Origin of the sequence: Pelotomaculum propionicicum (assembly GCF_004369225.1) — a bacterium.
In the GTDB taxonomy this organism is placed as follows: Bacteria; Bacillota; Desulfotomaculia; order Desulfotomaculales; family Pelotomaculaceae; genus Pelotomaculum_B; species Pelotomaculum_B propionicicum.
The window spans coordinates 1-57,671 of sequence record NZ_QFFZ01000014.1; the positions used below are offsets into that span (position 1 = coordinate 1).

52 protein-coding genes, 1 pseudogene and 1 riboswitch (1 of these 54 running past the window's edge) are annotated in these 57,671 nt (G+C 50.8%); of the genes and pseudogenes, 48 read left to right on the forward strand and 5 right to left on the reverse strand.

The window, feature by feature from the left end:
- From Pmgp_RS08055 to Pmgp_RS08080, 6 genes are all read left to right on the forward strand, one after another.
- A partial coding sequence (locus tag Pmgp_RS08055; RefSeq protein WP_134213483.1) for a ferredoxin family protein occupies positions 1–356 on the forward strand: 356 nt, incomplete at its 5' end.
- Positions 357–406: 50 nt separating this feature from the next.
- Positions 407–1,198 (forward strand): formate dehydrogenase accessory sulfurtransferase FdhD, encoded by a 792-nt coding sequence (fdhD, locus tag Pmgp_RS08060; protein WP_134213484.1) that lies wholly within the window; start codon positions 407–409, stop codon positions 1,196–1,198.
- 72 nt (positions 1,199–1,270) lie between these two features.
- A complete protein-coding gene (gene fdhF, locus Pmgp_RS08065) occupies positions 1,271–3,949 on the forward strand; it encodes a formate dehydrogenase subunit alpha (RefSeq protein ID WP_134213485.1) in 2,679 nt (892 codons plus the stop codon).
- Positions 3,950–3,960: 11 nt separating this feature from the next.
- On the forward strand, positions 3,961–4,983 hold the full coding sequence (locus Pmgp_RS08070; protein WP_134213486.1) for a molybdopterin-binding protein: 1,023 nt from the start codon (positions 3,961–3,963) through the stop codon (positions 4,981–4,983).
- A gap of 27 nt (positions 4,984–5,010) precedes the next feature.
- Positions 5,011–6,228 carry a molybdopterin molybdotransferase MoeA gene (locus Pmgp_RS08075; RefSeq protein ID WP_134213487.1) on the forward strand — a complete coding sequence of 406 codons (1,218 nt, stop codon included), beginning with the start codon at positions 5,011–5,013 and terminating at the stop codon, positions 6,226–6,228.
- A 10-nt stretch (positions 6,229–6,238) separates the two neighbouring features.
- Positions 6,239–6,691: a hypothetical protein gene (locus tag Pmgp_RS08080; RefSeq protein WP_134213488.1), complete on the forward strand. Its 453-nt coding sequence runs from the start codon at positions 6,239–6,241 to the stop codon at positions 6,689–6,691.
- A 127-nt stretch (positions 6,692–6,818) separates the two neighbouring features.
- On the opposite strand, the gene Pmgp_RS08085 is transcribed toward Pmgp_RS08080, so the two are convergent.
- Positions 6,819–7,787, reverse strand: coding sequence for a helix-turn-helix transcriptional regulator (locus tag Pmgp_RS08085; protein WP_134213489.1), 969 nt, complete (start codon positions 7,785–7,787; stop codon positions 6,819–6,821).
- A 416-nt stretch (positions 7,788–8,203) separates the two neighbouring features.
- Between Pmgp_RS08085 and Pmgp_RS08090 the strand changes: the two genes are divergently transcribed.
- The 23 genes and pseudogenes from Pmgp_RS08090 to Pmgp_RS08205 all read left to right on the forward strand — a co-directional run bounded on the left by Pmgp_RS08090 (position 8,204) and on the right by Pmgp_RS08205 (position 29,793).
- On the forward strand, positions 8,204–9,229 hold the full coding sequence (locus tag Pmgp_RS08090) for a FecCD family ABC transporter permease (protein WP_134213490.1): 1,026 nt from the start codon (positions 8,204–8,206) through the stop codon (positions 9,227–9,229).
- Positions 9,226–10,017, forward strand: a complete 792-nt coding sequence (locus Pmgp_RS08095; protein WP_243119774.1) for an ABC transporter ATP-binding protein — start codon at positions 9,226–9,228, stop codon at positions 10,015–10,017. Before Pmgp_RS08090 ends, Pmgp_RS08095 begins: the two co-directional genes overlap by 4 nt.
- Before the next feature lie 249 nt (positions 10,018–10,266).
- Positions 10,267–11,385 (forward strand): ABC transporter substrate-binding protein, encoded by a 1,119-nt coding sequence (locus Pmgp_RS08100; protein ID WP_192902852.1) that lies wholly within the window; start codon positions 10,267–10,269, stop codon positions 11,383–11,385.
- A 27-nt stretch (positions 11,386–11,412) separates the two neighbouring features.
- Positions 11,413–12,030, forward strand: coding sequence for a Rossmann-like domain-containing protein (locus tag Pmgp_RS08105; RefSeq protein WP_345789133.1), 618 nt, complete (start codon positions 11,413–11,415; stop codon positions 12,028–12,030).
- Between the two features lie 15 nt (positions 12,031–12,045).
- Positions 12,046–12,669, forward strand: coding sequence for a class I SAM-dependent methyltransferase (locus Pmgp_RS08110; protein WP_134213493.1), 624 nt, complete (start codon positions 12,046–12,048; stop codon positions 12,667–12,669).
- On the forward strand, positions 12,666–14,450 hold the full coding sequence (locus Pmgp_RS08115) for a radical SAM protein (protein WP_134213494.1): 1,785 nt from the start codon (positions 12,666–12,668) through the stop codon (positions 14,448–14,450). The genes Pmgp_RS08110 and Pmgp_RS08115 overlap by 4 nt, the downstream gene beginning before the upstream one ends.
- 24 nt (positions 14,451–14,474) lie before the next feature.
- A complete protein-coding gene (gene tsaA / locus Pmgp_RS08120) occupies positions 14,475–15,278 on the forward strand; it encodes a tRNA (N6-threonylcarbamoyladenosine(37)-N6)-methyltransferase TrmO (protein WP_134213495.1) in 804 nt (267 codons plus the stop codon).
- Positions 15,279–15,406: 128 nt separating this feature from the next.
- Entirely contained in the window at positions 15,407–15,613 is a 207-nt protein-coding gene (locus Pmgp_RS08125) for a TOBE domain-containing protein (RefSeq protein ID WP_134213496.1), read from the forward strand.
- Positions 15,614–16,342: 729 nt separating this feature from the next.
- The gene (gene modA / locus Pmgp_RS08130; RefSeq protein WP_134213497.1) at positions 16,343–17,116 is read left to right on the forward strand and encodes a molybdate ABC transporter substrate-binding protein; all 774 of its coding nucleotides are present in this window, start codon (positions 16,343–16,345) and stop codon (positions 17,114–17,116) included.
- Positions 17,117–17,125: 9 nt separating this feature from the next.
- Entirely contained in the window at positions 17,126–17,797 is a 672-nt protein-coding gene (gene modB / locus Pmgp_RS08135; protein WP_134213498.1) for a molybdate ABC transporter permease subunit, read from the forward strand.
- 16 nt (positions 17,798–17,813) lie between these two features.
- Positions 17,814–18,482 (forward strand): ATP-binding cassette domain-containing protein, encoded by a 669-nt coding sequence (locus Pmgp_RS08140; protein WP_134213499.1) that lies wholly within the window; start codon positions 17,814–17,816, stop codon positions 18,480–18,482.
- 32 nt (positions 18,483–18,514) lie between these two features.
- A complete protein-coding gene (gene modA, locus Pmgp_RS08145) occupies positions 18,515–19,327 on the forward strand; it encodes a molybdate ABC transporter substrate-binding protein (RefSeq protein WP_134213537.1) in 813 nt (270 codons plus the stop codon).
- A 61-nt stretch (positions 19,328–19,388) separates the two neighbouring features.
- Positions 19,389–20,150, forward strand: a complete 762-nt coding sequence (locus Pmgp_RS08150; RefSeq protein WP_243119775.1) for an ABC transporter permease — start codon at positions 19,389–19,391, stop codon at positions 20,148–20,150.
- Positions 20,147–20,917: an ATP-binding cassette domain-containing protein gene (locus Pmgp_RS08155; protein WP_134213501.1), complete on the forward strand. Its 771-nt coding sequence runs from the start codon at positions 20,147–20,149 to the stop codon at positions 20,915–20,917. The genes Pmgp_RS08150 and Pmgp_RS08155 overlap by 4 nt, the downstream gene beginning before the upstream one ends.
- Positions 20,918–20,929: 12 nt before the next feature.
- Positions 20,930–21,691: a Rossmann-like domain-containing protein gene (locus Pmgp_RS08160; RefSeq protein WP_134213502.1), complete on the forward strand. Its 762-nt coding sequence runs from the start codon at positions 20,930–20,932 to the stop codon at positions 21,689–21,691.
- 331 nt (positions 21,692–22,022) lie between these two features.
- Positions 22,023–22,142, forward strand: a riboswitch (molybdenum cofactor riboswitch).
- A 113-nt stretch (positions 22,143–22,255) separates the two neighbouring features.
- The gene (locus Pmgp_RS08165; RefSeq protein ID WP_243119776.1) at positions 22,256–23,137 is read left to right on the forward strand and encodes an ABC transporter substrate-binding protein; all 882 of its coding nucleotides are present in this window, start codon (positions 22,256–22,258) and stop codon (positions 23,135–23,137) included.
- A gap of 29 nt (positions 23,138–23,166) precedes the next feature.
- Positions 23,167–24,045 carry an ABC transporter substrate-binding protein gene (locus Pmgp_RS08170; RefSeq protein ID WP_134213503.1) on the forward strand — a complete coding sequence of 293 codons (879 nt, stop codon included), beginning with the start codon at positions 23,167–23,169 and terminating at the stop codon, positions 24,043–24,045.
- A gap of 673 nt (positions 24,046–24,718) precedes the next feature.
- On the forward strand, positions 24,719–25,978 hold the full coding sequence (gene hisD, locus Pmgp_RS08175) for a histidinol dehydrogenase (protein WP_134213504.1): 1,260 nt from the start codon (positions 24,719–24,721) through the stop codon (positions 25,976–25,978).
- A 515-nt stretch (positions 25,979–26,493) separates the two neighbouring features.
- Positions 26,494–26,718, forward strand: a complete 225-nt coding sequence (locus Pmgp_RS08185) for an aminotransferase class I/II-fold pyridoxal phosphate-dependent enzyme (protein WP_192902853.1) — start codon at positions 26,494–26,496, stop codon at positions 26,716–26,718.
- Positions 26,719–26,745: 27 nt separating this feature from the next.
- Positions 26,746–26,850 (forward strand): annotated as a pseudogene (locus Pmgp_RS08190) (hypothetical protein); the annotation flags it as partial.
- 24 nt (positions 26,851–26,874) lie between these two features.
- Positions 26,875–27,462, forward strand: coding sequence for an amidohydrolase family protein (locus tag Pmgp_RS20690; RefSeq protein WP_345789131.1), 588 nt, complete (start codon positions 26,875–26,877; stop codon positions 27,460–27,462).
- A complete protein-coding gene (locus Pmgp_RS20695) occupies positions 27,455–28,153 on the forward strand; it encodes an amidohydrolase family protein (protein WP_345789132.1) in 699 nt (232 codons plus the stop codon). Before Pmgp_RS20690 ends, Pmgp_RS20695 begins: the two co-directional genes overlap by 8 nt.
- Positions 28,154–28,650: 497 nt before the next feature.
- Entirely contained in the window at positions 28,651–29,793 is a 1,143-nt protein-coding gene (locus Pmgp_RS08205) for a putative sulfate/molybdate transporter (protein ID WP_134213506.1), read from the forward strand.
- Here Pmgp_RS08205 and Pmgp_RS08210 read toward each other — a convergent pair.
- Positions 29,783–30,895, reverse strand: coding sequence for a PRK06851 family protein (locus Pmgp_RS08210; protein ID WP_134213507.1), 1,113 nt, complete (start codon positions 30,893–30,895; stop codon positions 29,783–29,785). The genes Pmgp_RS08205 and Pmgp_RS08210 overlap by 11 nt on opposite strands.
- Positions 30,896–31,198: 303 nt before the next feature.
- Here Pmgp_RS08210 and Pmgp_RS08215 point away from each other — a divergent pair, with 303 nt between their 5' ends.
- From Pmgp_RS08215 to Pmgp_RS08245, 7 genes are all read left to right on the forward strand, one after another.
- The gene (locus Pmgp_RS08215; protein WP_134213508.1) at positions 31,199–31,777 is read left to right on the forward strand and encodes an ANTAR domain-containing response regulator; all 579 of its coding nucleotides are present in this window, start codon (positions 31,199–31,201) and stop codon (positions 31,775–31,777) included.
- A gap of 153 nt (positions 31,778–31,930) precedes the next feature.
- Positions 31,931–33,259, forward strand: a complete 1,329-nt coding sequence (gene glnA / locus Pmgp_RS08220; RefSeq protein ID WP_134213509.1) for a type I glutamate--ammonia ligase — start codon at positions 31,931–31,933, stop codon at positions 33,257–33,259.
- Between the two features lie 122 nt (positions 33,260–33,381).
- Positions 33,382–35,028: a glutamate synthase-related protein gene (locus Pmgp_RS08225; protein WP_134213510.1), complete on the forward strand. Its 1,647-nt coding sequence runs from the start codon at positions 33,382–33,384 to the stop codon at positions 35,026–35,028.
- Positions 35,029–35,241: 213 nt separating this feature from the next.
- Entirely contained in the window at positions 35,242–35,817 is a 576-nt protein-coding gene (locus tag Pmgp_RS08230; protein WP_134213511.1) for an ANTAR domain-containing response regulator, read from the forward strand.
- 247 nt (positions 35,818–36,064) lie between these two features.
- Positions 36,065–37,396 carry a type I glutamate--ammonia ligase gene (glnA, locus tag Pmgp_RS08235; protein ID WP_134213539.1) on the forward strand — a complete coding sequence of 444 codons (1,332 nt, stop codon included), beginning with the start codon at positions 36,065–36,067 and terminating at the stop codon, positions 37,394–37,396.
- Between the two features lie 160 nt (positions 37,397–37,556).
- Positions 37,557–42,140: a glutamate synthase large subunit gene (gene gltB / locus Pmgp_RS08240; protein ID WP_134213512.1), complete on the forward strand. Its 4,584-nt coding sequence runs from the start codon at positions 37,557–37,559 to the stop codon at positions 42,138–42,140.
- 236 nt (positions 42,141–42,376) lie between these two features.
- The gene (locus Pmgp_RS08245; protein WP_134213513.1) at positions 42,377–43,861 is read left to right on the forward strand and encodes a glutamate synthase subunit beta; all 1,485 of its coding nucleotides are present in this window, start codon (positions 42,377–42,379) and stop codon (positions 43,859–43,861) included.
- Positions 43,862–43,889: 28 nt separating this feature from the next.
- Here Pmgp_RS08245 and Pmgp_RS08250 read toward each other — a convergent pair whose 3' ends face one another.
- Complete coding sequence (locus tag Pmgp_RS08250; protein WP_134213514.1) at positions 43,890–46,508, reverse strand: PEP/pyruvate-binding domain-containing protein; 2,619 nt, start codon at positions 46,506–46,508, stop codon at positions 43,890–43,892.
- 313 nt (positions 46,509–46,821) lie between these two features.
- On the opposite strand from Pmgp_RS08250, the gene ilvN reads away from it, so the two are divergent.
- The 9 genes from ilvN (at position 46,822) to rimI (ending at position 53,779) form a co-directional block, all read left to right on the forward strand.
- The gene (gene ilvN / locus Pmgp_RS08255; protein ID WP_134213515.1) at positions 46,822–47,316 is read left to right on the forward strand and encodes an acetolactate synthase small subunit; all 495 of its coding nucleotides are present in this window, start codon (positions 46,822–46,824) and stop codon (positions 47,314–47,316) included.
- 124 nt (positions 47,317–47,440) lie between these two features.
- Positions 47,441–47,716, forward strand: coding sequence for a CopG family ribbon-helix-helix protein (locus tag Pmgp_RS08260; RefSeq protein ID WP_134213516.1), 276 nt, complete (start codon positions 47,441–47,443; stop codon positions 47,714–47,716).
- 3 nt (positions 47,717–47,719) lie between these two features.
- Complete coding sequence (locus Pmgp_RS08265) at positions 47,720–48,070, forward strand: type II toxin-antitoxin system PemK/MazF family toxin (protein WP_134213540.1); 351 nt, start codon at positions 47,720–47,722, stop codon at positions 48,068–48,070.
- A gap of 102 nt (positions 48,071–48,172) precedes the next feature.
- On the forward strand, positions 48,173–50,305 hold the full coding sequence (gene glgX / locus Pmgp_RS08270; RefSeq protein WP_134213517.1) for a glycogen debranching protein GlgX: 2,133 nt from the start codon (positions 48,173–48,175) through the stop codon (positions 50,303–50,305).
- A gap of 34 nt (positions 50,306–50,339) precedes the next feature.
- The gene (locus Pmgp_RS08275) at positions 50,340–51,467 is read left to right on the forward strand and encodes an amidohydrolase (protein ID WP_134213518.1); all 1,128 of its coding nucleotides are present in this window, start codon (positions 50,340–50,342) and stop codon (positions 51,465–51,467) included.
- Between the two features lie 140 nt (positions 51,468–51,607).
- The gene (locus Pmgp_RS08280; RefSeq protein WP_134213519.1) at positions 51,608–52,015 is read left to right on the forward strand and encodes a response regulator; all 408 of its coding nucleotides are present in this window, start codon (positions 51,608–51,610) and stop codon (positions 52,013–52,015) included.
- A 147-nt stretch (positions 52,016–52,162) separates the two neighbouring features.
- On the forward strand, positions 52,163–52,642 hold the full coding sequence (tsaE, locus tag Pmgp_RS08285; protein WP_134213520.1) for a tRNA (adenosine(37)-N6)-threonylcarbamoyltransferase complex ATPase subunit type 1 TsaE: 480 nt from the start codon (positions 52,163–52,165) through the stop codon (positions 52,640–52,642).
- Positions 52,623–53,333, forward strand: a complete 711-nt coding sequence (gene tsaB, locus Pmgp_RS08290) for a tRNA (adenosine(37)-N6)-threonylcarbamoyltransferase complex dimerization subunit type 1 TsaB (RefSeq protein ID WP_134213521.1) — start codon at positions 52,623–52,625, stop codon at positions 53,331–53,333. Before tsaE ends, tsaB begins: the two co-directional genes overlap by 20 nt.
- On the forward strand, positions 53,330–53,779 hold the full coding sequence (gene rimI, locus Pmgp_RS08295) for a ribosomal protein S18-alanine N-acetyltransferase (protein ID WP_427910023.1): 450 nt from the start codon (positions 53,330–53,332) through the stop codon (positions 53,777–53,779). The genes tsaB and rimI overlap by 4 nt, the downstream gene beginning before the upstream one ends.
- Before the next feature lie 118 nt (positions 53,780–53,897).
- Here rimI and uxx1 read toward each other — a convergent pair whose 3' ends face one another.
- Positions 53,898–54,104, reverse strand: a complete 207-nt coding sequence (gene uxx1, locus Pmgp_RS08300; protein ID WP_134213522.1) for a UXX-star selenoprotein family 1 — start codon at positions 54,102–54,104, stop codon at positions 53,898–53,900.
- 477 nt (positions 54,105–54,581) lie between these two features.
- Complete coding sequence (locus Pmgp_RS08305) at positions 54,582–54,971, reverse strand: ArsR/SmtB family transcription factor (RefSeq protein WP_134213523.1); 390 nt, start codon at positions 54,969–54,971, stop codon at positions 54,582–54,584.
- Between the two features lie 195 nt (positions 54,972–55,166).
- On the opposite strand from Pmgp_RS08305, the gene Pmgp_RS08310 reads away from it, so the two are divergent.
- From Pmgp_RS08310 to Pmgp_RS08320, 3 genes are all read left to right on the forward strand, one after another.
- The gene (locus Pmgp_RS08310; protein WP_243119778.1) at positions 55,167–55,793 is read left to right on the forward strand and encodes an RNA polymerase sigma factor SigX; all 627 of its coding nucleotides are present in this window, start codon (positions 55,167–55,169) and stop codon (positions 55,791–55,793) included.
- 348 nt (positions 55,794–56,141) lie between these two features.
- On the forward strand, positions 56,142–56,828 hold the full coding sequence (locus Pmgp_RS08315; RefSeq protein WP_134213525.1) for a response regulator transcription factor: 687 nt from the start codon (positions 56,142–56,144) through the stop codon (positions 56,826–56,828).
- Positions 56,809–57,671, forward strand: the 5' portion of a protein-coding gene (locus Pmgp_RS08320; protein WP_134213526.1) for a sensor histidine kinase. 583 nt of this gene lie beyond the right edge of the window; only the first 863 of its 1,446 coding nucleotides appear in the window; it begins with the start codon at positions 56,809–56,811; the stop codon falls past the right edge of the window. Before Pmgp_RS08315 ends, Pmgp_RS08320 begins: the two co-directional genes overlap by 20 nt.

Sequence of the window (57,671 nt, forward strand, 5' to 3'; positions counted from 1 at the left end):
GCGAGATGGAAGACATCGACACGTTAGAGCGTTTGTGCAGGGTAATTAAGAGCAGCGCGCTGTGCGGTCTGGGACAGACCTGCCCCAACCCGATTGCGACCACCCTGCGCTACTTCAAAGACGAGTACATTGCGCACATTAAGGATAAGCGCTGTCCGGCCGGAGTATGCTCGGCACTGCTGGTTTACACCATTCTGGCCAACAAGTGCACCGGCTGCGGCGCCTGCGCCAGGTCCTGCCCGGCGGGAGCCATCAGCGGCGAGAAGAAAGAGCCTCATGTCATCGACACGGCAAAATGCATCAAGTGCGGCGCCTGCATCCAAAAATGTAAATTCGACGCCATTATTAAGGCGTAAAGCGCAATAAACTTAATATCCAAGACATGCGGAAAGGAGCGGCGCCAGGAATGTCCCTGCCGGAGATTTATGAAAAACGGGAAATAGTCACCTGCAACCGGGGTCAAAGACAATCTGATTACGCCTTTATCGTAAAAGAAACGCCTTTGACAGTATTTTTAAACGATACCGAGCTGGCTACGCTGATCTGTTCACCCGGAGCTCACAAAGAACTGGCTGTAGGCTTTTTGCTCAGTGAGGGACTGGTGCGTGACCTTTCCGATATTAGAGAGATAACTTTTAACGAACAAGACGGCCTGCTCTGGGTGGAGACTCCCTGTGCGGCGCCGGAAACGGAGAACTTCCTGCGCCGGCAAATTGCCAGCTGCTGCGGCAAGGGGCGCGTGGCGCCGTATTTTATCAATGACGCCCGTCAACTGCAGCCAGTTCAGTCGACATGCCGGTTTGCGGCATCCCGCCTGCTGGCATTGATTGGTATACTGGAAGAAGGGTCTGCTTCTTTCAGACTGACAGGCGGCGTGCACAGCGCGGCTCTGGCTGACCATACAGGCCTGCTGGCCATGTATGAAGATATCGGGCGCCATAACGCGGTAGACAAAGCCCTTGGTTATGCTTTTTTGAACAGAACGGCCACTGCTGACAAGTGTTTACTGCTCAGCGGGCGTGTTTCTTCGGAGATCTTGATCAAGGCGGCCCGCCAGGGTTTGCCCCTGGTAGTGTCACGTTCAGCGCCGACGCTGCTGGCCGTGGATTTGGCCGAGCAGTATGGAGTCGCACTGGTTGGATTTGCCCGGGGAGAGCGGCTGAGCGTTTACAGCCACGCAGAGAAGATAATTATGTAATTTAGTTGGGAATTGTTTTTGAAGAAATAGAGCAATCATGATCAACCTTAGTACAGGAAGGAGTGAAAGTGCATGGAAATGGTCAAATTGACCATTAACGGGAAGGAGGTTGAAGTCCCCGCCGGGACAACGATTCTCAATGCTGCTGAACAAGCAGGATTCAGCATACCGCGGCTTTGTTATATGGAGGGACTAAGTTCGGTTGGCGCCTGCCGCCTGTGTGTGGTAGAAGTGAAAGGTGCGCGCGCCCTTGTTGCCTCCTGCGCCGCTGCTGTCGCCCCCGGCATGGAAGTTCAGACCCATTCCCCCAGTGTCATGGAGGCTAGGCGGATGATCCTCGATTTATTGATAGCCAATCACCCGCTTGACTGCCTGACCTGCGAAAAATCCGGCGAATGCAGTCTTGCTGAATACTGCTATGAATACGGAGTTAAAGAGAGCACTTTTAAAGGTGAAAAACATAATTACCCGATCGAGACGAGCAACCCCTTTATCGTCCGCGATATGAACAAGTGCATTTTATGCGGCAAGTGCGTCCGGGCCTGCAGCGAGATCACCGGACAGGATACCATTGATTTCGCCTACAGGGGCTTCAACAGCAAGGTGATACCTTTTTACGATGAAGAACTGGTGGAGTCCAACTGCGTATTCTGCGGCCAGTGTGTATCTGTCTGCCCGACCGGCGCTTTGACCGAGAAGCAGATGGCGGGGAAAGGACGCCGCTGGGAGCTTACCAAAGTCAAGACTACCTGCCCCTTCTGCGGCACCGGCTGCAATTTCGACCTGTGTGTAAAAGACGGCAAGCTTATTGGTGTGGCTTCCAATCCCAGCGCCCCGGTAAACGGCCGTGCCCTGTGCATCAAAGGGAGGTTCGGCTGGGACTTCGTGAATAACGAAAAACGTCTCACTACCCCGCTGATTAAAAAGGAAGGCAAATTCGAGGAGGCTTCCTGGGATGAGGCTCTCACCCTGATTGCCAACAGCCTGAAGGAAATCAAGAATAAGTACGGCCCCAATTCATTTGCGGCCTTGAGTTCAGCCAGGTGTACCAACGAGGAAAACTACCTGGTGCAAAAATTTACAAGGGCGGTGATGGGCACTAACAACGTTGACCACTGTGCCCGTACCTGACACGCGCCTACTGTGGCCGGTTTGGCCCAATCATTCGGAAGCGGCGCGATGACCAACTCCATCAATGAAATTACCACTGATGCTCAGTTGATGCTGCTGATAGGCACCAACACCACTGAGGCACACCCGGTTATCGGTTATAAAATGCGGCAGGCGAAGCGCAACGGCGCCAAGCTGATTGTTGTCGACCCGCGGCGCATTGACCTGGCAGAGGAAGCCGATTACTGGCTGCGCATCAAGTCCGGGACAGACATCCCCTTCCTGAACGGACTGATGCACATCATCCTCAAAGAAGGCCTGCATGACAAGAACTTTGTGGAAACTCGCTGCGAGAATTTTGAAGCGCTGGAGTCCACCGTTAAGAACTACACCCCAGACTATGTTTCCAAACTGACCGGTATATCCGAAGAGGACCTTTACGCTGTGGCGCGCCTGTATGCCACCACGGACAGGGCCATGATCTTCTATACCCTGGGTATTACTGAACACATCTGCGGTACACAAAACGTAATGAGCATTGCCAACCTGGCCATGCTGACCGGCCACCTGGGACGCCCGGGCACCGGCGTGAACCCGATCCGGGGCCAGAACAACGTCCAGGGCGCCTGCGACATGGGCGCGCTGCCCAATGTCTTCTCCGGCTACCAGCCTGTCATTAACGAAGAAGCCCGCAAGAAGTTCGAAAAGGCCTGGGGCGTATCCCTGCCGGATAAGGTCGGCCTGATGATCCCGCAGATGTTTGACGCTGCCAATAGCGGTGAAGTCAAGGCCATGTACATTCTCGGTGAAAACCCGGTGCTGACCGACCCGAACAGCAACCATATCCGTAAAGGACTGGATAAGCTGGAATTCCTGGTAGTCCAGGAGCTCTTCCTGACCGAAACGGCCGAATACGCGGATGTGATCCTGCCGGCCGCCAGCTTCGCGGAAACGAACGGCACTTTTACCAGCACCGAGCGCCGCGTGCAGAGAGTGCGCAAGGCCATTGAGCCGGTACCCGGCCAGACCAACTGGCAGACCATCATGGCCATGAGCGCCAAGATGGGTTACCCAATGGAATACAACAGCCCCGAAGAAATCTGGAATGAAATGGCTTCTCTCTCACCCGCCATGGCCGGTATCAATTATGAAAGGCTGGAGGCAAAAGGGATGCAGTGGCCTTGCCCTTCCCTCGACCACCCGGGCACACCATGCCTGCACGGAACGTCGTTCTCCCGCGGCAAGGGTCTCTTCCAGGGCATCGACCACATTCCTCCGCAAGAAATGCCGGACGAGGAATACCCGTTCCTGCTCAATACAGGCAGGATCCTGCAGCATTACAATGTTACCACTCCTTACTCCACAGGCATTCAAAGCATGTGGTCCGAGGAGTATTCCGAGTTCAACCCTGCTGACGCGGCAAAACTCGGCGTGGAAACAGGCGATAAGATTAAAGTTACCTCCCGGCGCGGCTCTATAACCGCCAGGATTAAAGTCACCGACAGGGTTCCGCCCGGCATGCTCTGGATGTCTTTCCACTATGCGGAGTCCCCGACCAACGCCATAACCAGCGAAGGGCTGGATCCAATCACCAAGACCGGCGAATACAAAGTATGCGCCGTCAGGATCGAAAAAGCCTAGGAGGTTAACACATGCGCAAGGTACCTGTGACCGAGGCGGCGGGTATGGTCCTCTGCCACGACATTACCAGAATAATACCCGGTCGTGAAAAAGGCCGTGCTTTCCGCAGGGGGCAGGTCATCACTCCCGGAGATATTCCGACTCTCCTGGATTTGGGCAAAGAACATATCTATGTTTGGGAATCTGAAGACAGTCTGATTCATGAAGACGAAGCTGCTTTGAGTCTGGCCCGGCATGCCGCCGGGCCGGGCCTGAAGTGGGATCAGCCCAACCAGGGCAGGGTCAACCTCCGGCCCGTACATGACGGCCTTTTGAAAGTGGATGTGGACCAGTTGAACCGGGTCAACAGCCTGGTTGATATCGCCATGGCTACCGCGCATAACAACCGCGTTGTAAAAAAAGGACAGATTGTCGCCGGCACCAGGGTCATCCCGCTGGCTATCAGGCGCGAGATCCTGGAGGAAGCGGAGGAAATATGCAGCCAGGCGGGGCCGATGATTACTGTTAAACCGTTTCAGCCTCTCTGGCTGGGCGTGGTGACAACGGGCAGCGAGGTCTATTCCGGCCGCATCCAGGATGGTTTTTGCAGTGTTATTAAGCAAAAGACAGCGCCCTTTGGCGCCAAGGTGATGGGACAGGTAATCGTGCCGGACGACCCGTTTTTGATTTCCAAAGAAATTCACCAGTTTGTCGCCGGGGGGGCGGAGTTGGTGCTGGTAACCGGAGGCATGTCCGTCGACCCTGATGACGTAACTCCGGTAGGCATTAGGGCCACCGGAGCGGAGGTCATTTCTTACGGAGCGCCGGTGCTGCCGGGTTCCATGTTTATGCTGGCTTACCTGGGACATGTCCCGGTGTGCGGACTGCCTGGCTGCGTCATGTTTAACAGCGTGACTATCTTTGACCTGATCCTGCCGCGCATCTTCGCGGGAGAACGCATCAGCCGTTCAGAAATAGTATCGCTGGGGCACGGCGGACTTTGTGACGAGTGTGGCGAGTGTCGTTTTCCGGCATGTTCTTTCGGTAAATCCTAAGAGCTGTAACAGCGGAGGTAGTAACTGGTGTTGGAGAACGTAAAGCTGGAAGAGGCGCAGGAACTTATCTTAAGTCTTGTCACGCCTTTGCCTGATGAGACTGTACCCTTGCTTGACGCGCTGAACCGGGTAATTTACAAGGATATTTACTCCTTAAGCGACCTGCCGTCCTGTGACCAGTCGGCGGTAGACGGCTACGCAGTGTCTGTAAGTGAGAAAGAAAAAGATCATAGTTTTGTAGTAAAAGAGCATTTAAAGCCGGGAGAAATGCCGGGTTATTCGCTGCTGCCGGGAGAAGCGGCCGGGGTTGTCACAGGCGGCCCGCTGCCCGGCGGGACGGTTTCGGTCGTCCCACACGAGGTAACCCGTCTGGCCGGCAACCGCCTGGCCTTTACTGGAGAAATAGTGCCCGGTGAAAACATCAAGCCGCACGGTGAGGATTTTAAGGCGGGTGAATTGCTGGCGCGGCGCGGTGCAGTTGTTAACCCCGGCCTGACCGGGGCGCTGGCCGCGTTTGGGAGGAGCGAAGTCGCTGTGTTCAGATGTCCCAGAGTGGCTATCCTGGGACTTGGACAGGAAGTCGTCGACTGCAGTGCTTTGCCTTTGCCGGGCCAGATTAGGGACAGCAACGGGCCTTTGCTGGCCGGCCTCGCCCGCAAGCACGGAGCGCAGGTTACTGGTGTTCAACTAGCCGGCGGCGGGACCCTGCCCCAGATCAAAGACCAGTTGGAAAGAATGCTGCGCCAGTCCGACATTGTGCTTACGACCGGCGGTACCGCTTCCGGAGCCAGTGACCAGGCTCTTTACGCGGTAAGACAGACCGGCGCGAAAGTGCTTTTCTGGGGAGTGCGGATCAAGCCGGGCAGCCACAGCGGCGCCGCTGTCTATGATGACAAGCTGATCATATCGCTTTCCGGCAACCCGGCGGCCTGCTCGGCAGGCTACCACTTGCTGGCCGCGCCTGTACTGCGCCTGCTGCAGGGGCTCAATCCCTGGCCGCGGCGTGTTAACGCGGTATGTGCGGGCAGTTATAAAAAATGGGGAGGGCCCCGGCGCTTTGTGCAGGGAAACCTGGAGGCGGATCAAAAAGGACTGAAGGTGACCGTCCTGCCGGGCCAAAAGTCCAGCATGCTGCGGGGGCTTCTGAACAACGGCAACGCGCTGATCGACCTGCCGGCGGGTCACCCGCCGCTGGAGGAGGGTGCTGAGGTTTCAGTTATTCTTCTTTATCCCTTTAAGTGGTAGGATTTGAAAAATGAGAAAAGCAAATTTCCGTTTTAAATATATTGAACAAAACCCGGAGCTGCCTTTATTCTGTGAGAAGCAGCGGCAAACAGTCATCAGCGAACTGGTTGAAAAAGCCCTTGCCGGGTGCGCTTCAGAAGAAGAAGCCATTGGTTTATTTCTCTGGAGATCAAAAGGTCCTGTTGATCAAAACGAACTTATGCTGTTTCATGCCCTTTACCTGATGCATCAAAGCTGCCGCAATACAGTAGTAGACAGCATAGCAAAGGCCCTGGCAATCCTCGGGATGTCTGAGGTAAAGACAGCATTGCCGGATAATGAACTGATTAAAGAAGCAAAACTTAGTTACTGGAAATATTTTAATGAGGCGACCAGCGATTTAAAATTATTTCTTAAGAACGCGCGTGCAGTTGGCATGAAAAAGAGCGCCTTTAATTTCATCCTAAACATGGCTAATAGATAGTTTTGGGAAAGATGATTTACATAGTACGGCCCTTACAAACCCAACTCTATACAGGCATTTCCCATAGCCCTTGATTGGGCTATGGGAAATGTTGCGTTGTAACATATAAAACTTGACTGCTGGACAACTATACTTCTGCTACTATTCTCCCCAACTCGGTTAAATCATAATCCCCCAGACCTTGCAGCTCTTTTTTAAAATCCTGGGATTGAAGTATTTCAATAACCGCCTGAAATGGAGGCAGGTCCATGTCCTCCTTCAACATAACCAGTTCATAACGCTCTTTCTGCAGCGGTACAAAATCAACCCCGCGCACCTGAAGGGAGGCCTTCTCATTGCCCAGCGCGTAATCAGCTTCACCGCGCGACACGGCGCTTGCCACCGCGAGGTGGGAATGTTCTTCCCGCTCATAGCCGCTGATTTGTCTTCTGTCCATCCCCAGCCGCCTGATCTGTTCATCCAGTAAAACCCTTGTGCCGCATCCTTTCTCCCTGTTTATAAAAACTAAATCAGGCCGCTTCAGATCCTGCCAGGTCTTGATTCCCTTGGGGTTGCCTTTGGCTGTGTAAAATCCCTGCATGCGGTAGGCTAAATGGATTATGACTGCCGGAATTCCACAAAGAATATAACGGACATAAGTCAGGTTGTAAATCCCCTTATCCCCGTCCCAAAGATGAGCGCTGGCCAGGTGCGCCTTGCCCCGGTAAAGAGCCAGCAGGCCGGCAAAACTTCCCACGTTGTGCCTGAGGGCATAGGTGCCATTAGGGTGGCGTTCCAGGTGGCGGGCCAGGATGTCCAATAGAACGTCCTGCCCGCAGATTACTAATCTTGGGGATGGAGAAAACGAATCTCCTTCAAGCGATGCTTCCAGCTGTAGAGTTGGAATTTCAGTTGTGGCCGGAATGTTTACCGGTGTTGATTCCAGGTTTTTACCTTTTTTCTTATACGCTTCCACATCCTGCAAGTCAACCCGGATCTTGCGGCCCACCCGGTAAGCGGTAAGTTCTCCGCGCTTAATCAGTTCGTAAACCGTATTCTTGGCGATATTTAGTATGGCGGCAACATCTTCGGGAGTTAAAGAAGACTTTTCTTTCACTTTTATACCTCCCCAAATATTCTGATGATTATTATATCGTATTTTTATTTATTTGATAATTGCTTTTTGTAATGTTTGATTGAGTTATAACAAAGCATGTTGCTTAACCATGCCAATGGGAATACCTTTTATTTACACCTGACAGATGTATTAATAAGCAAGAATAAGTTGTTTTTTCTATTGACTAAAACCCTGTAAGTATTTATCATTAATTTATGTCATGTTGGTTTTTGTTTATTTATGTAACATGTGACTAGGGAAGTATATTTATTTATGTTCACTTGTGTTGGCTGCGTTGGTGTAAAGACGGTGGGCGATAGGCCGTAAAAGGACGCAAACATTGAAATTTAATAATGACTGCTGTTGAAGATAAACGGTTGGTTACTGCCCAAACTTAAAAGGCAAGGAAAAAAAAGATGCTGAAATCAGAACGCTTACGGGGGGCGTCTCCCAAAATACTACTTCTCTTTCTCTTATTGGTGATAATTTTCTTTAGCTCTTTTCTTCTGGGTCGCTACTCGATTACACCTGACAAAGTATTGTCGATCCTGATCTCCAGAATCATCAGTATTCCTAAATCGTGGACCGACACAATGGAGACCGTAGTGCTCCAGGTGCGCTTTCCCCGTATCTTGGCAGCCTTATTGGTCGGCGGGGCGCTGTCTGTTTCCGGCGCCGCCTACCAGAGCATATTTAAGAACCCCCTGGTATCGCCGGCTATTTTAGGTGTTTCAGCAGGGGCGGGCTTCGGTGCCGCGCTGGGCATGATCATGCATTTACCGTGGATAGCCGTGCAGGTAATGGCCTTTCTGTTTGCGCTGCTGGCAGTCGCCATCTCCTTTCTCATCAGCAAAATCTTCGGAGGCAGCTCCATGATCGTGCTGGTATTAGGTGGCATGGTTATATCAGCCCTCTTTCAGGCCTTGCTTTCGGTGGCCAAGTACCTGGCGGATCCTCTGGACACCTTGCCGGCCATCACCTTCTGGCTGATGGGGGGACTGTCCAAGGTATCCAATAGCGACGTGCTTTTTGTTCTGTTTCCGATCACCATTTCAATCGCCGGTCTATACCTTATCCGCTGGCAGGTCAATGTGCTGACAGTCGGTGAGGAAGAAGCGGTTGCGCTGGGAGTTAATATTAACCGCATCCGGCTGCTGGTAGTGATTTGCGCCACGTTGATGACTGCGGCGGCGGTCAGCATCAGCGGTATTATCGGTTGGGTGGGCCTGCTTGTGCCGCACATGGCCCGGATGATAATCGGGCCCAACTTTCAATTACTCCTCCCCGCATCGCTTTTAATGGGTAGCGGGTACCTGCTGCTGGTGGATAATATCGGTCGCAACGCAAGCTCCGTCGAAATCCCCCTGGGCATTCTGACAGCTTTAATCGGGGCGCCTTTCTTTGTCTTCTTATTATCAAAAGTAAGGAAGGGATGGTCATGAGCTTAACAGTTGAGAATTTAAGTTTTAATTACGCCAAACGCCCCAATCTCTTAGACGGAGTGTCTCTATCTGTGGCCGAAGGAGATGTTTTATGCCTTTTGGGACCAAACGGTACAGGGAAAACGACCTTATTGCGCTGCATCCTCGGGATATTAAAAATCAAGCATGGGAAAATTCGCGTTCGGGGCCGCGATATCAGCAGTATGTCCACTAAGGAACTGGCCAGGGAGATAGCGTATGTTCCCCAGGCCACCACAACAGTTTTCCCTTACCAGGTGCTGGACATGGTCATTATGGGCCGGAACCCTCACCTGGGCGTTATGTCCGCACCATCGGCCAGGGATGAGGAAATCGCCAGGGAGGCGCTGTCCAAAACAGGTATTCTCCATCTGGAGAATAGCTTATTTAGTGAAATCAGCGGTGGTGAGCGCCAGTTGGTGCTTATTGCGCGGGCGCTGGCCCAGCAGTCAAACCTCCTGGTTTTGGACGAGCCGACAGCAAACCTTGACTACGGCAACCAGGCCCGCATCTTGAAAATCATTAATGAGCTAGCCCGGCAGGGTTACTCAATTTTCATGACATCACATTTCCCCAACCACGCTTTCCTGGCATGCAATAAAGTGGCCATCATGAAAGGAGGAAAAATTCTGGCTGTCGGCAGCCCTGACGACATAGTTACAGACAGTTGCCTGAGCGAATTGTACTGCGCAAGTATAAAAGTAGTTTCCGCAAGAATTCTTGACAAGCAGCGCAAGGAAGTTAAGGTTTGTGTGCCCATGTTGGCGTGATTGATTTAATATTCCAGCTAATCAACTGCAAATGTCCGAAAGTCGGGGGAATTCTCAAGCATTTGACTTTATTGGTAATTTCGGAAAGTCGGTTTGCAAAGACCGTTCTGTCATCGCGAGGAGCGAAAGCGACGTGGCGATCTCACAGTATAAAGCGGGGGTAAGAGCCGGAGATTGCTTCGCTTAACGCTCGCAATGACAAACGGTAGGACTTTCCGAAAGTATTCTTTGTGAAAATGGAGGGAGAGTATGTTGAAACAAAATCCAACAGTAAAATTGATGGTCTTATGCCTGACGATTGCTTTAATTACAGTCACCCTTACGGCCTGTGGGACACAGCAGGCAAAAACCAACGCTGGCGGTTCGGCGGCCGAAACCCGCACCATTGTTGACCAGGCCGGAAGGAGTGTAACTGTTCCCGTCAAGATCAATAAAGTCTTTTCTACCAGTCCCGTAGGGATGATCATGATGTATTCCCTGGCTCCGGAGAAGCTTGTCGGCTGGAACTATGAACTAACGCCTGACAATAAAAAATACATATTGCCAAAGTACCAGAACCTGCCTAATCTTGGCGGGTGGTATGCCAACACCTCATGCAACACGGAAGAGCTTTTAAAAATCCATCCCGATGTGATTATTTCAATTGGAGATTTAAGTGCGACAACAATCTCACAGGCCGAAAACATTCAAAATCAGACTGGGATACCTGTCGTCGCGGTTAATAATGAACTGACAAAAATAGACCAGACTTTTGAGTTTTTGGGTGATTTGCTTGGAGAAAAGGACCGGGCCGGGGAATTGGCGGCGTACTGTCGTCAATCAGTTAATGATGTCGCTGAAAAGGCTAAGCAAATTCCACAAGAGAAACGGGTAAGGGTTTATTACGCCGAAGGGTCAACCGGCCTGGAAACCGACCCAAAAGGATCACAGCATACCCAGGTTCTGGATTTTGTGGGCGGCGTCAATGTTGCCGATGTTCCAATGAAAGGCGGCATGGGGCTGTCGACAGTTTCCCTGGAACAGATTCTGGCATGGGATCCTGACGTAATACTCACCTGGACCATGGCCGGCGATGAAGCGGCGGTTTATAGAATTGTAACCACCGATCCCAAATGGGCGAAGTTAAAGGCTTCAAAAGACGGCCGGGTATACGAGATTCCAAACAGTCCTTTCAACTGGTTTGACCGCCCGCCTTCCTCGAACAGGATTATCGGTGTAAAATGGCTCGCCAACTTGCTTTATCCTGATATTTTCAAGTATGACATCAAGGCGGAGATGAAAGATTTTTACGCCAAGTTCTATCACTATAACCTTACTGACCAGGAGGTAGAGGCTATCTTGGCGCGTGCTGGGGGAAAGCCTAAATAGGCTTTCCCGCGGTTAGTCCGTGTTTTGTTGAGTGTTCGGCAACTGTTTGGTATGCCAGTAGGACAGCTTGCAAAACATATAAAGTCATGGAACTTTTTTGATGCAGCCATCGGCCTGGCAGCAATCAATTCAGTAATAAACACTCCGGAAAGGATCAAGCAGTTATCCGGGATAGCAGCTAGCGATCATAAACAAATCTCTGTTTTTGATTACTTCGCCGATATGATCAAGGGAAAAAATGTGGCCGTAATTGGCCACTTTCCAGGTCTGGAGAAGCTGGCAGAAAGTTGTCAACTATCCATACTGGATCGTCTACCAAAGGCAGGGGATTATCCAGACCCTGCTTGTGAATATATCTTGCCAACGCAGGATTTTGTTTTTATCACAGCCTCTACACTGGTGAATAAGACGCTTCCCCGCTTATTAGAACTTAGCCGTAATGCCTTTACAGTGCTTTGGGGGCCCAGCACACCAATGACGCCGGTATTGTTTAATTACGGTATCGATATGTTATATGGTACGGTGGTGGTTGCTCAACAGTCTACCAGGCAATCAGTTGAAGAAGGTGGTACCAGAAGTACTTTCGAACAGGTAAGCGCCTATAAGGTAAGTCTTGAAACTAACAAGAGAGTTAAAATCTTTTAAAGGAGTAATGGATAGATGGAAATTGATGTGCCGGAGTTTGACAAAATCGCCCGTGAGGTGTTTGCCCCGGTTTATCCTGTCATCGCAGAGCAGATAAAACATAAAGCAGGTATAACCAGGGGAACATGTCTGGACATTGGCTGCGGCGGCGGTTACCTTGGTATCGCCATGGCCGGGCTCACTGAATTGCATGTTTATTTATTTGATAATTCTCAGGAGATGTTGAAAATCGCCGCCCAAAACATTGCCAGCCGGGGAATGGAAGCAAAGGTGCAAACCCTGTATGGTGACGTACATCAAATTCCCCTGGATAACGGCTCGATAGACCTGGCAATAAGCAGGGGCTCGGTGTTTTTTTGGGAAGACCACCACAAGGCTTTTAAGGAAATATACAGGGTGCTTAAACCGGGAGGCGCTGCTTTTATTGGAGGTGGTTTTGGTACACCCAAGCTTAAAAAACAAATATTTTGCGAAATGCAAAAGAGAGATATCGAATGGCGGGAGAGAACAAAAAATCATAATAGTGACAGTAATTTAATGCGCTATAGAGACGTATTGCAGCAGTCAGGAATACCCACATTTGATGTAACCAGAAATGAAACAGGCTTATGGGTAACGATAAGGAGGAAAAACTTATGAACTGTAACATTTGTGAAAGAGGCTGCGTAATCCCGGAGGGAGGCACGGGCGCATGCGGGCTTTACAGCAGAAAAGGAGAGGAAATAGTTGAGCTGTATCCTGATAAATACCTTATTATTTGTCCTATTTCAATAGAAACGATGCCCTTGCTGCACTTTTATCCCGGCGGGAAATTCCTGCAGATCAGTACAGCCGGCTGTAATTTTAACTGTGATGGGTGCATTTCCGCGGTAATTGTCAGGGAAATGGGTCCTTCGAGCAGGGCGCTGCGGGAACTGTCACCGGAACAGGTGGTAGATGAGGCGGTAAGGAATGATTGTATCGGCATAACTTTTTTAATGAACGATCCCCTGGCGTCATTCCTCACTTTTGTAAAAGTCGCCAAAGCCGCCAAAGAGCGCGGGCTGCTGGTCGGGTGCTCCTCAAACGCCTACTTTACTAAAACAGCAATGGCTAAAATCATTGACCACCTGGATTTTATCAGCATAGGTGTTAAAGGGATGTCCGGCGAGGCTTACCGCAAATGCGGGGGCAGTACACCCGAACCGGTCTTGAGTAACATTAGAAAATTCTATGAAAAAGGTGTGCATGTTGAAGTTTCCTGTATTTTCTATAGGGATAACCGGGAAGAACTGTTGAGTCTTGCCGAATATTTAGCTGGTATTTCAGCGGACATACCTCTGCAAATTATGAGATTTATTCCTGTGGAGAGCGCGGATTTATCTTTGGAGGCAACGATTAGAGATGCTGAGGCACTGCGGGAGAAGCTTAGGGAAAAGCTCAGCTTCGTATATTTATTCAACTCACCTGGAACTGAGTATCTAAGCACATTTTGTCCAGACTGCAGAGGACTTGTCATAAAGCGGGATTTTTACGGGCCGATGGGGTCAAAACTGGTGCCTGGCGGTCTGGGTTTGAGTGAAAGCAACTGCTGCCCGCAATGCGGGCGGGAACTAAACATTATAGGGCCCGTTGCCCAAAAATCATACCGGGAAGGCGCTTTTCAAGGTGGCTATCCTTATACCAGAGCTCTGGAAATGATGGAAGCCATGTTAATTGCCATGGGTGTGAAGGATCTTAAAAAGGTTGTGCAGGTATGGGAAGATGTGCTTTGCAACAGGCATCTTGAAAAACTTCATAATGACATTCAAAACCCCAAAACTTATGTTGAAACCATCAGGCATTTTGGGAAAATGGTTCAGTTGGAGTACAGAGCAGAAGATCTCGGGCGTTACATTGAAGAAAAAATTTCTGTAATTGAAAGCGGGCTCTGTGTTGTTGCAAAAAAACCACGGGTGTACTATGCTATGGGCAAGCCCAATTTCTGCATTAAGGGAGAACGCCTGGAAAACCAGTTGGTCGAGGCGGCAGGGGGCATTAGTGTTAATAAACAGATAGTCAGCAACGGCAGGCCGGGCTCGTCAATTACCTATGAGGAGTTGGAAGTTCTTAACCCGGAGTATATTTTTATTTCCTCCTTTATTTCCTCGCCAGTTGAAGATTTCTACGCTGATTGCCTGATGGCCGGCTTAAATGTGGAGGCGGTCAGGGAAAAAAAGATCTATAAACACCCGGCGCCCTGCTGGGACTTCGGCAGCCCCAGGTGGATTCTCGGGCTGATGTTTATTGCAAATGTCCTGCATCCCAGTGTGTTTCATTTTGATCTGCTCGCTGAAGCAAAATTTTTCTATGATAAATTTTATGGCCTGGATTTTTCCCTGTCCAATCCCAACCTTTCCTTTGGTAAGCCAGGCAGCAATTTCAAGTGGGTAAGCAATTGACGCCGGAAAAAGGAGAATGGACTTGTGCTTGAAAACATTGTGATCAGGCCTGTTGGGGTTGTGAAATCAGATTTGCTCGACCACAAGGCGGTGCCTGACTTTGAACAAAAAGCGGTTGTGGAGGTTTTTCGGGAGTATGCGGGCGCCCTGCGGCGGATCGAAAAGAACTCTCACCTCTGGATCCTGACCTGGTTTCACCTGGCCCGGCGCGACGCCCTTACGGCTACTCCATACCGGGTAAACCCCAACTCACTCAGCTACGGGGTTTTCGCGCTGCGGACACCGGTGCGCCCCAACCCGGTCGGCCTGAGTTTAGTGCAATTGGACAGGGTGGCAGGAACGGCGCTTCATGTTACCGGGATGGATGCTGTAAACGGAACCCCCGTGCTAGATATTAAGCCATACTTTGAAAATGATATCATCTTTTCCCCGCGCACGCCCCACATATATCCATTTAAGCGGGAAATGCGAAGGAATACGCTCTTAAAACTAGCCCTGGCGCACCATCAGGAGGAATGTGCCGGCCTCCTGCTGGCGGTGCGCATGGGACTGATTGCGGAAGAGCAGCTGGGGCAGCTTATTACGCCGGACCTCCGTGTCACGGTTGAGGGCTCACCCTGCTTGGCCGATACCATACAGGGCCTGTCCAGAGCCAGGCTGGCCAACCCTCCCCGGTTTGAATACCGCCCGTCGGAGTCGCCAGGCCGCACTGTCTGGCGCCGTGGGGGCAAAGTGCTGAGTATCACAGCCTGCCGGATGATAGACAAGGAAGATTTTTTAAGGTTGTATGATAGTGATATCATGGAAGTAACTATGCAGGTAATTTAATGAATAATATTTTTAAATAAGTGGAAAAGATATTTATTGAAAACTGCGAATATTAACTTGACAGCATTTTATCTGTGCATATAACGCATTGACAAGTAAAAATAAACATTTTTGAAGGAGGACTTGTCATGGAGCTTAGTGCCCGTAATAATCTGAAAGCCCGTGTCAAGAACATTAAACTGGGTGAAGTTGCCGCTGAAGTAATCCTTGATGTGGGAGGACAAGAAATGTGTTCAACAATAACTGTCGATTCAGTTAAAAGGTTGGGGTTGAAGGTTGGCGACGAGGTGGTCGCAGTCATTAAAGCAAGTTCGGTTATGATTGGCAAGCCATAAGTTTTGTGAAAAACGGCTTTTAGGTCATTTGCAGTTCATAACCGTGCTGGCAAAGGCTGGATTGAACCGGGCTAAAGAGTCCGGTTTTTTATTGTTAAGGAAAGTATACATTGGTGGGGCTCTATATGGGGCTATCCAGCTAGTCCTGTTTGCAGTGTAATGTTGAAGAAGAAATCCCGGAAGAGGTAGTCCAGTATTTTGATCTGGTTGCTCCAGGGGACCAGACTATACCACCCAGGTTTGCCTGTGAAAAATGTGGGGGAGAAATGCGTCCTAAAGAGCTGTGGCATAACAGTTTAGAAGACATTTTCTAGAAAAGGAAGAACCGCCCGAAGGGCGGCTTTTTTATTTGAATGACTGTGTTTGTAAAATCATGGCCAGCCATCAAAATATGTAATAACATTAATAAAAATAACAATAAACAATTCAACTAACTGTGTTGACAATACTAACGACCTACTTTATTATTTTAGTAGTGATATTATGTAACGTTTTTTACAGTGTAGTGATGTTGTGTAAGTTGCGGGTTGGAAAGACTGATTAGTTCGGTTGAAAAACTAACGTCTGGTTCTGTGGTATTGAGTTAAGTGCAGTTATATTTTTATCCTGAACTTACGACAGGGATTTTTGTTTTTTATTGGGGCAATTATAAATACATGTTGTAATTGGGAAAGGGTGGTGACATTTTAATTAGTTTGCGGAATCAACAATTTTAAGGAGGGGAAAATATTGAAAAGAATATTAGTATTTTTAGCTCTAATGTTATTTATTGTGGCATCTCTCACCGGTTGCGGCGGAAAAAAAGAACAAGCGAAAACGGAATTGACTATTTCAGCGGCAGCCAGCCTGCAGGACGCCGCGGCGGAGTTGAAGACAATTTATGAAAAGCAACATCCAAATGTAACAATTACCTATAATCTGGCTGCCTCGGGCACCCTGCAAAAACAAATTGAGGAAGGCGCCCCGTCAGATTTGTTCATATCCGCCGGCAAGTCACAAATGGATGCCCTGGCGCAAAAAGGGCTGCTTATAGACTCTACCCGCAAGGACCTGCTGGGGAACGAACTGGTGCTGATAGCCGGCAAAGACAGCACATTGGCTGGATTTGATGGTCTGATCAGTGAAAGTGTAAAGAAAATCAGCATCGGCACACCGGAGACAGTGCCGGCAGGACAATACGCCAAAGAAACATTAACTGCTCTTAAGCTTTGGGACCAGCTTCAGCCTAAAATGGTCCTGGCTAAAGACGTGCGCCAGGTACTCACCTATGTTGAGACCGGCAATGTGGACGCGGGACTGGTCTACCGTACTGACGCGGCAACCAGCACTAATATTAAAATCATTGCGGCAGCCCCCGCCAATTCCAATAAACCTATTGTTTATCCCATGGCGTTGATCAAGAGCACCAAAAACCAAAAAGAGGCGGAAGCGTTTGCGGCATTCCTTACTACAGACGAAGCTGTTAAAGTTTTTGAAAAATATGGCTTCAAAGTCCTTAAGTAGAAATTAACTATGTCCTTACAGGAGATGGACTGGCACCCGGTTATTCTTTCGCTCCGGGTGGCAATAATCGCTACTATTGCTGTTACTTGCCTGGGTGTGCCTCTAACCCGGTTGATGGCCCGCAAAGAGTTTTACGGCAAGGATATTCTAGAGGCGGCGATAACCCTGCCGATGGTGCTGCCTCCTTCGGTTGTCGGCTACGGTTTGCTGTTGCTGATTGGTAAAAACGGCTTGTTGGGCAAAGCTCTGGCTGGCATGGGCCTTACTTTGGTGTTTACCTGGTGGGCGGCTGTCATTGCTTCTACCGTTGTAGCTTTTCCGCTGATGTACCAGAGCGCCAAGGCGGCCTTTAAAAGTGTGGACGTGAATTATGAAAAAGCGGCCAGGACACTGGGAGCAAGTGAAGTAAGAATATTTTTCACAGTGACGCTGCCTCTGGCCTGGCCGGGTATTCTGGCGGGCCTGGTGCTGACTTTTGCCCGCGCCCTGGGTGAATTTGGCGCGACTTTGATGGTGGCCGGCAATATACCGGGCCAGACCCAGACGATTCCAACCGCCATATATTTTGCGGTGGAATCAGGCAAGAACGTTATGGCCAGGACTCTGGTGGCCATCATTACCGTGTTTAGCTTTATTGTCATATTCTGGGTTAACCGCTGGGCCAAAAAGCAGACTTATTAAGGCTTAAAGGTGATATATGTTAGAAGCCAGCTTGCACAAAAAATTGTGGCATTTCACCCTGGACGTGCAGTTGAAAGTGGCTGACCAGATTCTTATCCTGCTGGGTCCGTCCGGTTCAGGCAAGACCACCATTTTGCACCTTCTGGCCGGGCTTTTCAAGCCGGATGAAGGTTTTATCAAATTAAACGACCGGGTTTTATATTCATCAGGTGAAAAGATTAACAGCCCTCCGCAAGCCAGGAATGTCGGCTACCTGTTTCAGAACTACGCCCTCTTCCCGCATATGACGGTCAGGCAAAATGTTTTTTACGGGCTGAAAGGCAAAAGACGCAAGAAGGACGGTTCTACGGTAGATCCTGTGGAACTGTTGAATTCTTTTGGTGTGGGTCACCTGATTGACCGCTATCCCGGCCAGCTTTCCGGCGGGGAGAAGCAGCGGGTGGCCCTGGCCAGGGCGCTGGTTGTCGAACCGGAACTGCTTTTACTTGATGAGCCTTTCAGCGCCCTGGATAAGAACACCAGGACAGGCCTCATGCAGGAAGTGAAAAAACTGCACGAACAGTGGCAGATACCTTTTATTTTGGTCACCCATGCCGAAGAAGACGCGCAATATTTAGGAGATATCACTATTACACTGGAAACAAGGCTGACTGGGGAGAGCGCCCCGAAAGTGGTATCAATGTAAGGGAAATCATTATTAATAAGTTGGAAAAGGAGATGAGCAGTTTGACCATAAAATTGGCGCAGGTTTGGAAAACAGCGTTGCTGGCTTTGCTTATAGCGCTTCTGGCATCCGGCTGCGGCAAGCCTGCCGGAAAAGAGAACGCCGCGCCGGCTCAGGCGAAAACGCCTTTGTTTGCTTATGTGGGAGCAAACCTTAAAGATCCGGTAAGTGAACTGGCCCAGATGTATGAGCAGAAAACAGGAGTCAAGGTCGAGCTGACCTTTAATAACTCCGGGTCGTTGCTCAGTCAGTTGGAAACCATGAAAAAAGGCGATATTTATTTGCCCGGGGGTATGCCATTCGTAGAAGCCGCGCAGAAAAAAGGCTATATTGATGAAATCGCAGGCACAATTGCTTATCATACACCGGTTATCATTACCCCCAAAGGGAATCCGGCTAATATCAGCAAAGTCCAGGACCTTGCCCGTTCCGGCGTGAAACTGCTCATTCCGGATAAAGAAGCTACGGCGCTGGGTAAGACTGTTTTCAAAACATTTGACAAGCTGGGCATCACCGCGGATATTGAGAAAAATGGGCCAGTCTATCTGGAGAGTCCCGCCAAGGTAGTAGCCGCGATCCTGATGGGCCAGGGGAACGCGGGTATTGTGGAATACAGCAACACGTATCAAAACCAGGATAAGCTCGACTTAATTGAAATAGATCCGGCTGTAAACATTGTTGACCAAATACCATGCGCCACGCTTACTTTCACCACCCAGAAAGAGCAGGCGAAAGATTTCCTTGCCTTTATGAAAACGGAAGGCCCCGCAGTATTTGCAAAATATGGTTTTAAAACGAAGAGCTAATATTGCTGAAAGCACAGGTAAAAATATTATGACTGGAACTCGCGTGGATTTTTTCCGGGGGATGTTCTGGCTGATTTTCGTTCTCTTCACAGTGTTCATGATAATCTTGATAAGCGGCCTGTTGTTTTATGGGGAATGGGCCGCTTTTCTTTCCGTGATCAGGAACCCTGAATTCCGTTTTGCAGTCGTATTTACTCTTTGGACGTCGCTGATCGCCATCGCTTTGGCTGCCGTTGTTGCAATACCCAGTGGTTTTATTCTTTCCCGCTATAATTTCCCGGGAAAGGTTTTGGTCGATACCTTGTTGGACATGCCGATTGTGCTGCCGCCGCTGGTCAGCGGTTTAGCCCTGCTGATCCTGTTTGGTCCCATTTTGGGGAATGCGCTTGTTAGTTTGGGACTGGATGTTGTGTTTTCTGCCCGTGGGGTGGTTGTTGCCCAGTGGTTTATTGCCACACCGTTTGCCGTGAAAACTTTCAAACAGGCTTTTGATGCCATCGATCCCCGCCTGGAAAATGTGGCGCGCACCCTTGGCTATTCGCCGGCTGAAGTATTTCTGCGGGTGACCATGCCGCTGGCCAGAGGGGGTATTCTGGGTGGTCTGACCATGGCCTGGTCCAGGGCTTTAGGCGAGTTCGGGGCTACCGCCATGCTGGCCGGCATTACCCGGATGAAGACAGAAACGCTGTCGGTGGCCATTTTTTTAAATATGACCATCGGCGACATGGAATTTGCCATAGCGACCGCGGTTATCATGTTGCTGGTGGCGCTCGTTTTGATGAGCTTCTTCAAGGTATTTACCGGAACTGGGGTGCGGTTATGAGCCAAAAGCTGCTTGAGATTCATAACATGACGATCAATGTCGGCAAATTTTCTTTAAAAGATATTAACTTTTCAATGAACCCGGGTGATTATGTTATTATCTTAGGGCCGACCGGATGTGGCAAAACTGTTTTCCTGGAAGCCATTGCCGGGCTGCGTGCCCTGAATAACGGGGCGTTGTTCCTGAACGGCAAAGAGATCACACATTTGCCGCCGGAGTGCAGATACATTGGGGTTGCTTATCAGGACAGCCTTTTATACCCTTTTTTGTCTGTTAAAGAAAACATTTTATTTGGCGCCAGGGCCAGGAAGATGGCCGGTGACCCTGCCATATTACGGCGCATGGAACAGCTGGCCGAAGCCATGCGGATTAACCACCTGCTTGACCGTTATCCAAGGTTTTTAAGCGGAGGGGAAAGGCAAAGGGTTTCGCTGGCCAGAGCTATTCTAACCCGGCCCCCCCTGCTGCTTCTGGATGAGCCGCTTTCCTCACTTGACCAGCAGACCCGTCATGCCTTGCAGGATCTGCTGAGGGAAATTCACGCGACGGAGAGTCTCAGTATCATTCATGTGACGCACGACTTTTCTGAAGCTTTGCAGCTTGGCAAGCGTATGATTGTTCTGCATGATGGGCAGGTTGAGCAGGAAGGGGAGCCATTGGATATTTTTTATCACCCGGCAACTGAATTTGTTGCAAAATTTTTACAGGGGGAAAACCTGATTCCCGGCCAGGTCCTTAGCCAGCTGCGCTTTAGGGAAAACAAATAGGAGGTTTAGGTCATGACAGAAAGTACAGATTCTTTTTCCAGCCGCCTGCAAAAGGAATTTACCCTGCTCGTTGACAAATGCGGGCTCAAACAGGCAAAAGTCAAAGTTACGGCGAAACCTTTAAGTCCGGAAGACGCTATCGGCTCCACCAGGCGTAAAGACTATGTGCTGCTAAAAGGGAAAGAGCGCCTGCTGCAGGCAGAGGTGATGGGCTGCAGAGGTCAGGCTTTTACCGGTTCGCTGGGTGATTTTACGGGGACACTGGAAGATGTGCTGGCACTGCCGCTGATAGATGATTTTCAGAGGGCTGTTTACACGGCCACCCTTAATGCGGTTGCCTGCCATGCCGGAAAAGTATTAAACACGATTCACTGCCGCAATGAAGGGCCGGAAGAATGCGCGCGACAGGCAGTGGAATTTTTCCGAAAAGAATACGGCAAGCCGAGGATTCTGATGATCGGCTACCAGCCAGCTTTGGCGGAAGCCTTGCATAAGGCTTTTCCTTTAGTTGTTCTGGACCTGGACCCGGCCAATATAGGACAGAACAAAAAAGGGGTAGTGATAGAAGACGGCTCTATAGGCCTGGCTGAACATATCGCGGACAGCGATGTTATCTTTGCCACCGGCAGCACCATTTGCAACAGTACTATTGATGCACTGGAACAGAGCGGCAAGCCGCTGGTCTTTTTCGGAACAACGGGCTCAGGGGCGGCGGCTTTACTGGGGATTCCAAGGTTTTGTCCCGCATCAGAAGCTGGCAGGAATAATATATAAACATTTTGTGAGGTATTTAAAACCGGATATTTTGGTAGTCATAGTTGTGGGAAATGAACTTTGCTTTCAGATTGAGGCAAAGTTTTTTTATTAAATCAGTTAAAAGATTTAATGACTGCTTTATATAAGACAACATTACTGGTTAACAGTTGACAATAATATTACCATAATGATTATAAACCAAAATAACTTAACATAAATAAATTATGTTTTAGTTTTGTTTAATCATATGCAATTTTATTATGATAAGGCAGGAAAATAATAAATTTTAAAGAAGATCTTAAACAGACTGCGATTTGCAAGAAATTGCAGTAATAAATGTAAAATACAGGATTCATATGCTCTTCGAGCCGCACAACCTAAAGTCATATGGCTATGGTTGACGGCCGGCAGGGTGCGCTGGGAAACCTACGTGCCTTCCATTGCGAAAAGGAGAGTTGGATTTGGCTTCCCATGCCGGGCCAGCTGTTTTTTCGCAGCTTGCCCGGCAAATTGTTTCTAAGGGGGTGAACAGCCGGTCTAAAACATCCTTTAGAATTTTCAGTCTTTAAGGAGGGGATTGTATTGAAGTGGGGGTTAAAGCTAGTCATGGTTATTGCCTCTACAACCGTTCTAGCACTGCTTATGGCGGCAGGGTGCGCCAAACAGGAGGCCAAAACACCGGCCGCCGCGCAGAACCAGATTCTACTGGCCAGCACCATCGGCCCGATTGACGCCGGCATTGTAGGCGCGCTTGAGGAGAGTTTTGAAAAGAAGACTGGGATCAGGGTAAGACATGTGGGCGCCGGCACCGGAGCAGCGCTGAAAATGGCTGAGAGCGGCAGTTTTGACCTGGTAATGGTCCATGCCAAGGCTCTGGAAGAAAAGTTCGTTGCTGATGGATTTGGTACACAGAGAATAGATCTGATGTATAACGATTTTGTAATCATCGGTCCTGAATCCGACCCGGCGCAGATTAAGGGTTTAAAGACCTCAGCTGAAGCGTTGAAGAAGATTATGGACAGCAAAGCCCTATTTATCAGCCGGGGTGACAATTCAGGGACGCACGTGGCGGAAAAGGACCTGTGGAAGGCCGCGGGGCTTAATCCCTCAGGTGATTGGTACAGGATTTATGAAAAAGGCGCGGAAGGCAATGTTAAAACCCTTAAATACACTGACGAGCAGAATGGCTATACGGTTATAGACAGGGCTACTTATTTGACTGTGAAAAACGATATTAAGTTAAAAGTGCTGGTTGAAAAGGAAGAGTCATTAATCAACTACATCAGCTTGATTCCGGTTAACCCGGCCAAGTTTCCCCAGGTTAAAGACAAGCTGGCCATGCAGTTTGTAGAATTCTGCACCTCCAAAGAGGGACAGACGATCATCAGGGATTTTGGCAAGGACAAGTACGGCGAGCCTTTGTTCTACCCCAATTCAGCTGAAGGGAAAACACTTCCCAAATAAAAAGTCTAGAATAAAAAGGAGGATTTTAAATGAAGGTAAAAAAATTTGCTCTGCCGCTGGTAATTGCGTTGTTGGTCCTGGTTATTGGCTTAATCCAGGGCTGCGGCAAGCAGCAGGCGACCCAACAGGCGCCTCAACCGCAGGTCAAGGACCTGATCCTGGCCACAACCACCAGCACCCAGGACAGCGGGCTGCTCGATGTGCTGAAGCCGGTGTTTGAGCAAAAAACAGGCTATAACCTTAAAATTATCTCAGTCGGCAGCGGCGCTGCCCTGGAAATGGGCAAAAAAGGTGAAGCCGACGTGCTTCTGGTACACTCTCCTGCCGATGAGAAGGCGCTGGTTGACAGCGGAGTGGGCATAAATTACCAGCTAGTGATGCACAACGACTTTATCATTGTCGGCCCGGCGAGCGATCCCGCCGCTATTAAGGGCAGCACAGCGGTTGAGGCCTTTAAGAAGATTGCTGACAAAAAAGCCATTTTTGTATCCCGTGATGATAAATCCGGCACCAATACCAAAGAATTATCCATTTGGAAAGCAGCCGGTATAACACCTGAAGGAGCCTGGTACCAGAAGAGCGGCACAGGCATGGGCGCCACCCTGAACATCACCAATGAAAAGGGAGGATATACCTTATCCGACAGGGCGACCTACCTGGCCCAGAAGAATAATTTCAAGCTGGAGATTTTGAGTGAAGGAGATAAATCCCTCCTGAACATTTATCACGTGATGCAGGTAAACCCGGAAAAATTCAGCAAGGTCAACAAAGATGGAGCCAAGGCTTTTGTTGACTTCATGATCAATCCGGACACCCAGAAAACTATCGGAGAATTCAAGAAAGAGACATACGGACAGTCTCTGTTCATCCCGGACGCCGGTAAAAATGAAGCCGACCTCGGCAAGTAAAGTAACTCTGCATCACAAAATTGGCCTTTAAAAATATATGCAAAAAGGTTATCAGGCGGGGATTTACCCCGCCTCAGACTGTCAACAACCTTAGGCGGTGATTTACCCCGCCTTTTTTGTTTAAAAATATGACAGTTATTCACTGATTAAATAGAAATTAGTAAACTGACGCAGGAATTTTAGCGTATTTGTGGTATTTCTCTTGTATACAGGCAAAATACAGCAACGATCTATCATAAAAGCCGAGGAGATTTCAATGTCAAACCTGGCGGCCCGCCTCGAAGGTACGCTCTCTCGTGAGCTACAGGGCTTTGGCCCTGGCCCGGTCCATGGGCATCTACTACTTCACCATGCGGCTACGTAGATACGTGCTTACTTGAAAGCACCAGTCTCTTTCGGGAATCAGTTTTACGCAGCAGCCCATTTGACCTGCTGCAACCCCATACTGATTGTCAAAGAGCACAGGAATATCATGCCATGGGAACGTCTGTTTGTAAAGACACTTATCGTCCTAAACGGGCGGCCGCCCCTTTCATCCCACGGGACAAGCCCGTGGGTTTTCAGGGGAGAAGTTCTATAAACTGGTCCGTGACGGGGATTATATCCTTATAGATGCCGATCAAGGCAAGATTATTAAAGAGAGTAAATCCAAAGATTAAGGCGGAATAAAAGTATGATTATTTTAAAAAAAGCGGACGGGGCCGCAGTGCAGAATCCGGCCCTGGTAAAGGAAGCTGTTTCCGGTATTATTGAGGCGGTGCGCCGTGACGGCGACCAGGCTGTGCTGGACCTGACCCTGCGCCACGACGGTGTGCCTGTTGCTGAATTAAGAGTACCGTCGGATCTGATCAAACAAGCTTACAGTCAGGTGCCCGGGGAGACAGTTAGATTTTTGAATCTGGCAGCGGCCAGGATCAGGTCCTTTGCGGAGCAGCAGCTTAAATGCTTGCTGCCGTTGGAATATGAAAGCTCTCCCGGAGTGGTGCTCGGCCATAGGCTGATTCCCATTCAGTCGTGCGGGGCGTATATTCCAGGCGGCAGGTACCCGCTGCCCTCTTCCGCGCTGATGTCCATTATCCCGGCCAAAGCAGCCGGGGTTAAAAGAGTGGCGGCCTGTTCACCGCCCGCCAGGGACTTTTCAGGCATCCATCCCGCCGTACTGGTGGCCATGGATATCGCGGGCGCTGACGAAATATACTGCATGGGCGGCGCCCAGGCCGTAGCCGCCTATACCTACGGGACCGGTTCAGTACGGCGGGTTGACCTGATTGTCGGGCCGGGCAACATGTACGTGACAGAGGCCAAAAGGCAGGTCAGCGGGGATGTCGGTATCGACATCCTGGCCGGGCCCAGCGAGGTGCTTATTATTGCTGATGAGGACGCCTCGCCCCGCCTGGTAGCCTGTGACCTGCTGGCCCAGTGTGAGCACGATGCCGCCGCAAGGGGTATACTGGTGACAACCAGCCGCACGCTGGCGGAAAAGGTACAGGAAGCGGTTATCAACGAAAGCAAAACACTGAGCACCGGCGCGGCGGCTTTAAAGGCCTGGGAAGATAACGGCCAGGTCATCCTGGTGGAAAGCCTGGACGAGGCAGCCCTGGTCGCGGACAGCTTTGCCCCGGAACACCTGGAGCTGCAAACGCGGGAAAACGACGAACTGGCAGGCAAACTGCATAACTTCGGCTCCCTGTTTATCGGCGCCAACGCACCGGTAGCGTTTGGTGATTATATTTCCGGCACCAACCACATCCTGCCGACCATGAGTTGTTCCCGCTTTGCCAGCGGTGTGTGGGCCGGTACATTTGTGAAAGTGGCTTCTTACCAGAAGATTACCGCCGGCGGCGCGGCCGGCCTGGCCGGGGCTTGCTCGCACCTGGCCGGTTTGGAAGGGCTGCTGGCGCACCAGCGCGCGGCCGACCTGCGCAGGGGCTAACGCGGGCTTGTTAAGGTCCATAAAAGATGGGCAGGGAGGAATGTAACTGTTTCAAAATAGATATACAAAATTACACATTTAATAACAAACCATTATATAGACAAACCATTGACACGAACACCTGTTTTGATATGGTAATGGTAGGGAGTGGTGCCAATGGATAAATTATCAATATCGTCAGCTAGTAAGAATATCAAAAATATAATTAATTTAGAGGATTTATAGGAGGTGATTGCCGGTGAAAACCACGGTTAGAGGCGTCATCCTCCAGTTAACGGAAATCCAAAGAATCTTCCTCGATAATCGATGGGCCGCTATTGCGCCGCTGTAAGGTGGTCATTTAAGAGACTTATGGACAATTGGAAAACCCAGGATATACGCCTGGCTGTACAGGGCAAGTTCAGCCTCAACTCCCGCCAGGCCAATGATGCTGTATACGATGCCCAGGCAACAATAAAATCACAGAAAGAGCTGGTTAAACTAAATCGCGCAGGCGCCGCAAACAACTGGATAAATTGGGGATTTTTTACGTTCCCACGGAAGCTAACTTCATATTTGCCGATTTGGGTGTGGAAATGAGTGTTTTATTCCCTGAACTGCTGAAAAGGGGGGTTATTATCCGCCCCGGAAGTTACTGGGGCTACCCCACCTTTGCCCGGATTACCATTGGCACTCCTGATGAAAACCAGTTTTTCCTTGAACAGCTGGCAGATGCCCTGAACTCATTAAAAGAGTCTTAAGTTAATTTAGGGGATAATGTACTTACTACTGACCCGGGCATGGGGATTATCCGGCACGCTGACGCCGGGTACGAAAGAGCTATGGAAGTAGCCAGGAAAAACGGTATAAAAATACCGATGCTGGAGTCCTAAAACGTTAGAAGGTGTTTTGAGCAAATGCCTAAACAAGAAGCTGACTTTTTGTTAATTCACGCTGGCCAACTGGTTACCGTGGCGGGGGCTTCCGATAACCCCAAGCGGGGAGACAGCCTGGCAGAAATCGGGGTAATCAAGGATGGAGCGGTAGCGGTCAAGGACGGAGTAATCACAATAGTGGGAACTACCCTGGAGGTGCTTGACCAGATAGAATTCTACCCCGGCATGAAAGTGCTTGACGCGGGCGGGCAGGTTGTCCTGCCCGGCCTGGTTGACCCCCATACCCACCTGGTGTTCGCCGGTTCGCGCGAGCATGAATTTGCTTTAAAAATCCAGGGGATGAGCTACCTGGAAATATTAAAAGCGGGCGGAGGCATTCTTTCCACTGTCCGGAGCACTCGCTCCGCTACCAAAGAGGAATTGTACAGGACAGCCCGGGGCTACCTGGACCAGATGCTCAGCCAGGGCACCACGACCTCGGAGGCCAAGAGCGGCTATGGCCTGACAGTTGATGACGAGCTTAAGATGCTGGAGGTAATCAGGGAACTGGCCCGGGACCCACCCGGTGGACCTGGTTCCCACTTTCCTGGGGGCGCACGCGGTGCCTGAAGAGTACCTGGATGACCCGGAGGGCTACCTCTCCCTCATAATTGAAGAAATGCTGCCGGACGTGGTGGATCTGGGACTGGCTGAATTCTGCGACGTGTTCTGCGAGGAAGGGGTCTTTTCGGTGGACCAGTCCCGCCGCTTGCTGCTGGAGGCCAAGAAAGCCGGCCTGAGCCCTAAAATACATGCTGATGAAATTGTTTCTCTCGGCGGCGGTGAGCTTGCCGCCGAAGTTGGCGCCATATCCGCGGACCATCTGATGGCTGTTTCTGAAGAGGGGATTAGAGCTCTGGCCCAAAGCGACACTGTGGCTGTACTCCTGCCCGCCTCCACCTTTTGTTTGATGAGCGGGCAATACGCGCCGGCCAGGAAAATGATCCGGGAGGGAGTGGCGGTGGCGCTGGCCAGTGATTTTAACCCCGGCAGCAGCCCGGTTAATTCACTGCCCGTGGTCATGGGAATTGCCTGCCGGCAGTTTAAAATGACGCCGGCTGAAGTAATATCGGCGACAACCATCAATGCCGCCCATGCCATTGGCAGGGCATTAGAAATCGGCAGCATTGAGACAGGGAAAAAGGCCGACCTGGTGGTTTTTAACGCCCCAACGTACAGCTACCTGCCGTACCGTTTCGGCACGAATTTGGTTAAGACGGTGATCAAGGACGGCAATGTGGTCATAGGAGGACTAGCTTGAGTGAAATTGTGGGCCTGGTACCGCAGGAAGCGCTGATTGACGCTGTGGAATTCTACCTGCAGCTGGAGAATTTTCAGAAGGATCAGATCCTGTAAAACAGGCTTAAATAAAACGGGTTGGTAAAGTTGGGGACATAGCTCGGCCTGTAAGTTAGGCCTCAAATAGAGATGTCTCATTCCTTAACGTCGTCAGGGGTGCCTATGGTCAGAAGAATAGCCAGTTTGCCTATACTTGAGGGTGCACTCATGACTTGAGCCTCCTGTTTGAATGGCATTTTCAGAGTAGATACAATGCGTTTACTGCAAAGTCCTGCTTTGGAGGCCTGTATTTTGGAAAATATTGCTTATATAATCAACCTTTACTGAACTTAACAAATGACCAACAGGTTAATACCGGTTGGTCGCTTTCTTTGATAGGAATTATTAGATTTGTTATCGAATTTAAGTAAATGGTTATACCTATTGCTGAAAGCGCATTAGCCGAAGGAGCAGAAGTTAATGCCGGACAAAGTACAGGCCCCGGGCAACAGCTTTAACCGCTATGAGTTCGCCGGCGCGTTTGGTGACCTGGGCACCCTTATACCTTTTGCCATAGCCTATATCATGGTGCTGAAAATAGACCCGCTGGGTTTGCTGTTTACCTTTGGTGTTATGTTAATCGGCGCCGGGCTTTATTATAAGACACCGGTGCCGGTACAGCCAATGAAAGCGATCGGCGGCGCCGCCATTACTCAGGCTGCCGCGATTACACCAGGTATGGTCTGGGGGGCGGGCATATTCACCGGCATCTTTTGGCTGGCCATGGGTTTGACCGGAGCTCTGGACCTGATCACCAGGTTCACCAGTAAACCTGTGATAAGAGGAATAGTTCTGGGCCTGGGCCTGTCTTTTATCACTCAGGGCGTGACAATGATGCTGGGCGATTTCATCATTGCCGCCATTGCTCTGGCTATCACTTTTTTGCTGCTCAACAATAAGCGCATCCCCGCCATGTTTGTGTTAATCATCTTTGGAGTCGGGGCTGCCCTCCTGAAAAACCCGGACCTGCTTAAGGAGTTGTCCCGGATCCACTTTGCTTTTCAATTGCCCCGCCTGGTCTGGGGACAGGTTTCCTGGAACGATTTCCTAAGGGGCGCGTTGATCCTGGGTATTCCGCAGATTCCGCTAACATTTGGCAACGCCGTGCTCGCCATCACGGCTGAAAACAACAGGCTGTTTCCGGAGCGGCAGGTTAATGAAAAAAAGATGGCCATCTCCCAGGGGATTCTAAATCTCTTCTCGCCGCTTTTGGGGGGCATCCCCGTCTGCCACGGGGCGGGCGGCATGGCCGGACATGTCCGCTTTGGGGCGCGGACCGGCGGCGCTTTAATCATCCTGGGTGTTGTTTTATTGATAGCCGGGTTGTGTTTCAGCAGCTCTGTACTGCTGATATTGGAAATCTTCCCCTCAAGTGTTTTAGGTGTGATCTTGTTTTTCGCCGGTTTGGAGCTGGCAGCTTCAGCTCGCGACGCTGGCAGTGAGAAGAGTGATTACTACATACTGCTGATCACCGCCGGGTTTGCCATCTGGAACATGGGCGCCGGATTCCTGGCCGGCATAATCACACAGGAACTGATTAAAAGAAATTTGTTTAAGATTTAAACTCCTCCGCCAGCTCCAGGATCCTTTGCAGGGTCTTTTCCCGGCGCGCGTTGATCGCCTCAAAATTCATGAAAGGCACGTAGTATTTCTCCATTTCGTCATGCGCCTTTTTCGCCCGCCCGATAAAAGATATGGCCTGCTCCATACACTGGCGGTACATGCCCCGCGCGGCGCCTTTTTCCGCGAGGAAGGCCGCGTTGACCACCGGGTCCGTACAGGTCATGGTGTCGATAACGCTGTCTCCTTCCTTGGGTTTGTAGATATGCGGCTCCACGTTGTTGATTACCGCCAGGTCCAGGTCGTGAATTACCAGGTGGTCGATATTGCTGGGATTCAGCGCGCAGTGAAAGGCTGTTACATTGTAACCCCTGGCCAGGGCCGCTTCCAGCATGCGGCTGACCAGGATATTTTTGCCCGTGCCGTCGTCCCCCTCGATAATGTACCTTTTGCCAAGGCAGCCGACTACGGTTTCCAGGTGGCTTACCGGACCGTCCGGCGTAATGGCGGTGGCAAACAGGCGCCTGACTTTAGGCTTGCGGTCCAGCCGGGGCTGGCCGTCAAATATCTCGCCTGCCAGGTCAGCGACCATTCTGTTAAAGGTCCCCACATTAAAGGCATCACTTTCCGTGTAGTAAGACTCTACCTCGTCAAGAAAAAGTTTGGCTCCGGCCAGGTAGGCGTAAGCGTGTTTAAAAAGACGCCCCACCTCCCTGTTAATGGCCAGGATTTCTTTTTTATTGCCGCGGATGCCCCGGTCATTCCAATGGTCCCCCAAGTGGATAATTTCATCAACCGCACCCGGATTTTTGGGGTCCACGACGTGCGGCGCCGTGCCGTCGAGCATGGCGACGCCTATAGACGGAATACAGATGCCGTCCAGGGACCCGTTGTCTGAAGAGCAGCAGTGAAATTCCAGATCATAGCCCCGCGCCAGCATCTCTTCGCCGATCCTGCGCATGAATGTCGATTTCCCCACACCGGGACCGCCTTTTAAAATGAATATATGGGTCGCGTCTTTTTCAATAATGTGGTCATAGAAGGAATAAAAGCCTCTGGCAGTGTTCCCGCCCGGAAAAAGTTTGACTAGCTTTCCTCTGGTCATTTTTCAACCTCCCAATTATTAAATAAGTCCCCAAACAAACAACCGTTTTCTATATCCCTCCTCTGCTTGAAGCAAGGAAAAGACACCAAGAAAACGGTGTTACATTGCTTTTCTCCTGGCGCCTTTGCCCGGATATGTTAATTTTTTAAACGCAGTATAATAATATGTGACACCAGGCTGAATATGTCACAGCGCCCGTTAACTCAAAAATTTATATCTTTTTTAAAAAGGCCGTGTTAAAATACAAGCTAGAATTGTGCAAATATTTTTATAAAATCTGTCCTCTAAGAAAGGTGCGTCCCTATGTTCGGGACAAGGATTGTCATCGCCGATGCTGATGTGGGCAATCGTAAAAGAATAAAAGAAATGCTTGTGCAGGCCGGTTACATGGTGACAGCGGAAGTAGGGGACGGACGAAGCGCCTTAAAGGTGATCTTTCAGACTGAGCCTGACCTTGTGATCATGGACTCCAAACTGCCTGGTGTCCAGGGTCTGGGTATCATCAGGATTATCGAGGAGCACCGGACCGCGCCGGTGATCCTGATGATAGAGTCACATGAGGAAGGTCTGCTGGAGGAAGTAAAAGATTACTGGATCTTTGGCTGCCTGCCCAAACCCCTGAGTGATGTACAGCTATTCCCGGCTATTGAGATTGCCCTGGCCAATTTTAAGAAATTTACGAAATTGGTGGAGGAGAACAAGCGGCTTAAAACCGCCCTTGAGGAAAGAAAACTGGTGGAAAAGGCCAAGGGCATGGTTATGGAAGCAAAGGGCTTAAATGAGCAGGAGGCTTATAAATATTTGCAGAAAATTAGTATGGATAAATGTGTGCCTATAGCGAGGGTTGCCCGCAGTGTAATTAAAGTGCTTAAAAAAATGTAAAAAATTTTCTCTAAATTTATTGATTAATATTAATTTTATGCTATAATTATTAAATCAATTGACCATATGATTTTGGGGCAACGGCGTCCTGTGAAAGACTTTGTTTGTACACGGTCTTTCCAGGGCGTTTTTTGTTTTGGGAGGGAGCATTCTATGAACACTTTCACAAGGGAAGAGGTTCTGGAAAAGGCTAAAGAATACAATGTCAAGTTCATACGGCTGCAGTTCACTGACGTTTTTGGTGTTTTTAAAAACATCGCGGTTACTGTGGAAGAACTGGTAAGAGCCCTGGACGGGCAGATTATGTTCGACAGCTCGGTTATTGAAGGGTTTGTGCGCAACAGGGAAAGCGATATCTACCTGCGTCCCGACCCGTCCACCTTTGAAATTTTCCCCTGGCGCCCGCGGGATGGTTCAGTTGCCCGGCTGATTTGCGATGTTTACGCGCCGGACGGCAGTCCGTACTGCGGTTGTGCGAGGTCCGCCCTGAAAAGGATAGCCGGCAATGCGTCCAAGTTGGGATTTAACCTGCAGGTAGGCGCCCAGATTGAGTTTTTTCTGTTCAACATGGACGCTAAAGGCAAGCCTACCACCATCACGCACGACCAGGCGGGATACTGCGACCTGTCACCGGTTGACCTGGGTGAAAACGCCCGGCGTGACATGGTGCTGACCCTGGAAGAGATGGGCTTTGAAATTTCTTCGTCCCACCACGAGAAGGCGCCCGGGCAGCATGAAATATTTATCAAAGAAGACAGCGCCCTGGCCATATCAGATAAAATAGCCACTTTTAAGTTTGTGGTGCGCACTATCGCGCAGCGGCACGGGCTGCACGCCTCTTTTATGCCTAAACCGATCAGTAAGCTGAGCGGCTCCGGCATGCATTTAAACCAGTCCCTCTGGAGCGACGGCAGGAATGTGTTTGACGACCCTGCCGGGCAGCTGGGGCTCAGTGAAATTGCTTACAACTATATTGGCGGCATACTGCGGCACGCAAGATCGATCACCGCCGTCGCCAACCCGCTGGTCAACTCATACAAGCGCCTCCTGGCCAATAACCTGTGTCCGGTCTTGATTTCCTGGTCGGAAAGCAACCGCAGCACCATGATCCGGGTGCCTGCGGAGCGGGGAGACGGAGCCAGGATTATCCTGCGCAGCCCTGACCCAACCTGCAATCCATACCTGGTCCTGGCCGCTTCCCTGGGAGCGGGCCTGCGAGGTATAAATGAAAAGATCGTGCCGCCGCCGCCGCGTCCGGAAGACAGCCCCGAGCCGGCAGACCTGGTTGAACTGGTGAAAAAGGAAGGTTTGCCCCGTAGCCTGGGCGAGTCGCTGCAGGCGCTGGCGAGGGATGAGTTCATTCAGAAGACCCTGGGTAAGAACATTTCCATCCGGTTCATGGAAAGCAAGGAGTTGGAGTGGGAGAGGTTCCAGGCTGAAGTGCACAAGTGGGAGCTTGATGAGTACCTGATCAACCACTAGAATTAACATTTCCCGCTTAGCGGGAGCGTTAATAAATAACTTTACCGGAAGGAGGAATTTGTTAGAAGAGTCAAGGATAATAGAAAGTTTAAACTAGAGATATTAAAGGAGGATGTTAAACAATGACGTTTAGCAAAGGACTAAAGTCGAATGATGTTTTAGGTACAGCGAATCGCGGCAACCCGGCCGAATCAGGGTTATGCACATTATGCCGGGCGGATTGCCAGGGCAGATGCGAAACCTTTATGTCCTGCATGAAAGGACGTAAAATGCTTTATCCCAGAGATTTCGGAGCTGTTACTGCAGGCAGCGACAATATCACTCATGTGGGAGTTTCCTATAATTCCCTCCGCATACAGGGTTACAACTATGGGGCCTATGGCCTCTCCAAAGGCCTTTCCAATCAAGCGGATGACTGCATCTTCCCCAATGTTAATATCGAAGTAGAATTTGGTAATGAAGTCAAGACCAAATCCAGGCTGCCCATCCTGTCTGGTGCTTTGGGCTCCACATTTGTTGCCGCAAAGTACTGGGAGTCTTTTGCGGTCGGCGCGGCTCTCGTCGGTTATCCGATTGTCGTCGGTGAAAACGTTGTTGGGGTTGACAAACAGTCGATTATCAAAAACGGTAAGATTGAAGTGTCGCCTGAACTGGACCGCAGGGTTGATACCTATCTCCGTTATCATGACGGTTACGGCGCGATTATTGTTCAGATGAACGTTGAGGATACCCGCAACGGTGTTGCAGATTATGTCATCAACAAATACGGCGACAAAGCGATTATCGAACTGAAATGGGGGCAAGGCGCTAAGGATATCGGCGGCGAAATCCAGGTAACTGACCTTGAGTATGCTATTTTCCTGAAAAACAGGGGTTATATCGTAGACCCGGATCCCACCCTGCCCGAAGTCCAGCAGGCATTTAAATCCGGAGCCATCCGTTCATTCGCCCGCCACAGCCGCCTGGGCTACACTGATCTTTCAAATTATGATCAGGTCAGAGAGTCTTTCATGACGGCAATTGAAGAATTAAGGAGCAAAGGGTATAAGAGAATTACCTTGAAGACCGGGTCCTATGGTATGGAAGCACTGGCCATGGCCATCAAATTTGCCACGGACGCCAAACTGGACCTTCTCACCATTGACGGTTCCGGCGGCGGTACCGGCATGAGCCCGTGGAATATGATGGAGACCTGGGGCGTCCCTTCAATCCTGCTCCATGCCAAGTCCTACGAGTATGCAAGCATCCTGGCTCAAAAAGGCCAAAAAGTCGTTGACCTGGCCTTTGGCGGCGGCATTGCCAGGGAAGATCAGATGTTTAAGGCTTTGGCCCTGGGCGCCCCGTTTGCGAAGATGATTTGTATGGGCAGAGCGACAATGATCCCTGGTTTCCTGGGAGCAAATATTGAAGGAGTACTGAAACCCGAGCGCAAAGCGGCTTTGAGCGGGAACTGGAATGAACTGGCGAAGTCTGTAGCGGAAATTGGCACCAAGCCTGAGGAAATCTTTGCAGGATATTATGACGTTCAGAAAAAAGTGGGCGCCAGTGAAATGAAGAATATCCCGTTCGGTGCCATCGCTATTTGGACACTTTGTGATAAATTAGCAGCCGGCCTGCAGCAGCTTCTCGCCGGAGCCCGCAGGTTCAACATCTCGGAGATTTCCAGATTTGACCTGACATCCGGCAACAGAGAAACTGAAAGAGAAACCGGCATTCCATTTATCACTGAAGTTCAGGATGAAGCTGCCAAGAGACTGTTAAACAGCTAATATAAAACTAATTTGGCGCAGTACAGTTATAAGGTTATTAATTTAAGAAATATTGATTTTCCACATAAAAAAATATAGAATATTGTAAAGATTATAGTATGGGTACAAAGATGTACCTGTTGCAGTTGGCAATGATGCCCTCTTAAGGTTTATTTAAGCCTGTCCGGGGGCATCTTATCTTATGATTGATTTTTGAAACAGGAGGCATGCATTATGGGAGAAGCAAGGGTAATAATAGTTGACAGCGATGCCGCCTGGAGAAAAAACATTAAAAAAATGATCGGCAAAATGGGCTACTGGGTTATCGGCGAAGCTGAGGATGGATTGACGGGCTTAAAGCTGCTCAGGGCCAGGCAGCCTGACCTTGCGATCATTGAAGCTTTCCTGCCGGGTATGGACGGCTACGAACTGGCCAGGATTATTCATGAGGATAAGCTCGCGCCGGTTATACTAATTGCCGCGTCTACCCAGCAAAATGTTATTGAAAAGGCGAAGACCGCCAAGGTGTTTTCTTTTCTGGTCAAGCCCGAGTTGGAATACAACCTGATCCCGGCCATTGAGCTGGCCCTGACCAATTACCAGGAGATCATCAGACTGGAAGGTGAGATTAAAGATCTGAAAGAAACGCTGGAGACCAGGAAGGTTATAGAAAGGGCCAAAGGGATCTTGATGGAGACCATGGGCATCTCGGAAACAGAAGCATTTAAGCGGATCCAGAAGCAGAGTATGAATAAGCGTATTTCTATGCGGGCTGTCGCTGAGGCTATTATTTTAGCCCATAACCTGTGATTTAAAAAGTATTCTTTTGTCAATATTTTACCGGAAGTCTATTTTATTTTCAGAATTCTATGATATACTGGTAAATATATTCGCCTACAACCGAAAACCAGGGTACAACGTCGTACCTTTAATGGGCAATGAGGCCTAAAGACAGGATTATTATACCTGTTTTATTGGTCTTTTTTTCTTAATTGACCCGCCCTGGTATCTAAGGAGCGAATATCAATTGCCTATAAACGAAAGGTGTGAGTCTTATATGGCTAAGCTTACCAACGATGATGTGCGTAGTCTGGCTAAGGAATGGGGAGTAAAATTTATCCGCCTGCAGTTTACGGATATTTTTGGGATCCTCAAAAATGTTGCCATTACTGTTGAACAACTGCAAAAGGCCCTTGAGGGCGAATTAATGTTTGACGGCTCTTCCATCGACGGCTTTGTCCGCATTGAGGAATCGGACATGTACCTGCGTCCCGACCCTTCAACGTTTACGGTTTTCCCCTGGAGGCCCAGGGACGGCGCTGTGGCAAGATTGATTTGCGACATCTACAACCCGGACGGCACTCCTTTCGCGGGAGACCCCCGCAACGTTTTGCGCAGGGCTATACAGGAAGCGGGCGAGATGGGGTACACCATGAATGTGGGCCCGGAACTGGAATTTTATCTTTTCCATATCGACAATGAGGGCAGGCCCACCACGAACACGCAGGACCGCGCCGGTTATTTTGACATGGCGCCGGTGGACCTGGGTGAGAACGCCCGGCGGGATATGGTGCTAATCCTGGAACAGATGGGCTTTGAAATAGAGGCCTCTCACCATGAAGTGGGGAGCGGCCAGCACGAGATTGACTTTAAATATTCAGACGCTTTGGATATAGCGGATAAAATTGTCACCTTCAAGTTTGTTGTGCGCACGACCGCTCAGCGGCACGGCCTGCATGCCACTTTTATGCCTAAGCCTATATACGGAATAGCCGGGTCCGGCATGCACACAAACCAGTCGCTGATGAAAAACGAAGAAAATGTTTTCTACAACCCGACAGCTCCCGACGGTCTCAGCCAGGAATGTATGTATTATGTGGGCGGCCTGATGGAACACGTCAAGGCCATCACCGCTGTGGCCAACCCCACCGTCAATTCATACAAACGCCTGGTATCCGGTTTTGAGGCGCCTGTGTACATCGCCTGGTCCGGGCGGAACAGAAGCCCGCTGATTAGGATCCCGGCAAAAAGAGGCCTTTCCACCAGGATAGAGCTTAGAAGCCCCGACCCCTCCTGCAACCCTTATCTGGCTCTGGCGGTATGCCTGAAGGCGGGACTAGACGGCATCAAGAATAAAATCATGCCGCCGGCCCAGTGCAACCGGAATATCTATGAGATGACCGCGGCTGAGAGGAAAGAACTGGGTATCGGCAGCCTGCCGGAAAGTCTTAACCAGGCCATCCTGGAACTGAAAAACGACCAGGTGATTAAAGAAGCCCTGGGCGAGCATGTGTTCAACAGGTTCATTGAGGCCAAGCAGATTGAGTGGGACCGCTACCGGATCCAGGTTCACCCCTGGGAGACTGATGAATACCTGTCCAAGTTTTAAACGCTTTTTGTAGCATAAAACCTATTTAGTTTGACACGACGTTGTGCCAATATAGAGTTAAGGCAATGGGGCCTTTACTACAGCTCGCGGTATGTTTGCGTGCGCCTGTGGTAGAGGCCTTATTTTTTTAGCAAAAAGTATGATAGTGAGGTTGCATAATATGAACGGCAGTGGATTGCCTCCCAAACAAGGACTTTATGACCCAAAGTTTGAGCGTGACGCCTGCGGCATCGGTTTTGTGGCAAATATTAAAGGCGTAAAATCAAACGATATTATAAAAAAGGCGCTGACTGTTCTGCAAAACCTCGACCACCGCGGAGCCAGGGGGGCTGAATTGAATACCGGGGACGGCGCTGGAATTCTCATGCAGATACCGCATGGTTTTTTTGAGAAGGAATGCTCCGCGCTGGGTTTTCAACTGCCACCCGCCGGCAGCTACGGAGTCGGTATGCTCTTTTTGTCCACCGATGAAGCGCTGCGTATAAAGTGTGAACAAGAACTGGCCAGGATTATCCATGAAGAAGGGCAGACCCTGCTGGGCTGGCGCACTGTCCCGACGGATAATTCCACGATTGGTGAAACAGCGAGAAAAGTTGAACCATACATACGCCAGGTTTTTGTAGCTAAAAACCCGGTGGTAGGGGACAAGATGGCTTTTGAGCGCAAACTGTACATTATTCGCAAGCGCGCTGAAAACGAGGTGCGCGCCAGGCTGCTGCAGGGCGGCGGGACTTTCTATTTCCCGAGTTTTTCCTGCAGGACCATTGTCTATAAAGGAATGCTCATCCCGGAACAGGTCACCGAGTATTATACCGACCTTAACGACCCTGACCTGGAGACGGCGCTGGCGCTGATCCACTCACGTTTCAGCACCAACACCTTTCCCAGCTGGGAGCGGGCGCACCCGTACCGTTATTTAATCCATAACGGAGAAATAAACACACTGCGCGGCAACATCAACTGGATGAACACCCGCCAGGCTATGTGCGAATCTGAACTATTCGGGGAAGATATGGCCAAAATATTCCCGGTAATTGACCAGGACGGCAGCGACTCAGCCATGTTTGACAACTGCCTGGAGTTTCTTTCGCTCACCGGCCGCTACCTGCCTCAGGCGGCGATGATGATGATTCCGGAGCCCTGGGCCAACCACGAAAGTATGAGTGATGAGAAAAAAGCTTTTTACCAGTACCACAGCTGTCTGATGGAGCCGTGGGACGGCCCCGCTTCCATTGCTTTTACCGACGGCTCAATTATCGGGGCGGTGCTCGACCGGAACGGCCTGAGACCGTCACGCTACTACGTCACCAAAGACGATTTAATCGTTCTGGCCTCTGAGGTAGGTGTGCTGGACATCCCGGCTGAGGACGTGGTGCTCAAAGAGCGGCTGCGCCCGGGGCGCATGCTCCTTGTCGACACGGAAGAGGGGCGGATAGTCAGCGACGAGGAATTGAAACATACCATGGCCGCGCAGCATCCTTACCGGCAGTGGCTGGACCAGTACCTGACGCCCCTGGAGGAAGTGCCGGAAGCTCCCGTGGTTCCGGAGACCTGCCGGGAGACACTGCTGATGCGGCAGAAGATCTTCGGCTATACCTTTGAGGACCTTTTTAAGGTTTTGGAACGTATGGCTAAAGACGCGGTTGAACCGGTCGGGTCAATGGGCAACGACGCTTCACTGGCGGTCCTTTCAGAAAAGCCGCAGCTCTTGTACAACTATTTTAAGCAGCTGTTTGCCCAGGTGACCAACCCGCCTATTGATTCCATCCGCGAGGAGATTATATTTGCCGTCGAGACTGTTATCGGTCCGGAAAAGAACCTGATTAAGCCTGAGCCTGACAGCTGCCGGCAGATCAGCATTAAAAAGCCTATTCTAACTAACGAAGAATTGGCCAAGCTGCGCCATATCAATGTCAACGGTTATAAAACAGTAACGCTGCCCATCCTGTTCAAAGCGGGATCAGGCAGCGCCGGTCTGGAGGCAGCCTTGGATAACCTGTTCAGCGAGGCGGACCAGGCCATTGACAACGGTGCCAGCTTTTTAATCCTGTCAGACCGGGGTGTTGACGCCGATTTTGTGCCTATTCCCGTCCTGCTGGCCATGTCCGGCCTGCACCACCACCTGATCCGGGAAGGGAAACGGACCAGGGTCAGTATCCTGCTGGAATCGGGGGAGCCGCGTGAAGTACATCACTTTGCGGTTCTGATCGGCTACGGCGCCAGCGCCATCAATCCCTATCTCGCCTTTGAGACGCTGGAAAGCATGTGCGATCAAGGATTGATGACCGGCATTACTGCCCGGGAGGCAATAAAGAATTATATTAAGGCTGCCGTCAAGGGTGTGGTCAAGGTAGCTTCCAAAATGGGCATTTCCACTATCCAGAGCTACCGGGGCGCTCAAATATTTGAGGCAGTCGGCATTGCCAAGCCGGTTATTGATAAATACTTTACCTGGACCCCTTCCCGCGTTGGGGGAGTGGGGCTTACGGAAATCACCCGTGAAGCTGAGTTGCGGCACAAACAGGCTTTCATACCGGGCAGCGGGGAAACACTTGATTCCGGTTCTGTTTACCAGTGGCGGCATGATGGTGAGGAGCATACCTTTAATCCCCAAACTATTGTAATGCTGCAGGAAGCCTGCCGCAGCAATGATTATGAGACCTTTAAGAAATATTCAGAGCTGGTTAACAACCAGAAAAATGTACTGCGCAGGTACTTAGAGTTTAAAAAAGGCAGGACGCCCGTACCTATTGAAGAAGTCGAACCGGTGGAGTCGATCTGCCGGCGTTTCAAGACCGGGGCTATGTCGTACGGGTCTATAAGTCAGGAAGCTCATGAAACCATGGCTATCGCCATGAACCGTATCGGCGGCAAAAGCAATACCGGTGAGGGCGGGGAGGACCCGGCCCGATACAAACCCCTGCCGAACGGGGACTCGCTGCGCAGTGCCATCAAACAGGTGGCTTCGGGCAGGTTCGGTGTCACCAGCGAGTATCTAACCAATGCGGATGAGATACAGATAAAGATGGCACAAGGGGCGAAGCCCGGTGAAGGCGGGCAGCTGCCCGGGCGCAAGGTTTATCCATGGATCGCCAGGGTCAGGGGTACCACAGCCGGTGTGGGCTTGATCTCGCCCCCGCCGCACCACGATATTTATTCTATTGAGGACCTGGCGGAATTAATCCACGACTTGAAGAACGCCAACCCGGGCGCCAGGATTAACGTCAAGCTGGTATCTGAGGTTGGAGTAGGAACAATTGCCGCCGGGGTGTCGAAGGGACGGGCGGATGTGGTGCTTATCAGCGGCTACGACGGCGGTACCGGCGCTTCACCCCGCACCAGCATCAGTCATGCCGGCCTGCCCTGGGAGCTGGGGGTTGCGGAGACCCACCAGACCCTGGTGCTGAATAATTTACGCGACAGAATTGTTGTCGAAACGGACGGCAAACTGATGACCGGCCGTGACGTGGCTATCGCGGCGCTGCTGGGCGCCGAGGAATACGGGTTCGCCACAGCCCCCCTGGTGGTTATGGGCTGTGTGATGATGCGGGTCTGTAACCTCGATACCTGCCCGTGCGGTGTGGCTACCCAGAATCCTGAGCTGCGCAAGAAATTTACCGGAAAGCCTGAGCATGTGGTTAACTTCATGAGGTTTATCGCCCGGGAAATGAGAGAAATCATGGCGGAACTCGGTTTCCGGACCGTTAATGAAATGATCGGCCGTACGGACGTGCTTGACCAAAAAGAAGCGGAAGAACACTGGAAGGCGAAGGGACTGGATCTTTCAGCCCTGCTCTGGCAGCCCGAGGCGCCGGAAAACATCGGCAGGTACTGCTGCAGGGAGCAATACCACGGCCTGGAGAAATCCCTGGACAGACAGGTACTGCTGGAATTATGCCGGCCGGCCCTGGATCAGGGACAGGCGGTAAAGGCCAGGCTGCAGATTAAAAATACCGACCGTGTGGTCGGCACCATTTTAGGCCATGAGATTACCCGCCGTTATGGTGGGGCTGGACTGCCGGAAGACACTGTCGACCTTTACTTTGAAGGTTCGGCCGGCCAGAGCTTCGGTGCCTTTGTACCTAAAGGGGTAACCATGACTTTGGAGGGCGACGCCAATGACCATTTTGGCAAGGGGCTCTCGGGAGGCAAGCTGATAGCTTTCCCGCCGCTAAAGGCGAACTTTGTGCCTGAAGAGAACATTATTGTCGGCAATGTTTCTCTTTACGGGGCGACATCCGGCGATGCCTACATCCGGGGTGTGGCCGGCGAGCGCTTCTGCGTCCGCAACAGCGGCGCGCACGCTGTCGTGGAAGGCGTCGGCGACCACGGCTGTGAGTACATGACCGGCGGCCGGGTGGTTGTGCTTGGTGTGACCGGCAGGAACTTTGCCGCGGGCATGTCGGGCGGGATCGCCTATGTATTGGATGAGGACGGTGCTTTTCCGGGACACTGCAACCTGGAGATGGTCGGCCTGGAAGATCTGGCGGACCCTGCCGAGGCGGCTGAAGTAAAAGATATGATCGAAAGACACTTCCAGTATACCCAAAGCCGGCGGGCGCGGGCGGTCCTGGACAACTGGCACGATATGAAAGCAAAATTTGTCAAGGTCATACCCAAAGACTACGCCCGTATGATCCGGGCGATCAATGAAGCCCGGCAGCTGGGCCTGAGCGGTGAGGAAGCTATAATGACCGCTTTCGAGGAAAACCTGAAAGACGTGTCAAGAGTAAGCGGAAACTAAAAAATGTCGTAAGACGTAAGCCGAGTGAGACAGGAGAACCGTCCCCTTGTCTCACTGGTAAGCCGTAAGAAATAAGGACATGGGAAATGGGACTTGAGACGTAGGAAATGAGACGTGATAATGAAAGATGGACTAAGGGGTGGACTTGAGAGGAATACCTAAATCCCACGTCCCACGACCCATATCTCACGACCAAAATGTCCTAAGACCTAAATCTTTTTTAGGAGGATATGAAAATGGGTAAGCCTAATGGATTTATGGAATTCCGGCGGGAACTTCCTTCCGACCGGGACCCGGCGGAGCGGGTCTGTGATTGGAAAGAGTTTCACAACCAGCTGCCGGAGGAGGAGTTAAAAAAGCAAGCAGCGCGCTGCATGGATTGCGGCACACCTTTTTGCCACACCGGGATGATTATCAACGGCATGGTATCAGGCTGCCCCAACCATAACCTGATCCCCGAGGTTAATGATTTGGTTTACCGCGGCCTATGGAGAGAAGCCCTGGCGCGGCTGACCAAAGTCAATAACTTCCCGGAGTTTACCTCCAGAGTATGCCCGGCTCTCTGTGAGGGGGCGTGTACCGCCGGGCTTGCCGCCGAGCCTGTCACTACCAGGAATATCGAGGCCGCTGTCATTGAAAAAGCTTATGAAGAGGGCTGGATCGTGCCAAGACCGCCGCTTAGCCGCACCGGCAAAAAGGTTGCCGTGGTTGGTTCAGGCCCTTCAGGTTTAGCCTGCGCCGACCAGCTAAACAAGGCCGGTCACTGGGTGACGGTATTTGAGAGAGCTGACCGTATCGGTGGATTATTAATGTACGGCATACCCAATATGAAGCTTGAAAAATGGGTTGTCCAGCGGCGGGTCAATCTGATGGCCGCCGAAGGTATCAGTTTTATAACCAACACTGAGGTGGGCAGGGATTATCCAGCGGAGAAATTGCTTAAAGACTTCGACGCGGTGGTTCTCTGCGGGGGATCCACCAGGCCGCGCGATTTGCCCGTGCCGGGGCGCGACCTGCAGGGGATTTACTTTGCGGTTGATTTCCTGAGTGTCAACACCAAGAGCTTGCTGGATTCCAGGCTGAAAGACGGCAAGTTTGTTTCAGCCGAAGATAAAGATGTCATTGTTATCGGCGGCGGTGACACCGGCACTGACTGCGTTGGGACATCGCTGCGTCACAAATGCAGGAGTGTGAACCAGTTTGAAATTATGCCCAGGCTGCCACTTGAGCGCAGTTGGGATAACCCCTGGCCGCAGTTTCCGAGGATACATAAAACAGATTACGGCCAGCAGGAAGCTGCCGCCCTGTATGGCGACGACCCGCGCCATTACTGTATAACGGCGAAAAGATTTGTTGGTGACGAAAGCGGGAAGGTTAAAGAGGTCCATACGGTTAATGTGGAATGGATTAAAGATGACCGGGGACGTTTCACGCCTAGAGAAATCGCGGGCAGTGAAAAAATTTGGCCGGCGCGATTGGTGCTGCTGGCGATGGGTTTCACCGGGCCGGAAAACACTTTACTGGACGCGCTCGGTATCGAACGTGACGAAAGGTCAAACGCCAGGGCGGACAGTGAGTCTTATATGACCAATGTTAAAGGCATATTCGCCGCTGGTGACATGCGCCGCGGGCAGAGCCTGGTGGTATGGGCAATCAGCGAAGGACGCGGCGCCGCGCGGGAGTGTAACAAGTACCTGACAGGGAACACAGACCTTGCTTAAAAACAAGGCCGGCTGCGGCCATCAACCGTTAGATCGCAGTAAAAAAAGAAGTCAAACGGCGTGGCCGCAAACCGGCGTTAAGCCACAATTTTTTGCCTGACTCAGCGGGGCGGATAATTTTAACAGCATTCCGCCATTTGCTGTAGGCAGGGAAGATTTTCGGCAGGGCGTTGTCGAACTGGTCAAAAAGCTGGTGGTTAAAAACCATCTCCGCCTGGTCCGGAAACATGGCTATATAAAAAATCCGGGTTTCCACGAGATCCTGAAAAAAATGAGTGCCATAGGAAAGCTCAGGCATATACCCGTGCTTCTGCGATGCCACCTCGACCAGCACCGCCGCGTTGCTTATCTCCGCAAAAGATACCGGCACCCCCAGTGAGGGCGTGCTGGTTCCCCACCGGCCAGGTCCAATCAACATCACTGATTCATGCTCATCGTTACAGAAAAACCGGTTGATTTGCCCCACCAGGCGGGCAATTTCATATCGCTCTGATACCGACATCCTGCTGTACTCTTCACCCTGGATATAGACAATGCCCGTCAGCGCCTGCAAAATATTGCCGCCCATAAAGCTGCCGTTGTTGGCCAGCAGGACATTGTCAGGTGAATAGTCAAGTGAGGCCTCTTTTTTGCGTGGTTTGCCCACAGTTTGAAGGGGCCGGCACTGCAGCAGGTTGACCTTAAGCCCGGCATCAGCTGAGAAATTAGCCGTGAACTCGATATCCACAGGATAATTGTACGCCGCCTCCAGCTTTTTCAGCATCCGGCGTATTATTTGGGGGAAATCAGTCGCGGTCATAAGTTTCTCAAAGGTCAGGACCCAGGCATCGGGTTTTTTGATACCTAACTTTTTTATTTTTCGAGTGGTTTCGTGGTCACGCACCGCCAGCAGGTTCCACCCCGGGAAGTCAGCTTTAAGGCCCAGCATATCGTCCAAAACAACAGTGTCATTTTCATTTAAGTCGGTATCCAGCACATCAACCTTGTGCTGGGAGAATTTACGGATGTCTTCAAACCCGGCAGCAGGCCGCAGTGTAGGTCTGTCAAGAGCGACCAGGCGGGGGTAATCATCTTCCACCCGGTTGACCGCCCTTGTGCCCAATCCGGCCACAAGCCTCATCATCCCCGCATCCGGGTCCAGGTCCTCTCTCCACACATAGGCGTTGTGAGACATAGCCACCCCGGCCAGGTCAGGGAAGAAATATTTGGAGTGACTGGAGCCGGAAACTCGCTGGACCAGGAGCGCCATTTGTTCATCGCTGCCGGCCAGTCCTCTTTGCAGGCGGTAGGTTAACGCGTCCTCACCCATGGTGCTGGCAAAAACCCGTTTGACAGCTTTTTCAAAAGCGCAGTATCGTTCCTGGGGGCTGCCCTGGTTAACACAAAATTCACTCTTGTACTTGCCGGCGAAAGCGTTGCCGAAGGCGTCTTCAAGCAGACTGCTGGAGCGGATGATAATGGGGGATTGGCCGAAATAATCCAGGACCTGTTCGAATTGTTCGCGGATCGGGGCGGGAAAAGCTCCGTCCATGATCCTCTGCTGCAGCTCTTTAGCGGCAGTAAAGAAGTTTTCCTTCTTTTTTTGCTCCAGGCGCAATTTCCAGCAGCCGTTCTCCACTAAAAAAGTGTAGTACACGTCAGACCCTATGTAAAATGAATCATGGTGCTCAAGGTACTGTTCCCAGCAGGTATCCCTATCCGCCTTTAAAATACTGCGGGCGAGCAGCATACCGACTGTCTTACCCCCTATGAAGCCGGAGCCGATCAGCCTGTTCCTGATCTCCAGCAGGTCCTGGAGGGTAAAATAGGATTTGGCCAGGGACAGGATCCGCTCATCCCTGCCGATCATGATCTTGCACAAAAGGTCAATTATTTCCCTTTCAGCCGGGACAGCGGACTGGTCACCCTGCTCCAACCTGTCCATCAACTCCTGCGCTCTGATCAGTATCCGATCCCAGTAATCAAGCCGCCGGACAGCGTCACTGAGTTTATAGTGCTTCAGTTGGGAAAACAGCCTGGCTATATCGACACTGCTGGTGACGGGCACGAATTCCTCACCGGAGCTGACATGCGGCAGGAACATGGTTGGAGAATAGCGGTTCCAGACCTTGAGCGGGTGGACATAAAACTGGCCCTTGTGTTTATAGACATCCAGCAATAGCTGTGTTGTCTCCCGGATGCGGGCGATAGTATGATAAGAGTTGCTGTTCCTCAGCACCGCGAAGTAGGCGATAGTATTCTGTTCGAACAGGTACGGGCAGGTAACTTTGAAGAAATTGCCGATCATCAGGTCTGTCGCCCAAGCGGACAGCAGGTCGGAAAGGCTGTCAAAAACATAGAACACGCCTTCTCTTTCCCTGGAGGCAATAGTGTGCACCTCGGTGGAAAACGCCTCAAAGCCGTTGTTGGGGTCAAGTTCATAGACCTTAACACCCGGCAGGGGTTCAACAACAGCAGGGTGCAGCCCGAACCTGAGGTAAACAACCCTGCGGTTTTCCGACAGGGCCCGGGTTGCAAAAGCTCTTGTGAAATAGCGGTAGTCATTTATATCGGTTACCTGCCAGACAACATTATCTCCCAAGCGGAGTTGGCCGACAACCTTATCCAACCCGGGCAGGCCGGTGGATATACGTTCAATGGCAGACATATCAATCTTCCTCTCCTTTCCCAAGCGCCGCGAGGGGAAAAACTGCCACATATCGTAAAAAAAACAAAGGTTCCCTAACAGATGAATATCTGTTACGGAACCCCATTGCCCCATTGCTGTGAATGCGCCTTTGCATTCGCTGTATAATAATGTAAGAATATTATAACATATTATACCTGACAATGATAGAGGCGGGCTTGATTATATTTTGCCTGATCTCTCCAGGTAAAGATATATGCAAAAACGTGTACAGCTTCAATAATTATGTTAAAATTAAGAAGTCATTAAAAAGCAGTGTGGAGGTGCAGTTACATTGAAGAAAAATACACTTGCGGTACTGGTGGTTAACAAGCCGGGCGTCTTGGCCCGCATCTCGGGCTTGTTAAGCCGGCGGGTGGTCAATATCGAAAGTATCGCGGCCGGATATACCGAGGAGCCGGATGTGACCAGGATCACCCTCGATGTTAAAGGTGACGAGCAAGCACTCGAACAGGTGATCAAACAGCTTTCCAAGTTGATCGATGTAATCAAAATCGTTGAGCTGAAAACGGAAGAATCGGTTGAGAGGGAACTGGCCCTGATCAAGGTAAAAGCTGAAACAAGCCGCAGGTCGGAAATAGTCAACCTTGTATCGGTATTCAGGGCGAACATCATTGATGTAAACAAAGAAACTATGATCATAGAAATCCTGGGCGATGAGAAAAAGATCAACGCTTTCTGCGCGGTGCTGGATGATTACGGCGTGGTGGAACTGGTCCGTACCGGGAAAATAGCGCTGTCAAGAGGTCCTTTAGCCGTCAAGCAATGAGGAATTGCCGCCGGCCGATGGAATACTCTGACTTAATTTGCGTATGGATAACACGTTGACATAATTATAGCGGGAGTGTATATAATAAAGTATATACACATTGCCCGCAAGAGGGAGTCTTCTTATGACCCAGGTAAAAAGGATTATGATCAGCCTGCCGGATTCACTTCTAGCTGAAGTGGACGGGATAGCAGCGACAGACAGGCTCAACCGGAGCGAATTTATCAGGGAAGCCATGCGTTTTTATATAACTGAGCGCAGGAGACGCCTTCTTAGAGAGCAAATGAAAAATGGCTATTTGGAAATGGCTAAAATAAACCTGACCCTGGCTATTGAGAGCTACAGTCTTGAGTCGGAAGCGGAACAAATTTATGAGCTTGCCTCGCCGGAGGTAAAATAGGTGATGACAATCCGCCGGGGAGACATTTATTATGCGGACCTGAGTCCTGTTGTTGGTTCGGAGCAGGGCGGCACAAGGCCGGTAATAATCATCCAAAATGACATCGGCAATCAGTACAGCCCCACCACGATAGTAGCCGCCATAACTTCACAAATCGATAAGCCAAAGCTGCCGACCCATGTGGCAATGCCTGCCAGCCCGAACGGGCTGGAAAAAAACTCTGTGATCCTGCTGGAGCAGATCAGGACCATTGACAAGAGCAGGCTGCTGGAGAAAGTAACTTCCCTTGACAGTGAACTGATGGGCAAAGTAAACCAGGCTATTGAAATCAGCCTTAACCTGGTTGATTTATAAATATGAAAATAAAATTTGGTTCTACATGCAAAACCTTTACCCGGCCCGCGGCCAGGCAAGGTTTTTTAATATGCGGGAGGCTTGCGCCAAAGGAGGGCCGACATGGTCCCAAAAAACACAAGGAAAGTCAGGGCAGGGACACATTTCCCGCAGGGAGCGACACCTGTCGGCGATGGGGTGAACTTTGCCCTGTATTCAAAGCACGCTGACGGTGTGGACCTTTTGCTTTTTAATGATCCCCTTGACGCGTCTCCCACGGACGTGATCACATTAACCAACAGGACCAACTTCATATGGCACTGTATGGTAGAGGGCCTGGCGCCGGGACAGCTTTACGGCTACCGGGTCAGGGGACCCTACCAGCCCCAGTATGGCCTGCGCTTTAATCCCAACCGTCTTCTGGTCGACCCTTACGCCAGAGCGATTACCGGCAAATTCGTGCCCGGGCGGCTGCACCTGGGCTACGACCCATCTTCCCCGCTGCTGGATCTTTCCTTCAACACGCGCGGTAACGCGGCCGGCGCGCCCAAGTGCGTGGTGGTTGACGATTCATTTGACTGGGCGGGGGACGTTTCTCCCCATACGCCCATGCGGGACACGATTATCTACGAACTGCACCTGAAAGGCTTCACAGCGCACGGCAGCGCGGGTGTAAAACAGCCCGGCACTTTCACGGGGTTAATAGAGAAGATACCCTATCTAAAAAGCCTGGGCATTACAGCAGTAGAATTTTTACCTGTCCACCACTGTCATGATGACGACTTTTTGATCAACAGGGGCCTCTTAAACTACTGGGGATACAACACCCTGGGCTATTTCGCGCCGGACAGCCGTTTCGGCAGCGGTTCCATGCCGGGCTGCCAGGTGCGTGAATTCAAGGAAATGGTCAAGGCCCTGCACCGGGCCGGGCTTGAGGTGATCCTTGACGTGGTGTACAACCATACCTGCGAAGGCAGCGAGCTGGGGCCGACACTCAGCTGGCGGGGTATCGACAACCCCACATACTACAAGCTGCACTCGGAAAAAAGGTATTATCTTGATTACAGCGGCTGCGGCAACTCTTTAAATTTTGACGAGTTCCAGGTAGTGAGGATGGTCATGGATTCACTGCGCTACTGGGTGGAAGTTATGCATGTGGACGGCTTTCGCTTCGACCTGGCGCCCGTGCTTGGACGTTCAAGAGGAATATTTGACCGGAACTCCGGCTTTTTTATGGCAGTGCACCAGGACCCGGTCATATCCCGCGTGAAGCTAATCGCAGAGCCATGGGATATTACCAGGGAGAATTACCAGGCAGGCAATTTCCCTGTGGACTGGGCTGAGTGGAACGGCAAATACCGCGACTGCATCAGAAAATATGTCAAAGGCGACCCGGGTATGCTCGCGGAAACAGGCTACCGCCTGAGCGGCAGCTCCGACCTGTACGGCGATGATGGCCGTTCGCCCCTGCACAGCATAAACTTTATAACCTGCCATGACGGTTTCACCCTAAATGACCTGGTATCTTTTGAAAAAAAACACAACGAGGCCAACCTTGACTGCAACACGGACGGCAGTGATTACAACAATTCATTCAACTGCGGCGTTGAGGGGGAAACAGCGGACCCTGCGGTAAACGCGCTCAGGAAAAAATTTATCAAGAATTTTCTGGCCATATTAATGATATCCCAGGGAGTGCCGATGATCCTGGGCGGGGATGAGTTCAGGCGGACCCAAAAAGGCAACAACAACGCCTACTGTCAGGACAACGAAATCAGTTATTTTGACTGGGACCTGGCCGGGAAAAACCAGGACCTGGTTAATTATGTGCGCAGGCTGACAGCTCTCAGAAAACGCTTCCCGCATTTCAGGCTGGGCCGCTTTTTCACCGGGCAGGACCGGGACCTTGACACCATGAAAGACATAAACTGGTACTCTTCAGATTTAAACCCGCCCGGGTGGAACCTGCCTGAACAGCGCTTTCTGGCCTATCTGATCGAGGGCAAAGAGCTGGCTGAAGCAACCGCGTCGGAAAAAGAAAGCGATATACTGGTTATTCTGAACGCCCACCAGGAAGAGATACTGTTTCCTCTGCCGGCCGGCCGGACAGGCTCCGCCTGCCGCAGGCTTGTGGACACCTCCCTGCCGGAAGGCGAGGACGTGCCGGAAGACCCGGAAGGGCAGGCGCTGGCCTGCCAGGACAGCTACCTTGTAGCGCCGCAAAGTGTGGTTGTACTGATCAGGAAGGACCGTTAGCTTTTACATATACCTCAGAGAAAGGATGATTGGTGTGCTTGCCATTACCGGCGGAAAAGTTCTTACCATGTCCGGAAAACCTATAGCAAAGGGGACCGTGCTGGTCAAAGAAGATAAAATTACAGCGGTGTACGGAGGGACAGATGTCCCCCCCGGCAGCAGGGTTGTTGATGCCTCCGGTAAAATTGTCATGCCCGGCATGATCGACGCCCACTGCCACGTTGGCATAGTAGAGGAGATTTTCCGGGAAGAGGGAGACGACAGCAACGAAACAACTGACCCGGTAACGCCGCACCTGCGTGCCATTGACGCGGTATATCCAATGGACCTGGGGTTCCGCGACGCCCTGGCGGCGGGTGTGACCACAATTGTGACCGGACCGGGCAGCGCCAACATTATTGGCGGTGAAATGGCAGCGCTGAAAACCTGCGGCACGGTAGTTGATGAAATGATTGTCCGCTTTCCGGCAGGGCTGAAAGCCGCTCTGGGTGAAAACCCCAAAAGGAGCTACGGCAAAGAGAAAAAAACGCCTGCCACCCGTATGGCTTCCGCCGCGATTATCAGAGAGGCCCTGCTGCAGGCTCAGAATTATTTGAAGAAGGAAGACAGGGAAAGAAATTTAAAGATGGAAGCGCTGGCCCGGGTGCTGAGGCGGGAAGTCCCTTTGCGTGTGCACGCCCACCGCGCCGACGACATCATGACAGCGGTCAGGATCGCCGGTGAATTCGGGGTGGACCTGATCATAGAGCACTGCACCGAGGGTCACCTTGTGGCCGGGCAGCTGGCCGAGAAAAAGATCCCGGTGATTATCGGCCCGGTGATCACGAACAGGGCCAAGGTCGAAATGCGGGGCCTCACAACGGAAACAGCCAAAATACTGGATGAGGCGGGAGTCAGGTTTGCGATTATGACTGACCACCCGGTTGTGCCGGTACAGTACCTGGCAGTGTCCGCCGCGTTTGCAGTCAAAGGAGGATTGTCCGCCGAGCGCGCGCTGGAGGCTATTACCATAGAAGCAGCCGCCATTCTGGGGCTGGAGCAACGCCTGGGGAGTATTGAGCCGGGCAAGGACGCCGATATTGTTATTTTGGACCGGCACCCGCTGGATCTTTCCAGCCGGGTGGAGCGGGTATACATAAATGGTATAGAAGTTTTAGGTTGAACCCATAAAAAAATTCACTAATAGTTATTGCATAAAAAGGATTATTTTTAAAGGAATTTGAAATATATGGTCGAATAAGTCTCTTGATAAAACATACTTGAATGTTACTATAATGGGAATAAATGTCGAGGGGTGTCGAAATGGCTGGAGAGCAGTTAGATGTCTTAATAGTGGACGATCAGGCCGGGGTCCGTTTCCTGCTGGAGATTGTGGTTAAGGAAGCAGGACACAGGGTGCATACAGCGCAAAACGGGCTTGAAGCTATTGAGTTTGCGCAATCAAAACGCCCCGACCTGATCTTTATGGACGTAAGGATGCCCCTGATTGGAGGTCTGGAAGCGCTGGGTGAAATCAAAGCCACCAACTCAATGGTCCAGATTATCATCATGACTGCTTACGGGTCCGAAAAAACCGTTTCTGAAGCTATGAAAAAAGGAGCTTACTGCTGTATAGCCAAACCCTTTGACGTGAATGAGATTAAAGAACTGCTGGACAAATTCGTATACTGGCGAAGTCATCTTGCTGAAACAGCAGCCGGAGGCTATTAATACTTTTACCCCCTGTAAAGGGGGTTTTTTACTTTTGCCTGGACTAACGCTCTGGTATAATGTCTGAAGTATGAAATGTTGCTTCTTGCCGATAAAGGTTATAATAGAGGTTAAGTTCTGTTTTGGGTTATGGAGTTGAATGATGGTATGTATGTATTCAGGACTTTTTCGGCTGAGGAAACAGAGTCCTTGGGAGAAAAACTTGGTTCATTTTTAGATCCGGGTGATGTTCTCTGCTTATACGGGGACCTTGGCGCAGGGAAAACCGTATTCGCGCGGGGAGTGGCCCGCGGCCTCGGCATCGAAAACCATGTCACCAGTCCTACCTTCACTTTGATCAATGAGTATCAGGGCAGGCTGCCCCTTTACCATATGGACGTTTTTCGTCTTTGCTCCCCACAGGAAATGGAGGACTTAGGCTACGAGGAATATCTTTATGGCAGCGGTGTTACCCTGGTTGAGTGGGCTGACATTGTGCTGCAAATACTGCCGCATGAGAGACTTGACATTACCATTGCCAGGAGTCAGGAAGGTGATGACAGCCGTGAAATTACACTGGCGCCACTGGGAGACAGGTACCGGCGGTTGGTTGAGGAGTTGATGGCAGTTGTACATCCTGGGCATTGAGTCTGCAACTCCGGTGGCCGCTGTTGCAGTAGCGGGTGAAAATGGGATCCTGGCGGAACGCATGGTTTTTAACAACAGGACCCATTCAGTAAACTTGCTGCCTATGATCAAGGCCGTACTTGAAGAATCCGGAGTGGGCCGCCGCGGCCTGGCGGGCATAGCCGTATCCGGCGGGCCCGGCTCGTTTACAGGTTTGCGTATCGGCATGAGTACGGCCAAAGCGCTGGCCCAGGTGCTTGGCCTGCCCGTGGCCGGTATATCTACTCTGGACACGCTGGCTTACCCGCTCGCCGGCTGGCGGGGGCTTGTCTGTCCGGTCTTGAATGCGCGAAAAAATGAGGTGTATACAGCGGTTTATGATCATATCAGGAAAATAACACTGGCCGGCCCGATGGCCATACAACCGGACCAACTGGCGGAAATTCTACTGGAGTTGGCCAAACCGGTGGTTTTCGCCGGCGATGGTGTGCCTCCCTACGCCTCAGTGTTTAGAGAAAGGCTGGGTGAACTGGCCAGCTTTGCCCCTCTGGCAGCCAATTTCCCGCGCGGGGCGGCTGTGGCTGAACTGGGCCTGAGCGCTTTTAAAAACGGACTGGGAGTAGATCCGCTTGCATTGCGCCCGCAGTACATCAGGCCTTCCGAGGCAGAGGTGGTCTGGCTTAAGAAAAACTCCGGGAGGATAAATAGTTGACTGTCAGCTTTGAAGAAATGCGCCTGGAGCATTTAAGCCAGGTAGAGGAAATAGAGGTAGTTTCGTTTCCCACGCCCTGGTCGCATAAAGCTTTTGCCTACGAAATCACACAAAACAGTTTTGCCCATTATATAGTCGCCGTAGCCGGTGGTGAGGTTATCGGCTACGGCGGGATGTGGTTTATTCTTGATGAGGCCCATATAACCAACGTGGCCGTGCGCCGGGACTGGCGGATGAAAGGTGTCGGCAGGGCCTTGATGCTGGAAATTTTGCGGCGGGCTATCTTAATGGGCATTAACAGTATGACCCTGGAGGTACGCCCCTCCAATACGGCCGCCCGGAACCTTTACACTTCGCTTGGTTTTATAGAAAAAGGCAGGCGCAAACGTTACTATACAGACACCAATGAAGATGCCATCATTATGTGGAAGGAAGGGCTGCTTTAGGATCCCAAAATGACGCGCCGCGGGTGATTCCCCCATCATTTTTATTCTCTATGCGCACTAAGTGTTTCAGAAATTAACGCCGCCGGTGCCTGATCAAAGATCAGGCGCTTTACACTCCTCAGGTGCCGCCATAACCAATAGTCACGTTTCCTCCTTCTACAATTACCGGGACTTTCCGAACGCCTTCCGAGAGTATGAGCATCTCCTGCAATTTTTCACTGTCTGACTGAACGTTGATGTATTTTGCCCTTTCCCCATAGGCCGCTAGTGCTTTATCGGTGAATGGACAACCTGGCCTGCCGTAAATGACAACTTTATCCTCCATAACATCACCTCCTAACATCTTTAGATAAGCATATATGTACATACGCGCAAGTCCTTGGGTAAAAATTTTTCGCTTTAAAGACTGCATAGTATATTTATGTCCATCATAAAACAACGTTCTGGTCTGCTTAAAAAATGTAGGTGCGAATTTATTCGCACAATGCTGCAATAGATGAGGTTGTGTATCAATTTATACTTTTATTTAGAGGTTTTTTTAGGAGCGGCGTTTTCATTAAGAAGAAAATCGATAAGCTCCCTGTTCTTCATAATCGTGGTTTCTTTTACCATTTCCCCAATGTCTATGGCTTCCTTAATCTCATCCTCACTTGCGTTGGCCTCACGGGCTGCGATATAGTGATATTCAAGTCATACCTGACAGTTTGCCGCCGTACTGGCGGCAATAGCGATCAGCTGCCTGACTTTTTTATCAAGAAATCTTGGCATCAGAAACACCTTCCATTCGTTTTTGAACTAAGATTCAAAGGCCTTCACTGCCAACCACACATTTTCCGTCAACCCTCAGGCCAAGTCTCCTGGCAAACAAATCAAGATCGGTCTCAAGCAGCTTCTCGTTTATACCGGACCGGATTGCTTCCATCAAATGTTCAGTAAAGCCTGGCGGTTTTGCAACCAGATAATAATATTTCCAGATTCCTTCCCTTCTCTCATCTACCAGCCCGGCATGTCTTAAAATTGAAAGGTGTCGTGATATGCTGTACTGAGGCAATCGGAGCGCGTCCATCAGTTCACTGACACAGGCGTCGCTGCTGTGCAGCAGCAGCCTTATGATGCGGATCCTGGTCCGGTCCGCCAGAGCCCTGAATATTTCTTCGCTTTTGTTTAGTGTTTCATATGTTATATGCTGCATATTGCATATAATAACACAGTTTTCATATTAAAGTCAATAAATTCATTGGCTGTAAAACCCCGACAGTAGGTGCCATAGTGACACGGCGGGCATTAGCCAGCTTTTTTTATGATATAATTTGTTTTAGTCAGCTGTCATAAAAGAGTCCGCGAAGTTGTTATATAGATGAAACCGTCTAATGGAGGTCCGGGGGCAGTGCCGTCAACCACCAGCGAATATACTAATAACCCGGCCGGGTTTAAAGAGCTTTTCTACCGGCACTATCCGGCGGTATGCCGCCAGCTTACCTGCCTGTTGGGCAGCCGTGCTGACGCGGAGGATATTGCCCAGGAGGCGTTTATCAAACTTTTTAATACGCCGCCCAGGGAATCCTCCAACCTGGGAGGCTGGCTTTCCAGGGTAGCCACCAATCTCGCTTATAACCACCTGCGCAGCCAAAACAGCAGGCGGCGCAGGGAGATGGGCGTTTCTGTCGCACCGGTGGCGGCGGAAGCCGGGCCAGAGACTGCTGCCCTGCGGGAAGAGGAGATCGCCCTTACCCGCAAGGTCCTGGAACTTATTCCGGAAAGAGACAGGGCCTGCCTTCTTTTAAAATTCTCAGGCATGAATTACGCAGCCATAGCCAGGGTTATTGACGTCAAAGAGTCCTCTGTCGGCACCTTGCTCGCACGTGCCCGCGCCAGGTTCCGGTCAGAATACTTAAAACTTACAAACGGGAGTGAAACTGCGAGCCTGGTCTGGCAAAAAGACGGTGTTGTTTACACGGTCAGCGGCAGCCTGACCCTGCAGCAGGCTCTGGATATAGCGGGCTTAATACAGTAAAAAATAGTAGTAGGTCGTAGGCTGTAGGCCGTAGGCCAATTGGGTTGTAAGTCGTATGGCGTAGGCCGTAGGTATATACTGCATTCCTAAAGGGTCTTAACCCAAGAGAAATACTTTAATACTTACGTCCTACGTCTTACGGCCTATAGCTTTATAAAAGATTTGCCTTTCGTGAGGGGCAAATCTTTTTTTGCGGCCTCAAAAAGACTTTATCTGTTAGACATCATTCTGACATAATTAAACAGTAAAATGTAAGACAGAATAGGCAAAAATGTAAGAAAAGCAAGGCAGGAATAAGGCAGAGTGTCGTAAAAATAATGAATAGGTCATTATAAGGAGGCTCTGTTTATGCAGGCAATCATGGTCGTGGAGGACGAGCCCTCCATTGCGCTGGTGCTCAAGGCCTATCTTGAGCATGCCGGCTACCGGGTGATCATTGCCGCTGACGGGGAAGAAGCCCTGCAAAAGTTTAATGAGACAAAACCCCTGCTGGTCCTGCTGGACTTAATGCTGCCCGGCCGGGACGGTTTGGCGGTGCTGGATGAAATCCGCAGACAGAGCAGCTGCCCTGTGATTATAGTTACTGCCAGAGGTACTGTTGAGGACCGTCTGTACGGTTTTAAACAGGGGGCTGACGATTATATTCCGAAACCTTTTGATCCTGAAGAAGTAGTGGCGCGGGTGAAGGCAGTTTTAAGGCGCCAGTCTTTTCTGGTGGAGCAGGATTTATTTCAGTTTGGGAGTCTGACCATTGATTTTACTGCCCGCCATGCTGCTATCAAAGGAAAGCCTGTCACGCTCGCGCCGCGCGACTGGGACTTGCTTTCTTTTTTTATGCGGCACCCCAACCAGGTTTTTACCAGGGATCAGCTGCTGGATTACGTTTGGGGCATGGATTATGAAGGCGGAGATCGCGCGGTTGATGTGGCGATCAAACGCCTGCGGCAGTGTTTGCGGGACTGGCCGGCAGATGAAGGAGAGATCGGCACTGTAAGGGGAATGGGGTATATGCTGCGTGTGCAAGAAGGTAGTTAACCACAAAACGGTGCCGATGCTGACTTACTGGACCAGCCGCTATGTGCTGGTGCTTTTGCTCAGCCTTTTAGTCCTGGCAATAATCTCAGGAATCTGGATTCGCTTTAACGCTTACGAGCATATCTATAACCTGCTTGAAATGCGGGCCGAGCAGCTGGCCGGGATGTACGACCGGGAAACTCAGGAAATCGTATTTCCGGCGAGGCAGCAGGGTGAAATAGAGTCAAACCGCTACAAATTCACCTCGTCTTTTTCTGAAGTGGTGCAAATAGCCGGCCGGTCAGGAAAAGTCCAGACCTACAAAAAAGAAAAACCGGTAAATGAAATATCCGTACTATATGAGATTTCAGCTCAGCATCAGGAAGTTCTTGATGGCAGAACAATACATGAAAAATTCGAAGTCGACGGGCAGACCTGGCTGCGCGTAGGTGTTCCCATTTACCAGGACGGGACTGCCGGCTGGGCGCTTTATGTCAGCCTGCCGGCCAGAAATATGCTGCAGCAGATCTCCCGCCTGTATGGTTCGCTGGCCCTGGTAACAGTTACTATTCTAATTGCCGGCTGGCTGGTGCTGTACTTTCTTTCCAGGGGGCTGACCCGCCCGCTGCGGCAGGTTGCAACAGCGGCTCAGGACATAGCCGGCGGTAAATATGACCCGGCCCTGCCCGAACAGGTCAAAGAACGGGAACTGCAGCAGCTGATCGTTTCTTTCAGCGACATGGCCAAGCAGCTGAAACAGCTGGAACAATTACGTACCGACCTGCTGGCGGGCGTGTCCCACGAATTGCGTACGCCCATAACCTCAATCAGAGGGATGATCCAGGCAGTTCAAAGTAAAGTGGT

Excerpts from the sequence above, each read along its gene's own strand:
- fdhD (WP_134213484.1), top strand. The coding sequence starts at position 407 with ATGTCCCTGCCGGAGATTTATGAAAAACGGGAAATAGTCACCTGCAAC.
- Pmgp_RS08070 (WP_134213486.1), top strand. The coding sequence starts at position 3,961 with ATGCGCAAGGTACCTGTGACCGAGGCGGCGGGTATGGTCCTCTGCCAC.
- Pmgp_RS08080 (WP_134213488.1), top strand. The coding sequence starts at position 6,239 with ATGAGAAAAGCAAATTTCCGTTTTAAATATATTGAACAAAACCCGGAG.
- Pmgp_RS08090 (WP_134213490.1), top strand. The coding sequence starts at position 8,204 with ATGCTGAAATCAGAACGCTTACGGGGGGCGTCTCCCAAAATACTACTT.
- Pmgp_RS08095 (WP_243119774.1), top strand. The coding sequence starts at position 9,226 with ATGAGCTTAACAGTTGAGAATTTAAGTTTTAATTACGCCAAACGCCCC.
- Pmgp_RS08100 (WP_192902852.1), top strand. The coding sequence starts at position 10,267 with ATGTTGAAACAAAATCCAACAGTAAAATTGATGGTCTTATGCCTGACG.
- Pmgp_RS08110 (WP_134213493.1), top strand. The coding sequence starts at position 12,046 with ATGGAAATTGATGTGCCGGAGTTTGACAAAATCGCCCGTGAGGTGTTT.
- Pmgp_RS08115 (WP_134213494.1), top strand. The coding sequence starts at position 12,666 with ATGAACTGTAACATTTGTGAAAGAGGCTGCGTAATCCCGGAGGGAGGC.
- Pmgp_RS08125 (WP_134213496.1), top strand. The coding sequence starts at position 15,407 with ATGGAGCTTAGTGCCCGTAATAATCTGAAAGCCCGTGTCAAGAACATT.
- modB (WP_134213498.1), top strand. The coding sequence starts at position 17,126 with ATGTCCTTACAGGAGATGGACTGGCACCCGGTTATTCTTTCGCTCCGG.
- Pmgp_RS08140 (WP_134213499.1), top strand. The coding sequence starts at position 17,814 with ATGTTAGAAGCCAGCTTGCACAAAAAATTGTGGCATTTCACCCTGGAC.
- modA (WP_134213537.1), top strand. The coding sequence starts at position 18,515 with ATGAGCAGTTTGACCATAAAATTGGCGCAGGTTTGGAAAACAGCGTTG.
- Pmgp_RS08150 (WP_243119775.1), top strand. The coding sequence starts at position 19,389 with ATGTTCTGGCTGATTTTCGTTCTCTTCACAGTGTTCATGATAATCTTG.
- Pmgp_RS08155 (WP_134213501.1), top strand. The coding sequence starts at position 20,147 with ATGAGCCAAAAGCTGCTTGAGATTCATAACATGACGATCAATGTCGGC.
- Pmgp_RS08160 (WP_134213502.1), top strand. The coding sequence starts at position 20,930 with ATGACAGAAAGTACAGATTCTTTTTCCAGCCGCCTGCAAAAGGAATTT.
- Pmgp_RS08170 (WP_134213503.1), top strand. The coding sequence starts at position 23,167 with ATGAAGGTAAAAAAATTTGCTCTGCCGCTGGTAATTGCGTTGTTGGTC.
- hisD (WP_134213504.1), top strand. The coding sequence starts at position 24,719 with ATGATTATTTTAAAAAAAGCGGACGGGGCCGCAGTGCAGAATCCGGCC.
- Pmgp_RS20690 (WP_345789131.1), top strand. The coding sequence starts at position 26,875 with ATGCCTAAACAAGAAGCTGACTTTTTGTTAATTCACGCTGGCCAACTG.
- Pmgp_RS08205 (WP_134213506.1), top strand. The coding sequence starts at position 28,651 with ATGCCGGACAAAGTACAGGCCCCGGGCAACAGCTTTAACCGCTATGAG.
- Pmgp_RS08210 (WP_134213507.1), bottom strand. The coding sequence starts at position 30,895 with ATGACCAGAGGAAAGCTAGTCAAACTTTTTCCGGGCGGGAACACTGCC.
- Pmgp_RS08215 (WP_134213508.1), top strand. The coding sequence starts at position 31,199 with ATGTTCGGGACAAGGATTGTCATCGCCGATGCTGATGTGGGCAATCGT.
- glnA (WP_134213509.1), top strand. The coding sequence starts at position 31,931 with ATGAACACTTTCACAAGGGAAGAGGTTCTGGAAAAGGCTAAAGAATAC.
- Pmgp_RS08225 (WP_134213510.1), top strand. The coding sequence starts at position 33,382 with ATGACGTTTAGCAAAGGACTAAAGTCGAATGATGTTTTAGGTACAGCG.
- Pmgp_RS08230 (WP_134213511.1), top strand. The coding sequence starts at position 35,242 with ATGGGAGAAGCAAGGGTAATAATAGTTGACAGCGATGCCGCCTGGAGA.
- glnA (WP_134213539.1), top strand. The coding sequence starts at position 36,065 with ATGGCTAAGCTTACCAACGATGATGTGCGTAGTCTGGCTAAGGAATGG.
- gltB (WP_134213512.1), top strand. The coding sequence starts at position 37,557 with ATGAACGGCAGTGGATTGCCTCCCAAACAAGGACTTTATGACCCAAAG.
- Pmgp_RS08245 (WP_134213513.1), top strand. The coding sequence starts at position 42,377 with ATGGGTAAGCCTAATGGATTTATGGAATTCCGGCGGGAACTTCCTTCC.
- Pmgp_RS08250 (WP_134213514.1), bottom strand. The coding sequence starts at position 46,508 with ATGTCTGCCATTGAACGTATATCCACCGGCCTGCCCGGGTTGGATAAG.
- Pmgp_RS08260 (WP_134213516.1), top strand. The coding sequence starts at position 47,441 with ATGACCCAGGTAAAAAGGATTATGATCAGCCTGCCGGATTCACTTCTA.
- Pmgp_RS08265 (WP_134213540.1), top strand. The coding sequence starts at position 47,720 with ATGACAATCCGCCGGGGAGACATTTATTATGCGGACCTGAGTCCTGTT.
- glgX (WP_134213517.1), top strand. The coding sequence starts at position 48,173 with ATGGTCCCAAAAAACACAAGGAAAGTCAGGGCAGGGACACATTTCCCG.
- Pmgp_RS08280 (WP_134213519.1), top strand. The coding sequence starts at position 51,608 with ATGGCTGGAGAGCAGTTAGATGTCTTAATAGTGGACGATCAGGCCGGG.
- tsaE (WP_134213520.1), top strand. The coding sequence starts at position 52,163 with ATGTATGTATTCAGGACTTTTTCGGCTGAGGAAACAGAGTCCTTGGGA.
- uxx1 (WP_134213522.1), bottom strand. The coding sequence starts at position 54,104 with ATGGAGGATAAAGTTGTCATTTACGGCAGGCCAGGTTGTCCATTCACC.
- Pmgp_RS08305 (WP_134213523.1), bottom strand. The coding sequence starts at position 54,971 with ATGCAGCATATAACATATGAAACACTAAACAAAAGCGAAGAAATATTC.
- Pmgp_RS08315 (WP_134213525.1), top strand. The coding sequence starts at position 56,142 with ATGCAGGCAATCATGGTCGTGGAGGACGAGCCCTCCATTGCGCTGGTG.